The sequence below is a fragment of the Gelidibacter maritimus genome (genome assembly GCF_014062315.1).
GTDB classification, from domain to species: Bacteria; Bacteroidota; Bacteroidia; order Flavobacteriales; family Flavobacteriaceae; genus Gelidibacter; species Gelidibacter maritimus.
Map to the genome: position 1 here is coordinate 1 of NZ_JACGLT010000009.1, position 57,671 is coordinate 57,671.

Annotated in this window: 57 protein-coding genes and 1 tRNA gene (1 of these 58 running past the window's edge); 27 read left to right on the top strand and 31 right to left on the bottom strand. The window is 38.9% G+C overall.

Annotated elements, in window-relative coordinates; translation table 11 throughout:
- The 3 genes from H3Z82_RS19830 to H3Z82_RS11820 all read right to left on the bottom strand — a co-directional run.
- On the bottom strand, positions 1–199 hold a 199-nt coding region (locus H3Z82_RS19830), incomplete at its 3' end, for a DDE-type integrase/transposase/recombinase (RefSeq protein WP_394368113.1).
- 9 nt (positions 200–208) lie between these two features.
- Positions 209–535 carry a hypothetical protein gene (locus tag H3Z82_RS11815; protein ID WP_182205708.1) on the bottom strand — a complete coding sequence of 109 codons (327 nt, stop codon included), beginning with the start codon at positions 533–535 and terminating at the stop codon, positions 209–211.
- Between the two features lie 8 nt (positions 536–543).
- Positions 544–942 carry a transposase gene (locus tag H3Z82_RS11820; protein WP_182205709.1) on the bottom strand — a complete coding sequence of 133 codons (399 nt, stop codon included), beginning with the start codon at positions 940–942 and terminating at the stop codon, positions 544–546.
- Between the two features lie 491 nt (positions 943–1,433).
- Here H3Z82_RS11820 and H3Z82_RS11825 point away from each other — a divergent pair, with 491 nt between their 5' ends.
- Positions 1,434–2,183 (top strand): hypothetical protein, encoded by a 750-nt coding sequence (locus H3Z82_RS11825; protein WP_182205725.1) that lies wholly within the window; start codon positions 1,434–1,436, stop codon positions 2,181–2,183.
- Between the two features lie 227 nt (positions 2,184–2,410).
- Here H3Z82_RS11825 and H3Z82_RS19780 read toward each other — a convergent pair whose 3' ends face one another.
- From H3Z82_RS19780 to H3Z82_RS11835, 3 genes are all read right to left on the bottom strand, one after another.
- A complete protein-coding gene (locus tag H3Z82_RS19780; RefSeq protein ID WP_317172457.1) occupies positions 2,411–2,584 on the bottom strand; it encodes a GIY-YIG nuclease family protein in 174 nt (57 codons plus the stop codon).
- A 54-nt stretch (positions 2,585–2,638) separates the two neighbouring features.
- Positions 2,639–2,731 (bottom strand): GIY-YIG nuclease family protein, encoded by a 93-nt coding sequence (locus H3Z82_RS19785; protein ID WP_317172458.1) that lies wholly within the window; start codon positions 2,729–2,731, stop codon positions 2,639–2,641.
- A gap of 217 nt (positions 2,732–2,948) precedes the next feature.
- A complete protein-coding gene (locus H3Z82_RS11835; protein WP_182205726.1) occupies positions 2,949–4,010 on the bottom strand; it encodes a Fic family protein in 1,062 nt (353 codons plus the stop codon).
- A 171-nt stretch (positions 4,011–4,181) separates the two neighbouring features.
- On the opposite strand from H3Z82_RS11835, the gene H3Z82_RS11840 reads away from it, so the two are divergent.
- Positions 4,182–4,364 (top strand): hypothetical protein, encoded by a 183-nt coding sequence (locus tag H3Z82_RS11840; protein WP_182205727.1) that lies wholly within the window; start codon positions 4,182–4,184, stop codon positions 4,362–4,364.
- A 753-nt stretch (positions 4,365–5,117) separates the two neighbouring features.
- Here H3Z82_RS11840 and H3Z82_RS11845 read toward each other — a convergent pair.
- The 5 genes from H3Z82_RS11845 to H3Z82_RS11865 all read right to left on the bottom strand — a co-directional run bounded on the left by H3Z82_RS11845 (position 5,118) and on the right by H3Z82_RS11865 (position 10,364).
- Positions 5,118–6,140, bottom strand: a complete 1,023-nt coding sequence (locus tag H3Z82_RS11845; protein WP_182205728.1) for an NAD-dependent epimerase — start codon at positions 6,138–6,140, stop codon at positions 5,118–5,120.
- A gap of 12 nt (positions 6,141–6,152) precedes the next feature.
- The gene (locus H3Z82_RS11850; RefSeq protein ID WP_182205729.1) at positions 6,153–7,544 is read right to left on the bottom strand and encodes a UDP-glucose 6-dehydrogenase; all 1,392 of its coding nucleotides are present in this window, start codon (positions 7,542–7,544) and stop codon (positions 6,153–6,155) included.
- Positions 7,545–7,604: 60 nt separating this feature from the next.
- Positions 7,605–8,555 carry a GDP-L-fucose synthase family protein gene (locus H3Z82_RS11855; protein ID WP_182205730.1) on the bottom strand — a complete coding sequence of 317 codons (951 nt, stop codon included), beginning with the start codon at positions 8,553–8,555 and terminating at the stop codon, positions 7,605–7,607.
- 2 nt (positions 8,556–8,557) lie between these two features.
- Positions 8,558–9,673 carry a GDP-mannose 4,6-dehydratase gene (gene gmd / locus H3Z82_RS11860; protein ID WP_182205731.1) on the bottom strand — a complete coding sequence of 372 codons (1,116 nt, stop codon included), beginning with the start codon at positions 9,671–9,673 and terminating at the stop codon, positions 8,558–8,560.
- A gap of 163 nt (positions 9,674–9,836) precedes the next feature.
- Positions 9,837–10,364, bottom strand: coding sequence for a UpxY family transcription antiterminator (locus tag H3Z82_RS11865; RefSeq protein WP_182205732.1), 528 nt, complete (start codon positions 10,362–10,364; stop codon positions 9,837–9,839).
- Positions 10,365–10,925: 561 nt separating this feature from the next.
- Between H3Z82_RS11865 and H3Z82_RS11870 the strand changes: the two genes are divergently transcribed.
- The 7 genes from H3Z82_RS11870 (at position 10,926) to H3Z82_RS11900 (ending at position 20,181) form a co-directional block, all read left to right on the top strand.
- Positions 10,926–13,130: a T9SS type A sorting domain-containing protein gene (locus H3Z82_RS11870; RefSeq protein ID WP_182205733.1), complete on the top strand. Its 2,205-nt coding sequence runs from the start codon at positions 10,926–10,928 to the stop codon at positions 13,128–13,130.
- A 175-nt stretch (positions 13,131–13,305) separates the two neighbouring features.
- Positions 13,306–15,651: a T9SS type A sorting domain-containing protein gene (locus tag H3Z82_RS11875; RefSeq protein WP_182205734.1), complete on the top strand. Its 2,346-nt coding sequence runs from the start codon at positions 13,306–13,308 to the stop codon at positions 15,649–15,651.
- Between the two features lie 61 nt (positions 15,652–15,712).
- A complete protein-coding gene (locus H3Z82_RS11880; protein ID WP_182205735.1) occupies positions 15,713–15,889 on the top strand; it encodes a hypothetical protein in 177 nt (58 codons plus the stop codon).
- Positions 15,890–17,132: 1,243 nt separating this feature from the next.
- Positions 17,133–17,303, top strand: coding sequence for a hypothetical protein (locus tag H3Z82_RS11885; protein WP_182205736.1), 171 nt, complete (start codon positions 17,133–17,135; stop codon positions 17,301–17,303).
- A 2-nt stretch (positions 17,304–17,305) separates the two neighbouring features.
- Positions 17,306–18,445 (top strand): hypothetical protein, encoded by a 1,140-nt coding sequence (locus H3Z82_RS11890; protein WP_182205737.1) that lies wholly within the window; start codon positions 17,306–17,308, stop codon positions 18,443–18,445.
- A gap of 59 nt (positions 18,446–18,504) precedes the next feature.
- Positions 18,505–19,551, top strand: a complete 1,047-nt coding sequence (locus H3Z82_RS11895; RefSeq protein WP_182205738.1) for a nucleotidyltransferase family protein — start codon at positions 18,505–18,507, stop codon at positions 19,549–19,551.
- Between the two features lie 69 nt (positions 19,552–19,620).
- On the top strand, positions 19,621–20,181 hold the full coding sequence (locus H3Z82_RS11900; RefSeq protein ID WP_182205739.1) for a hypothetical protein: 561 nt from the start codon (positions 19,621–19,623) through the stop codon (positions 20,179–20,181).
- Positions 20,182–20,229: 48 nt separating this feature from the next.
- Here H3Z82_RS11900 and H3Z82_RS11905 read toward each other — a convergent pair whose 3' ends face one another.
- Positions 20,230–21,051 carry a zinc-dependent peptidase gene (locus H3Z82_RS11905; protein ID WP_182205740.1) on the bottom strand — a complete coding sequence of 274 codons (822 nt, stop codon included), beginning with the start codon at positions 21,049–21,051 and terminating at the stop codon, positions 20,230–20,232.
- A 292-nt stretch (positions 21,052–21,343) separates the two neighbouring features.
- Between H3Z82_RS11905 and H3Z82_RS11910 the strand changes: the two genes are divergently transcribed.
- The 10 genes from H3Z82_RS11910 (at position 21,344) to H3Z82_RS11955 (ending at position 28,091) form a co-directional block, all read left to right on the top strand.
- A complete protein-coding gene (locus H3Z82_RS11910) occupies positions 21,344–21,937 on the top strand; it encodes a Crp/Fnr family transcriptional regulator (protein WP_182205741.1) in 594 nt (197 codons plus the stop codon).
- A gap of 397 nt (positions 21,938–22,334) precedes the next feature.
- Complete coding sequence (locus tag H3Z82_RS11915) at positions 22,335–22,859, top strand: YceI family protein (RefSeq protein WP_182205742.1); 525 nt, start codon at positions 22,335–22,337, stop codon at positions 22,857–22,859.
- A 190-nt stretch (positions 22,860–23,049) separates the two neighbouring features.
- Positions 23,050–23,928: a pirin family protein gene (locus H3Z82_RS11920; protein ID WP_182205743.1), complete on the top strand. Its 879-nt coding sequence runs from the start codon at positions 23,050–23,052 to the stop codon at positions 23,926–23,928.
- 73 nt (positions 23,929–24,001) lie between these two features.
- Positions 24,002–24,580, top strand: coding sequence for an NADPH-dependent FMN reductase (locus tag H3Z82_RS11925; protein ID WP_182205744.1), 579 nt, complete (start codon positions 24,002–24,004; stop codon positions 24,578–24,580).
- A 153-nt stretch (positions 24,581–24,733) separates the two neighbouring features.
- Entirely contained in the window at positions 24,734–25,663 is a 930-nt protein-coding gene (locus tag H3Z82_RS11930) for a DUF5996 family protein (RefSeq protein WP_182205745.1), read from the top strand.
- 191 nt (positions 25,664–25,854) lie between these two features.
- Positions 25,855–26,139: a GNAT family N-acetyltransferase gene (locus H3Z82_RS11935; protein WP_182205746.1), complete on the top strand. Its 285-nt coding sequence runs from the start codon at positions 25,855–25,857 to the stop codon at positions 26,137–26,139.
- A gap of 300 nt (positions 26,140–26,439) precedes the next feature.
- Positions 26,440–26,646 (top strand): (4Fe-4S)-binding protein, encoded by a 207-nt coding sequence (locus H3Z82_RS11940; RefSeq protein WP_182205747.1) that lies wholly within the window; start codon positions 26,440–26,442, stop codon positions 26,644–26,646.
- A 618-nt stretch (positions 26,647–27,264) separates the two neighbouring features.
- Positions 27,265–27,549, top strand: coding sequence for a rhodanese-like domain-containing protein (locus tag H3Z82_RS11945; RefSeq protein ID WP_182205748.1), 285 nt, complete (start codon positions 27,265–27,267; stop codon positions 27,547–27,549).
- A gap of 1 nt (position 27,550) precedes the next feature.
- The gene (locus H3Z82_RS11950) at positions 27,551–27,865 is read left to right on the top strand and encodes a rhodanese-like domain-containing protein (protein WP_182205749.1); all 315 of its coding nucleotides are present in this window, start codon (positions 27,551–27,553) and stop codon (positions 27,863–27,865) included.
- A gap of 7 nt (positions 27,866–27,872) precedes the next feature.
- A complete protein-coding gene (locus H3Z82_RS11955; RefSeq protein WP_182205750.1) occupies positions 27,873–28,091 on the top strand; it encodes a hypothetical protein in 219 nt (72 codons plus the stop codon).
- A gap of 783 nt (positions 28,092–28,874) precedes the next feature.
- On the opposite strand, the gene H3Z82_RS11960 is transcribed toward H3Z82_RS11955, so the two are convergent.
- From H3Z82_RS11960 to mraZ, 16 genes are all read right to left on the bottom strand, one after another.
- A tRNA-Arg gene (locus H3Z82_RS11960) sits at positions 28,875–28,948 on the bottom strand.
- 349 nt (positions 28,949–29,297) lie between these two features.
- A complete protein-coding gene (locus tag H3Z82_RS19835) occupies positions 29,298–29,405 on the bottom strand; it encodes a GIY-YIG nuclease family protein (RefSeq protein ID WP_394368111.1) in 108 nt (35 codons plus the stop codon).
- 142 nt (positions 29,406–29,547) lie between these two features.
- Entirely contained in the window at positions 29,548–29,997 is a 450-nt protein-coding gene (locus tag H3Z82_RS11970; protein WP_182205751.1) for a GatB/YqeY domain-containing protein, read from the bottom strand.
- Between the two features lie 544 nt (positions 29,998–30,541).
- Positions 30,542–32,437: a cell division protein FtsZ gene (ftsZ, locus tag H3Z82_RS11975; protein WP_182205752.1), complete on the bottom strand. Its 1,896-nt coding sequence runs from the start codon at positions 32,435–32,437 to the stop codon at positions 30,542–30,544.
- Positions 32,438–32,515: 78 nt separating this feature from the next.
- Positions 32,516–33,844 (bottom strand): cell division protein FtsA, encoded by a 1,329-nt coding sequence (ftsA, locus tag H3Z82_RS11980; RefSeq protein WP_182205753.1) that lies wholly within the window; start codon positions 33,842–33,844, stop codon positions 32,516–32,518.
- Positions 33,845–33,847: 3 nt separating this feature from the next.
- Positions 33,848–34,567 (bottom strand): cell division protein FtsQ/DivIB, encoded by a 720-nt coding sequence (locus tag H3Z82_RS11985; protein WP_182205754.1) that lies wholly within the window; start codon positions 34,565–34,567, stop codon positions 33,848–33,850.
- Positions 34,551–35,909 carry a UDP-N-acetylmuramate--L-alanine ligase gene (gene murC / locus H3Z82_RS11990; RefSeq protein WP_182205755.1) on the bottom strand — a complete coding sequence of 453 codons (1,359 nt, stop codon included), beginning with the start codon at positions 35,907–35,909 and terminating at the stop codon, positions 34,551–34,553. Before murC ends, H3Z82_RS11985 begins: the two co-directional genes overlap by 17 nt.
- Before the next feature lie 66 nt (positions 35,910–35,975).
- The gene (gene murG / locus H3Z82_RS11995; RefSeq protein WP_182205756.1) at positions 35,976–37,082 is read right to left on the bottom strand and encodes an undecaprenyldiphospho-muramoylpentapeptide beta-N-acetylglucosaminyltransferase; all 1,107 of its coding nucleotides are present in this window, start codon (positions 37,080–37,082) and stop codon (positions 35,976–35,978) included.
- Positions 37,083–37,169: 87 nt separating this feature from the next.
- Positions 37,170–38,363, bottom strand: a complete 1,194-nt coding sequence (locus H3Z82_RS12000; protein WP_182205757.1) for an FtsW/RodA/SpoVE family cell cycle protein — start codon at positions 38,361–38,363, stop codon at positions 37,170–37,172.
- Between the two features lie 42 nt (positions 38,364–38,405).
- The gene (gene murD, locus H3Z82_RS12005; protein ID WP_182205758.1) at positions 38,406–39,764 is read right to left on the bottom strand and encodes a UDP-N-acetylmuramoyl-L-alanine--D-glutamate ligase; all 1,359 of its coding nucleotides are present in this window, start codon (positions 39,762–39,764) and stop codon (positions 38,406–38,408) included.
- A 188-nt stretch (positions 39,765–39,952) separates the two neighbouring features.
- Complete coding sequence (mraY, locus tag H3Z82_RS12010) at positions 39,953–41,194, bottom strand: phospho-N-acetylmuramoyl-pentapeptide-transferase (RefSeq protein ID WP_182205759.1); 1,242 nt, start codon at positions 41,192–41,194, stop codon at positions 39,953–39,955.
- Between the two features lie 127 nt (positions 41,195–41,321).
- Positions 41,322–42,785 carry a UDP-N-acetylmuramoyl-L-alanyl-D-glutamate--2,6-diaminopimelate ligase gene (locus H3Z82_RS12015; RefSeq protein ID WP_182205760.1) on the bottom strand — a complete coding sequence of 488 codons (1,464 nt, stop codon included), beginning with the start codon at positions 42,783–42,785 and terminating at the stop codon, positions 41,322–41,324.
- Positions 42,785–44,731: a penicillin-binding protein gene (locus tag H3Z82_RS12020; protein ID WP_182205854.1), complete on the bottom strand. Its 1,947-nt coding sequence runs from the start codon at positions 44,729–44,731 to the stop codon at positions 42,785–42,787. The genes H3Z82_RS12015 and H3Z82_RS12020 overlap by 1 nt, the downstream gene beginning before the upstream one ends.
- 54 nt (positions 44,732–44,785) lie before the next feature.
- Positions 44,786–45,106 carry an FtsL-like putative cell division protein gene (locus H3Z82_RS12025; protein WP_182205761.1) on the bottom strand — a complete coding sequence of 107 codons (321 nt, stop codon included), beginning with the start codon at positions 45,104–45,106 and terminating at the stop codon, positions 44,786–44,788.
- Between the two features lie 163 nt (positions 45,107–45,269).
- Positions 45,270–46,166, bottom strand: coding sequence for a 16S rRNA (cytosine(1402)-N(4))-methyltransferase RsmH (gene rsmH, locus H3Z82_RS12030; protein ID WP_182205762.1), 897 nt, complete (start codon positions 46,164–46,166; stop codon positions 45,270–45,272).
- Positions 46,153–46,623, bottom strand: coding sequence for a division/cell wall cluster transcriptional repressor MraZ (gene mraZ, locus H3Z82_RS12035; RefSeq protein ID WP_182205763.1), 471 nt, complete (start codon positions 46,621–46,623; stop codon positions 46,153–46,155). The genes rsmH and mraZ overlap by 14 nt, the downstream gene beginning before the upstream one ends.
- Positions 46,624–46,919: 296 nt before the next feature.
- Between mraZ and H3Z82_RS12040 the strand changes: the two genes are divergently transcribed.
- Positions 46,920–47,684, top strand: a complete 765-nt coding sequence (locus H3Z82_RS12040) for an alpha/beta fold hydrolase (protein WP_182205764.1) — start codon at positions 46,920–46,922, stop codon at positions 47,682–47,684.
- A 100-nt stretch (positions 47,685–47,784) separates the two neighbouring features.
- Positions 47,785–48,399 carry a ribosome biogenesis GTP-binding protein YihA/YsxC gene (gene yihA, locus H3Z82_RS12045; RefSeq protein ID WP_182205855.1) on the top strand — a complete coding sequence of 205 codons (615 nt, stop codon included), beginning with the start codon at positions 47,785–47,787 and terminating at the stop codon, positions 48,397–48,399.
- A gap of 115 nt (positions 48,400–48,514) precedes the next feature.
- On the opposite strand, the gene H3Z82_RS12050 is transcribed toward yihA, so the two are convergent.
- Positions 48,515–50,722, bottom strand: coding sequence for a carboxy terminal-processing peptidase (locus H3Z82_RS12050; RefSeq protein WP_182205856.1), 2,208 nt, complete (start codon positions 50,720–50,722; stop codon positions 48,515–48,517).
- A 189-nt stretch (positions 50,723–50,911) separates the two neighbouring features.
- Between H3Z82_RS12050 and surE the strand changes: the two genes are divergently transcribed.
- The 6 genes from surE (at position 50,912) to H3Z82_RS12080 (ending at position 56,543) form a co-directional block, all read left to right on the top strand.
- Positions 50,912–51,688 carry a 5'/3'-nucleotidase SurE gene (surE, locus tag H3Z82_RS12055; protein WP_182205765.1) on the top strand — a complete coding sequence of 259 codons (777 nt, stop codon included), beginning with the start codon at positions 50,912–50,914 and terminating at the stop codon, positions 51,686–51,688.
- A complete protein-coding gene (locus tag H3Z82_RS12060) occupies positions 51,681–51,965 on the top strand; it encodes a hypothetical protein (protein WP_182205766.1) in 285 nt (94 codons plus the stop codon). Before surE ends, H3Z82_RS12060 begins: the two co-directional genes overlap by 8 nt.
- Positions 51,966–52,020: 55 nt before the next feature.
- A complete protein-coding gene (lpxB, locus tag H3Z82_RS12065) occupies positions 52,021–53,148 on the top strand; it encodes a lipid-A-disaccharide synthase (protein ID WP_182205767.1) in 1,128 nt (375 codons plus the stop codon).
- A gap of 110 nt (positions 53,149–53,258) precedes the next feature.
- Entirely contained in the window at positions 53,259–53,870 is a 612-nt protein-coding gene (locus H3Z82_RS12070) for a C40 family peptidase (protein ID WP_182205768.1), read from the top strand.
- An 83-nt stretch (positions 53,871–53,953) separates the two neighbouring features.
- Positions 53,954–54,475 carry a C40 family peptidase gene (locus tag H3Z82_RS12075; RefSeq protein WP_182205769.1) on the top strand — a complete coding sequence of 174 codons (522 nt, stop codon included), beginning with the start codon at positions 53,954–53,956 and terminating at the stop codon, positions 54,473–54,475.
- A 25-nt stretch (positions 54,476–54,500) separates the two neighbouring features.
- Positions 54,501–56,543: a ComEC/Rec2 family competence protein gene (locus H3Z82_RS12080; protein WP_182205770.1), complete on the top strand. Its 2,043-nt coding sequence runs from the start codon at positions 54,501–54,503 to the stop codon at positions 56,541–56,543.
- A gap of 228 nt (positions 56,544–56,771) precedes the next feature.
- Here the strand turns inward: H3Z82_RS12080 and H3Z82_RS12085 are convergent, their stop codons facing one another.
- Entirely contained in the window at positions 56,772–57,320 is a 549-nt protein-coding gene (locus tag H3Z82_RS12085) for a thioredoxin family protein (RefSeq protein ID WP_182205771.1), read from the bottom strand.
- Between the two features lie 88 nt (positions 57,321–57,408).
- On the bottom strand, positions 57,409–57,671 hold the 3' end of the coding sequence (locus tag H3Z82_RS12090; protein ID WP_182205772.1) for a peptide MFS transporter. Its footprint extends 1,525 nt past the window's final position; only the last 263 of its 1,788 coding nucleotides appear in the window; its start codon lies beyond the right edge, outside the window; its stop codon occupies positions 57,409–57,411.

The following is a 57,671-nucleotide window of genomic DNA, read 5'->3' on the forward strand; positions in this document are numbered from 1 at the left end:
TATGATAAGTGTATTGGCTTCCTCTGTCCGAATTATGAACCTCAGGTGCATTATTTTCCTTTAGCGCCATTTTAAGAGCTTCTAAATTGGCTTGGGCCCGCATGTTATCCGATACTATAAATCCAACAATCTTTTTTGTATAAACATCTATTATGAACACAGCGTAATAGTGTTTGCCATTAAGTGGCAAATAGGTTATATCCGATTGTCATAATACGTTTGGTGCGTTTATTCTTAAGCCTTTTATTAGATTGGGATAAAACTTCTTGCCTGCTATTGTTGTACGTTTATAATTCTTCTTCCTTTTTATCCTGTAACCGAGATCCATCATGGTTTCTATAAACCGATCCCTACCTATAAAATCCGGATTTAATATATCGTACATCTTTTCAACTCCACAACCAGGATGGTCCTCCCGAAGATCATCTGCCTCTAAAATTAATTGAGACACTCGGCCATCGAAAACTGCTTGTCGCCGTGCATACTGACTGACAGCTTGTTTACTTATGCCTATGGTGTGATAAAGCTGGTTCATACTAAAGCTTATTTTTTCTTTATGTGTCCTGAACCAGTTGATTGTGGAGTGCTGAAGTTTTTTTTGATATCTATATTTAAATCGTCCTTTGCGATATCAATCATCTTCTCCAAATAATCTATCTTGATCTGTTTGCGCCCAACTATGGCTTCAAGCTCCTTTATTCGAGCCTGTTGTTCTTTCATCTTCTGGGTGCTACTGTTTTTCATCTCTACAATTCTTGAACCTTTTTCATTAAAGGTAGAAAATTTATGAATCCATTTGTAAATCGATACATTACTTATATTATGCAATTTCTCCAACTGAGTTACACTGAATTCTCCCGATTCAAAGTCTTTTACAATTTGTAGTTTAAACTCATCCGAATAAATGCGTTGCTTTTTCAATAGTTTAATGTTTGCTTTCATAAGTTTACACTTTGTTTAAAGTGGTCAACCTATACTAGGGACATACACCCCTCAACCCTCTACCCTCTACCCTCTACCCTCTACCCACTACCTCTACCCCTCTACCCTCAACCCTCTACCCTCTACCCCCCATAGATACTCCATAGATACTCCATAGATACTCCATGGATAAAGCATGCCATTAACACTTCGGCAAAAAGGGTAATAAACGGCAGAAATGGAAATTCGGGCAGAAACTTCATAAAGACACAGAAATCTACATATCAGATTAAAAATGGAGAAAACATAACGAATTATTCAATTTCAGAAAGAAATCTCCTAATCGGCAACTATGATAAACCATTACTAAGTTTCCGTAATAATTTAGCCTCAGATCCAAACCTGGATATATAAAACAGCGGCCGATGTTTTGCGCGCCCAGCACCGGATCTTAAATAAGCAAATTGTATAATCCGAGGACGAATGTTTTTGTCCTCACAAAACTCAAAATCATGGCAAAATTAAAAAGCTTGATCAAGGTCGAAGGCACCCTGGACGACCTTACCTTTTACAAGGGCAGAGATGGGTATTTAGTACGCACCAAAGGGGGCGTCAGCAAATCACGAATCGCAAAAGATCCAGCATTCGCACGAACCCGTGAAAATGGGTCTGAATTTGGGTTGGCAGCATCCAGTGGCAGACTGCTGAGACGTGCCATCTTGGACCTGATGGTCGATGCAAAGGATAGTTTGGTAACTTCACGGCTGACACGTGTGATGACATTGGTCAAAAATGAAGACACCGTCAGTCCGCGCGGCGAACGTAATGTGGCAATTGGAATAACAACACCACAAGGACAATTAGCTTTAAGGGGCTTTAACTTCAACAATAGAGCCATCATGAGTGCTGTAATATTGTCGGACATCATTTTGGATACGGCAACGGGTGAGATAGTCATAACCGATTTTACGCCTGCCCAAAGAGTGCTTGCTCCCGAAGGCTCCACCCACATAAGTCTAACCTCAGGATTCCTGAATTTAGACTTCACTTCGGGAGCGAAGGACCTGAGACTAAGTCCAATTACAAACCTACCTATTGATAACACCACCGCAACGGTAACCTTGACGCCTTCCGCTGTTCCGGTTGGAGCAGGTGCGCAATGTTACTTTCTAAAAGTGGCATTTTATCAAGAAGTCAACGGTATTCAGTATCCATTGAACAATGGTGCCTATAACGCGCTCCAATTATTGGAAGTGTTATAACCTGATTACCAAAATGGAGCGGACCCCAAAAAGGTCCGCTTTTTTATTTTTAATAGTTTAACGAAACCAGCATTGCAAACCTCAATACAAAGCGTCATTGCGCGCCTGTCTGCCGTCCAGACAGAGAGCGACGAAGAAGCGACGCCATGTACATTCAATCAAGCAGTGCTTCCTTTCATATAACCCTCGCAATGATGCTCGCATCGCAGAGCTTCGCAATAATGCATTTAAATGGTACCTTCAAAATCCCCAAACATCTCATTAACCTCCTCATACAAATCCATCCAATCAGGATTAATACTTTCGATCAATGCAACTTTTTTTGCTCTACTGCCTGCTTTTAATTGTTTTTCGCGCCCTATAGCATCACCAATTATTTGAAAAGTCTCATAATAAACCAATTTATCCAGATTATATTTTGCAGTAAACGATTTTGGATCGTATTTTTCTTTATGCTACTTCATCCGAATGACACTGGCTGATGTAACACCAACATACAAAGTGGTGTTGTTTTTATTGGTGAGGATGTAAATGAAACCTGGCTTCATGAAATAGTGGTTTTATATATCCAAAATAGCAGTCATTGCGCGCTTCTTAATCATGCCGTCATTGCGAATGAGGAATGACTGAAGCAATCTGTATATTGGGAAGGGCGTAACAATAATGAGATTCCCAAATATCTACTCGTACCAACATCTTTAAATAGCATCTTCACAATCCGCAAACACTTCCTAACCTCTCAATGCAAATCAGCCCATTTAGAGTTTAATTCAAAGCTTTAAGTACTGCATGGTTTACATAATAATTGGTACGCCCAATTTTATGTTTTACTAAATGTCCATCAGCAGCCAACTGATTTAAATAATTAGCCGCCGTAATACGGGATATATATAGCTCATTTTGCAAAAACTCTATTTTGGTGTATGGCTGCTTAAACAAATGATTCAACAGATCTTGACTGTAAAATTTATAATTGTCACGCAAGAGCATCTTATAATCGGCCATGGCCTTTTTGATGTTCCTCACTTTCTCCAAAGTGTCTTTTGATGTTTCGGTAATAGCAGTAATCATATAACACAGATAATCTTCCCATTCTCCTGTGTCACGCACCTTTTGCAGCAACTGGTAATACTGGTTTTTATGTTGGATAATATATTTGCTCAGATACAAAATAGGAGTATCCAACAATTGATATTGTATAAGGTATAAAATATTTAAAATTCTTCCCGTACGCCCATTGCCATCATAAAATGGATGAATACTTTCAAATTGAAAATGAAACAGCGCCATTTTAATAAGATGATCTATAGGTAAATTGTCTTCAATATTAATAAAAACCTCGAGGTTTTGCATGAGTTTTACAATATCCTCATGGCTTTGAGGCGGCGTATAAACAATAGCATCAGTATGTTTGTTTTTAAGTGTGGTACCAGGCACCCTTCTGAACCCCGCATTATTATTTTCCAGTATTTGCTGAATTTGTTTAATGTGATTTATGGATAAAAAATGAATCTTCGCTACGGTAGCAAAACCTGTTTTCATGGCCACTATATAGTTCTGCACTTCTTTGGCCTGACTTGAGGTCACACTCTCTATACCCATATTGGCTTTGTAAATCTCATCGTGGGTCGTTACGATATTTTCTACTTCCGAACTATCTTTCGCCTCCTGTATGGCCAATGTATTTATTAAAATATCCTGTCGAGGAATTGATTGGGCTACTCCTTTTAATTCGGCTAAAGCCCTATGTGCTTCCGGTAAAAGCTTAAGCACTTTTAGAGTTTCTAAGTTAACGGAATAAGGCAGATTTTGGAGCTTCCAATTCATTGTCTATTATTTTGAACACCTATACGTGTAAAGATAATTGGATTTTCTATACACATCACACTTATATGTAAAAAAAAGCAACATATCTATACACATTTGTATATTTCTCACATTGCTGCAGCTCTTCATCAATCAACAATAATTGATAGAAAAAATCTAAGGTTAAGTCCAATGACAAACTTACCTATTGATAACACCATCGTAATGGTAACCTTTACGCCTTCAGCTGTTCCAATTGGAGCCGATGCGCAATGTTACTTCCTAAGAGTGCCATTTCATCAAGAAGTCAACGGTATCCAGTATCCATTGAACAAAGGTGCCTATAACGCGCTCCAACTATTAAAAGTGTTATAAACTAATTACCAAAACTAAGCGGACCCCAAGGTAAAGTCCAAATCAAAGAAATTGTCCAGTAAAATACAATTCGTCATAACCAACGGGGTTCGTTCCGAATAGTCGGAAGCACTCACCCTGACAATGGGAAGCCAAATCTCTCCTCTCCCATTTAGGGGCAGGGGGTCAAGCCAAACCTCATACCCAATCCAATATCTGGATAAGCACCAATAAAATTCATTAAATATAAAAGGGTTCCTTCCGAATAGTCGGAAGCGCTCTCCCTAATACATGAAAGTCAAATCCCACCTCACCCCTTTAGGGGCAGGGGGTCAAGCCAAATCTCATACCCAATCCAATATCTGGATAAGCACCAATAAAATTCATTAAATATAAAAGAGTTCGTTCCGAATAGTCGGAAGCGCTCACCCTGACATTGCGTTGTCACCCTGAATAGCTTGTCCTGAGCGAAGTCGAAGGACAGTCGAAGGGCTTGGTATGCAATCTTATTCTGGCGCCAAAATTATGAGATTGCCGCGTCATTCGTGCCTCATGACTCGCAATGACGCTAGGGTTGGAAATGCGAGTCGGTTGATTCCGTCATTGCGAGCCTCTCTGCCGTCCTGGCAGAAAGCGACGAAGAAGCGACGTGGCAATCTCTGGATTGTAAAGCTCAATACACAGATTCCATGCTGCTATTTTGCGCATCAACCACTCACCACTCACCACTCCCCTCTAATCCACACTAATCCCTAATGCCTAATTCCAATCTCTCTACAACCCATAAAACCCACGATACCAAGCCACAAAAGCCGCAATCCCTTCTGCAACTTCCGTATTCGGTTCGTAGTTAAAGTCCTTTTTCAATAAGCTGACATTGGCATAGGTCTGCTTGACATCGCCGGGCTGCATGGGCATCATTTCTTTGATAGCCGATTTGTCCAAGGCTTTTTCAATCGCTTCAATATAGTCTAAAAGTTGCACCGGCTGACTGTTGCCGATATTATAGAGCTTGTATTTTGACGTGTTTTCTGATGGGTCTAACAATGTGGTCAGCACCCCAGCCACAATATCATCGATATAGGTAAAATCACGGGAGAGATCGCCATTATTAAAAACTTTGACAGGCTTGTTATTGATAATGGCATCGGTGAACAAAAACATGGCCATATCCGGTCTTCCCCAAGGACCGTACACCGTGAAGAATCGTAGACCAATGGTTTCAAAACCGTACAAATGGCTGTAGGTATGCGCCATCAACTCATTGGCCTTTTTGGTTGCGGCATATAAACTGATGGGGTGATCCACACGGTCTCTTTCTTCAAAAGGCACGGCATCACTATTGCCATAAACACTGGAACTGCTGGCATAGACTAATTTCGGAACTTTATAGTTACGGCAGCATTCCAATATATTTAGAAAACCGGTCAAATTACTGTCTGCATAAGCTTCAGGGTTCTCCAAAGAATACCGCACGCCAGCTTGGGCGGCTAAATTGCAGACGATGTCAATTGGATAAGCTTCAAAAAGCTTTGGCAAGGCCTGTCGGTCCTCTACATTCATTTTGACAAAGACCATCTGCTCACCATAAGTGGTGCTGGAGGTATAATGGAGCTCTTGAGCCGCTTCCGTCCTATCAATCCCCAATTGCTCCAAACGCGCAAATTTTAAATTGACATCATAGTAAGCGTTGATATTATCGAGTCCGATGACCTTGTGTCCTTTCTCCAAAAGTGCTTTGGAGACGTGAAAGCCAATAAATCCAGCTGCGCCGGTAACCAATATTGTTTTTGACATCGTGTTTTGGTTTTATTTTCCAATGGCGTAAAAATGGAATCCGATGGACTCCAAAGTTGATTGATCTAAAATTCCCCGGCCATCAAATACGAAGGCTGGTTTCTTCATTTCATCATAAATTTTTTGCCAATCGTAAGTCTTAAACTCATCCCATTCGGTTAAAACGGCGACGGCATGTGCATTCTTGCAGGCCTCGTAAGGATCAAGAACGGTGGTCAAATTTGTGGCATTGGCCTCTTCGGTTCGCGTATTGAGGTAATTGAGGTCGCTTTGCATTTGATCTGCCGTTACTTTCGGGTCATACACCACAATATTGGCCTGTTCTTCCATCAGTTGATCTGCCACGTATATGGCTGCCGACTCCCGGGTATCGTTGGTATCCTTTTTAAAGGCCCAACCCAAGAAAGCAATTTTCTTGCCCGAAATGGTATTGTAGAGCGTTTGAATGATTTTAGAGGCAAAGCGCCGTTTTTGATAGTCATTCATTATAATGACCTGCTCCCAATAATCGGCCACCTCATTCAATCCGTAGGATTTTGCGATATAAACAAGGTTTAAAATATCCTTTTGAAAACAAGAGCCGCCAAAGCCTACGGAGGCTTTTAAAAACTTAGGCCCGATCCGGCTGTCTTTTCCTATGGCGTTGGCCACTTCGTTGACATCTGCTCCCGTGACTTCACATAATTCCGACATGGCATTAATAGAAGATACGCGTTGCGCCAAGAACGCATTGGCAGTCAATTTTGACAACTCGGACGACCACAAGTTTGTGGTCAGAATATTTTCAAGAGGCACCCAGGTGGCATAGATATCTACCAAGGCTTGAATGGCCTCCAGCCCCTCCTTGGTCTGCTCACCACCAATGAGCACCCGGTCTGGTGCAATTAAATCCTGAACTGCGGTCCCTTCTGCTAGAAACTCTGGATTGGACAATATTTGAAATTGAACGCCATTTCCGGTATTGTGCAAAATACTTTTAATGGCCTGTGCGGTCCTCACGGGTAAGGTCGATTTCTCCACAACAATCTTATCGGTTTTTGCAACGCGGGCTATCTGACGGGAGCACAATTCAATATATTTTAAATCGGCTGCCATCCCCTTTCCCTGTCCATAAGTTTTGGTGGGGGTATTGACCGAAATAAAAATCATATCGGCAGCTTCAATGGCTGTATCGACGTCTGTACTAAAGAACAAATTTCGATTTCTAGCCTCTTCGACTACCTTGTCCAAGCCAGGCTCATAAATAGGTAGTTTGTTTAAATCCTTATCGTTCCAAGCGGCAATTCGGGCAGCATTGATATCTACCACGGTTACTTTTATATCTGGATTTTTTTGTGCGATAACCGCCATGGTAGGTCCGCCTACGTAACCGGCACCAATACAGCAAATGTTTTTAATTTTCATTAGTTTATTTTTTCAGATGGGAAATTTACGAAAAAAGCAGTACTCCCCAAGTTCATTCTATTATGATAATATGTTTGTTTTTATAGTGTCCTGATTTTGCAAAAACCAGTCATAAGTCATTTTTATGCCTGTCTGCAAATCAATTTCAGCCTTCCAGCCTTGATTATTCAGCTTACTCACATCCATTAGTTTGCGTGGGGTGCCATCGGGTTTTGAGGAATCCCATTGAATGGTTCCTTGATGTCCCACAATGTTTTGTATGGTATGTGCCAACTCTTTAATAGTGACATCTTTCCCTGTGCCAACATTATAAAGGTGTTCGGGTAGCACATGTTCGAGGGCGTAAACCACAGCTTTTGCCATATCGTCAACATGGAGAAGCTCGCGCATTGGCGTTCCGCTTCCCCATAATTCGACAGGCTCATTGTTCTGTTTTGCATCGTGGAATTTTCTGAGCATAGCGGGTAATACATGCGACGATCTCAAGTCAAAATTATCGTGAGGCCCGTAAAGGTTGGTTGGCATCAAACTGACAAAATCTTTATGGAACTGTTTGCGAATGGCTTCGCAAGCTTTCACCCCTGCAATTTTCGCAATGGCGTACCACTCATTGGTGGGCTCTAAACTCCCGGTCAACAAATAGTCTTCCTTTAAAGGTTGGGGCGCCATTTTTGGATAAATACAGGAACTCCCTAAAAAGATGAATTTCTTGACATCATGGTGATGGGCACCATCAATTAAATTATTCTGAATTTGTAAATTTTCCATCAAAAACAGATAAGGGTGTTCACTGTTGGCCAGAATCCCACCCACTTTAGCAGCGGCATTAATCACAACTTCCGGGCGCTCTTGCTCGAAAAACTCAGTGACCTGTGCCTGGTTTCTTAAATCAAGATCCTTGCTGCTTTTTCCAATCAGATTGCTATAGCCCAACTGGCTCAAAGCCCGCCAAACGGCAGAGCCCACCATCCCCTTATGGCCTGCAATATATATTTTCCTGTTTTTATCCATGCTTATTCATAATAATTGAGGGTCTTATGGCCTCCTTCTTTCAAATATTGTTCCTTCTGCATGAGTTTGATATCGCTTTTCATCATGTCTTTGACCAAATCCTGCAGGTTCAGTTGAGGCTCCCAGCCGAGTTTATGCTTAGCCTTAGAAGCGTCTCCTATTAAAAGATCCACCTCAGTAGGTCTGAAATATTTAGGATCGACATTGACCACCTCAGCTCCTATTGGCAACTGGAATTTCTGATCATGGCAAGCTGTCACAAAGGCTTTTTCTTCTACCCCCGAGCCTTTAAACGCGACCTCAATGCCCACCTCTGCAAAGGCCATTTTTATAAAATCTCTTACCGTCGTGGTCTTACCGGTAGCAATGACCCAATCTTCAGGTTCGTCGGCTTGAAGGATCATCCACATCATACGGACATAATCCTTGGCATGCCCCCAATCTCTCTTCGCATCCAAATTACCCAAATAGACCCTGTCTTGTAAACCAAGCGCAATACGAGAGACCGCTCGGGTTATTTTTCGGGTGACAAAGGTTTCACCTCTAATTGGCGATTCGTGATTGAACAAAATACCATTGCAGGCGTACATCCCGTATGCTTCACGGTAATTGACCGTAATCCAATAGGCGTACATTTTTGCTACCGCATAAGGCGACCGCGGATAAAATGGAGTGGTTTCAGATTGTGGCACCTCCTGTACTTTTCCGTAAAGCTCTGAAGTTGATGCTTGGTAGATTCTTGTTTTTTTCTCCAGACCCAACAAACGGACCGCTTCCAAGATGCGTAAAGTTCCTAAGCCATCGGTATTGCCCGTATATTCCGGAATCTCAAAAGACACACTGACATGGCTCATGGCGGCCAGGTTATAGATCTCATCAGGCTGAATATCCTTTATCAATCGGATAAGGTTGGTGCTATCGGTCAGATCGCCATAATGCAGGAAAAAATCCCGATCTTTTTCGTGCGGATCCTGATATAGATGATCTATTCTATCGGTGTTGAACAACGAAGAACGCCTTTTGACACCGTGGACCTCATAGTCCTTATTCAATAGAAACTCAGCAAGATAGGCGCCGTCCTGTCCAGTTATCCCCGTAATAAGTGCAATTTTTTTCATTTTAAGCGTTTAATAGATTTTTAAGTAACTTCAATGCTGCGCTGCTGGCCGTCTAATAACGACGCGCATCTGATTTTAAATCAATTGATTTTCAGGCAAATTAATCGAATTTAGGCTCAAAAAGATGCAAAAATAGGATTAATTTAGAGATTGGCTTGACTCATTACTTAATTTTCAACTTAATCACATAGCCCAACTGATGCAAAACCACCCAACATTGATTCCCGGAAATATATTTTACCGTGCCTTTTTTCGCGGTCAAACCATATTGTTTTAAATCAATCTCTTGACCAATTTCAATTTTCTCTGTAGAAATCACTTGTTGCTTCTGACTCGCAATATCCTTTAAAACCTGCACCTCCTTTGCCGGTACAACTGCCGGCTCACCCAACCAAAATAGATACCGCACTGCTCCGGGAATAAGAAAAACCTGCGCCCGATCCTTTTCAGCACAATTAACAAGCACCATGGAAGGCAGTAGTGGTACGGTGACTTTCTTTTTACGGTCACTCCACTGCCGGACTTCTACTCGAGTGGGACAACAGACTTCAAAGCCAGCTTCAGTCAATCGTTCAGCAACTTTGAGTTCGTGTTTGGGTTTTGTAATAAGGACATACCAAGGCATAAGGTCTACTTTAGATGGTTTTAGATTTCGGATGGTCAAAGATATAAAAGTGTAGCTGAAATTCATGAGACTCTACCAGCTGTATGCCAAAAAATAGGAATTTTATAATCAAAAGTCTTGTGGAAATGAAACGTAAATAAGACATTGTCTTTGTGTTTGAATGAGGCCTTGAGGGTTAAAACCAACTGATGGAAATCAGAAAATGGAACCAATTCCCTTCCATATTGCGCGGTGAATTGTATTTAAGCACCACTGGACTGGTCTAGCATTAATCATGGTAATGATGAACAAGATTTAATGCCGTAACACATGCTAACTCGGCCCAACCACAGCATCTAATGATTAAATCAAACAATTTATAAGGAATGATGGCCATAAGAAAGCAACGCCATCATTAGTGTCAAAAGATAATAAGTGGTATTATTCTGACGTTATAAGGCGTTAATTCGTCAATTCCGTTTAATTTTGCAGTGGCTATCATTGGATATTAGCGATTAAAAGAGGCACGGATTTTGGACCTAAGCACTTTATCGCTATTTTTATGATGTTTTTTTAAATTTTAATATCAACTTAAATAATTCCCATATACTTTTGCGCAAAACTCAGTGGATGCTTATTAAAATTCTGATGAAACCGATACTTACATTAAGTTTAGTATGCGCTATGGCATTACCTGTTTCGGGACAGGTTATTGCTGCTTTTTCAGGAACCAAGGTACCCGAAGCGGTTACGGTTCCGAACATCTCCGCTGAGCCGCTTTCGCGAGGTCCTGGACTGACGGTAAGTGGGGGCCCTACCTTTAACAGTGGCAATTGGACCTCGGATAAAAGCATTGACACAAGAGACTATATTGAATGGTCCGTTACTGCAGATCCTGGTTATACTGTTGATATTACCGAATTACAGATCAATTTTGACCGAGACCCCGATGGGTTTTCTCATTTTTTCACTGGAAACGGGCCGGCAAGAATAAGAATCAGAACCAGTCTGGATGATTTTAAATCGGACATTTATGCACACGACAAGGTCAGCAATTCGGGGCAATCGCCCACTATTGAAACTGCCCTAAAATCGGCACCAGGAGCGTCTATAATCTTTAGGCTCTATGGTTTTGCCGCCAATATTGGCATGTTGGGACCACTGGGCACTTTAGATATAGAAGGCGGGCTCGGGACCGTATTGGGCCTCGAAAATACGGGAATACGACTTAGTGGCAAGATCACCTATGACGGCCTACAATTCAATAACGGCACCTGGACACCATATGCGCCAAGTGCTAAAACTGGCGACAAAAATATCATTATCGGTAATGGCGTCTATACAGAAGCCAATGCCGTACAGGTTAAAAATGTTAAAGTTAATCCCGGAGCAGGTATCCTTATTCAGAAAACGGGTTCCCTTACGGTCAACGGCAATCTATTTACCGCCAATAAAGTAACCTTGGAATCGGGATCAGACGCGTTTGCCAGCCTGATCGTATCAGGTGAGGTAGCTGGTACAGTGACCTACAAACGTCAGATGAAAACCAAAACCTTGTTATCGGGATCGGGCAATGAACTTCTTATATCAGCACCCGTGACGGGCGAAACCTTTGAATCCTTTAGAAAAGCGAATCCGAATATCGTCAGTAATACGGCCAACTCACAATTTCAATTTGGACCATTTAACAAAACCAAAGCGGCCTTTGATAAGTATTCAAAAAAAGACAAGCCGATTTTAAAAGCCGCTACGGGCTACAGGGCAGCAGCTACTGATAATGGCAGCTTTATATTTAACGGCAACGTGAATACGGGTGAGGTCCATAAAACGATGTCACACTCAGGGCCAGCCTTGGCGGCATGGAACCTTTTGGGCAACCCTTATCCCTCCTATCTCAAATTGTCCGACTTCCTCTTGGCCAACTCCGAACAATTGGCGCCAGAGTCGGTGGGAATTTATAGTTTTAATGGCGATGCAACACGCGGCTGGCAGGTTTATAACCAAGCGTATCTTACATTATATCCTCAAGCCAAACTACCGCCTGGTCAAGGATTTATGGTGGCTGCCAAAAAAGATGGTGATACCATTACATTTGAGCCGGGCATGCGTACAATAGGCAAGACGAGCGAATTTTTGGTTGACAAACCTATAATCAAAAATAACGTAGGCTATTTAAAACTTGATATGACCAGTGGCATCCGTAATTATAGTACGGAAGTGTATTTTAATGACCATTCCACAAAAGGCTTAGATCCAGGGTACGATGCTAGCATTTACGGCGGGAAAGCTCCGGATTTTTCAATCGCCTCACAGTTGGTAGAAGACCATACCGATCTTGATATGGCGGTGCAATCGTTGGCTTATACCGATCTTGACGAGGGCGTCATTATTCCACTGGTTGTAAAAGCAACCAAAGATCAAGCGCTTACCATTCAGATGAAGGGCAGCAGACTTCCCGAAGAGGTAGACGTTTATTTAGAGGATAAGCAGCAAGGCACATTTACCTTATTAAACTTGTCCGATTACCAGCTGGATCCAAATGCCAATCTATCTAATAGTGGCCGCTTTTACTTACATATAGTTAATACAACACTTACTTATGGTAGCCATGGCCTGAATGAACTCTTAATAGCCACTTCAAATGCCTCACACATACTACAGATTAAGCAAGTGCTTAAACCAGATACGAACATTACGCTTTATGATCTGCAAGGACGAGCTTTAATCCAACGTCAATTGAATGAGCAGATCAAAAACAACACGTTGGACCTCTCCAAATTATCCAAAGGCATATACATTTTAAAGCTGCGATCAGGGGCTATGGAGAAGATTAAGAAAATTTTTGTATATTAAGATTTTTAAATTACTACTATTAACAACTTGATTTTAAGAAGATCGTCGTAGATGAATCAGTCTGAAGTTAAACCACTGTATAATTTATTTATCGACAAACGGTCAAATTGAATTAACTTTTAATATCTTTGCAAACAAGTTAAAAAAACGGTACAACCCAAATTAACAGTATATTATGGCAAAAAACTACTCTTCTTGGATGCTATTAGCTATCCTTTTTATAACATTTAATTTATCTTTTTCACAAACTGTTACATTTACTGGCAGTCCCAATGATTTTCTTCCATCACAAAAAATAACTGGTGACGCTAATGTGGATTATTACGTTTCTTTCGATGAGGAATCTAAAACCATGTATTTTGGAGCGTTTAGAACATCAGGTACTTTTGGTGCAGATCATTATTTTACGATATATTTCGATGCAGATCCACAAATAGATCTTACTTCTGGCATTGGATCAACAATAGGAATGCGGCAGCATGAAAGAACCCCAACGCTTCCGTTCACTGCCAATGATAGATTTGTTATTACCAACAACCCTTCAGGAGAGAAGACGATGCATCATAGAAGGGGTGGTCGTAATTGGGGAATAATTCCTCCTACCGAACAGGTTGTTCGACACACTAGTTCGGTTGCGCTGGAAATTGCCATAAAAATCTCCAAGCTGGATATCAGCACCATTTCAACCAAAGGTGTTTATTTTAGTATGTTTATGGCTTCCAACGCTGGCTTCTACGGGTATGACAACGTCAACTATCCAATTAAGTTTGTTAGCAATAACAGTACAGGGTATTTTGGAGGTATTGGCGTGACATCGAAAATCAGTGACCCAACAGCACATCAGAACACACCTATTCTTCATTCTGTAATCAATCCCACTACCCTGCCTCTTAATGCAAAATACGCGTACATGGAGTTTGTAGATAATGAATATGATTATGTTACGGATAACATAGAAATCGTTCCAGGTGGAACACTTTTAATTGGCCCAGATGGTACATTGATCATCGATAACCTTATTAATAATGGCTTAGTGTCTTTTGAATCTAATTCCTCCCAATATTCAGGTTTAATTGCAAACTCAGTTGGGGGCAGCGGAACTTCGCAATACCAAAGACACGTGAATGTCGCGGGCAGTGGCTCGACAGGCAGAAACGATTTAATATCGTCACCATTTGCAGGACAAACTTTCGGATCCTTCGCAGAAGATAACGATAATCTATTATCCCATCCTACGATACCAACCCAAAAGGGCTTTGGGCCATATAATAAAGCCACGGCAACATATCAAAACTATGATACCGTGATAAATGAGAATACCCTCTTAGAATCTGGTGTTGGCTATAGAGCAGGTTCAAAAATTGACGGCTCATCATTAACTGGTGGCCAATTTCTATTTACTGGTACAATCGTCACGAATAACTTTAGTGTCCCAATAGCACACTCGTCCGACAACTATGGAAGATGGAATCTTATTGGAAACCCTTATCCATCCTATGTTGATATGTATGAATTGATTCAATTAAATACGCCCCAATTTGATGAGAGCGAAAACTATGATGGCATCTATGCATATAATGGCAATCCTAGTAATTCAAACATTAGTAGTGACATATGGGAAGTTCATAACTTATCAACCACCTTATCTGGACAAAGGGATATGGCACCAGGACAAGGTTTCTATGTATCTTCAAAAACTGGGGGTGGTTCATTTACTTTTACGTTAACTTCAAGGACACCAGGATATGGCGATGATTTTATTGAATTTAGAGCCGCCGCACCAATCGAAAATGCAAGTTTACGTTTAACAATTACAAATAATTCAAATAGCACATATACAGATATTTATTTTAATAATCAGGGTACCTTAGACCATGACCGTGGCTATGACAGTGCGCAAATTGGTAATCCTATTTTTACTATATTTTCTAAATTAGTGGAAGATTCGACAAATCGTGATGTACCTTTAGTTATACAAACCTTACCTTATAGTATATTAGAGACGGAAGTTATTGTTCCTATTGGCATTAAAGCAAGTCAAGGTGAACAGATAACCATTAGTGCCATCGACACGCCGGCACCATCACCGCTACCCGAAACCGTTGAGGTTTATTTTGAAGACAAAGTGGCTCAAACATCTACGCTCCTTAATACCTCGACTCTGCCCCATAATAATCATCATATTTTCACACCAAGCACAAATCTTACGGGTGACATGGGACGCTTCTCATTAAGATTTACAAACAAATCATTAAGCACGAACAATCCTGTCTTTGATGCCTTAGATGTTTACAGCCCGCTCAATACTGGTAGCCTTATCGTTAAGGGCACTGTAAATGAAGTTACCAATCTTGAAATCTTTGATCTCAACGGTCGTCTTGTACAAACCTTTTATGTACAGCCATACCAGACGGAAAACAGATTTGAAGTATCAAAAATGGCATCAGGAATTTATATCATTAAACTCAATAATAATACACAATCTAAAATCAAGAAAATACAGTTAAATAATAAATCCTAGTAAAACAATATTAACGGATTATTATTTATTTTTTTTCCTAAATGATTTTTATATTTACACTATGAAGAAGAATAAACCTAAAGTTGAGATCACACGAAAAGAGGCTTTGCAGCGAATGGGCAAATATGCCGCCCTTACGGCTGTGGGTACTTTTTTGATCTTAAACCCTAAAAAAGCACAAGCACAATCACCTACCCCAGATGATCCATTGGATCCCGGTGGTGGCATGTTTGATTAATAATCTTTTTAAAAACCATTGAAAAATAAATTTTCTCAAAGCACAGAACCCAACTATCAAATAGTTGGGTTCTGTGCTTTGAGAACTCTAATCAATATCCTCCAACTCAACAAAAGTTTTGTTAGATGTTTTTTCGTTCTGAAAGTTAATGAGGATCTGAAAAATGCTTAAAAGTTTAATTAAAAACATTCAGACGACAAGTCAAAAACATCCTGTGTTGAACGAAGTGAACCCCTAAATATTCATACCCAAATCCAAAAATGCCCATTAAGATCATCCGATTGACACGTCTTACTAAACACTATTCCAAACAGTGGGAACCTATAATTTTGGTAAAATTTATGTTACTGTGAATTTTGAAGCTGTAGCTATCCAAAACTTGCCCCACCAACAGCAACCTACACAACAAATGTGACAGAAAACAAGCAACTGCCGTGTTTGTTATCTCCTCAAAACAAACTAAGTTTTGTAAATTTAAGGGCAAGGTTTATATAGGTCAGTTTGCATTGAAACTCATAAACACATTTTACTATAACAACGAATCAGATTCGAATGCTTCATCTCTTGGCTCAATCGTTTGTAAAGACGAAGTATCCATTTCGATTAGTGATGATTTTAGGAATGGGAAAAACAATCCATTAGCAGTATTGACAGCGAACGGCTTGAACGTACTAACATTTGATCATACCCATTGATCAGCTTAAATTAATTAACTTATCGTTTACCTCAGCCATTTCTGTTAAGGAGAGTGTTTTTGAAATGTTGCAACTAATGTTTATTAATTGTGATCAATTTCCCACATCAATGAGCAGCTCAAAAAATGTTAATCTTAATCTTTCCAATCCAAAGTTTCGGAAAAGCCACCTCAAAGATTCCCGCACTAAAGTCGTTTATCTTAAATATGAAGTATATAATACTAAAGTCGTGGTTGTCAAATCTGGTATCAAAAATAGAACTTTTTTAGGGTGGTTAAAACTGATTTAGTTTTATGAACACCACTACCCCGACAACAACTTAATCCTTTCTCAATTTAATAAATTATTTTATTCATAAGAGCTTCCTTGCACATATTTTCACAAAACCAAAGAAAGTTATAAGCACACTCCAACTTTCAATATAATCTACAGCTGTTCAAAACATGAAACTTAAAAACAAAATAAAAATAGATCCTAAAAACACATAAAATTGTTATATTTATGAACTGTGGTTTAATTATTTTTGAACTGATCCTTATTTTTACAAAATGGAAAACAAAAACTCTAATGACCAAATATCACGTAAAGAAGCGCTGCACCGTATGGGCAAATACGCTGCATTAACCGCTGTGGGCACTTTTATTATATTGAATCCAAAAAAGGCTCATGCGAGTTCTCCCCCTTGTACTGGCGGCGATCCATTTGACGATTGTCCTTAGATATGAAAGTAAAACTATCTCCAAAACACCTTACCCAACTATCTCATAGTTGGATTTTATGGTTTGAAGCTTCCAATCAATACATTGTAGTCCCTGACGCCTTGAAAACGCTCATGGACTCGTATTTAGCCGCTGCTAATGAAGATGATTTTGAGGAGCGCACAAATGGCTTGCTAGACCTTTCGCAACACGACACCGCCTCATATTACAATCAGCTAAGGGATGTATTGGTATCAGCCAATACACCTGTAGAAAATGATCTTCTGGAAAAGTCCAAAATTCCAACCGTTGAAAAAACCAACTTGAAAGAAGTCTATGATTTTGGAGATCGGTCAATAGCCGTGAATTTTGGTTCGCATTACATCCAGAATTTAATTCACCCCCAGTGGGCGCATGCGACAATGTTGTCGGCGCAACTGCCCTCTACTACGTTTGACGTTTTCAATAAAGATCCGCATCTTTATTTATTCAAGGACAAACAATACATTGGTCATTATTTGACAACTGACCATCATTTATTACAAGGTCAATTCGCCTTGCAAATTGTCAATACACTTTACGATAAAGAAGAATCCGATTGGATAGCTACTTTTCATGCCTCAACCGTATGCAACAATAAGGAAGCCATTATGATTATTGGCGATTCAGGAAAGGGAAAAAGTACGCTTTCAGCAGTACTGATGGCGAATGGTTTTGATGTATTAGCAGACGATTTCACACCGCTATCAGCCAAAAACCAAGAATTGTACCGTTTTCCGTCAGGTATTTCGGTTAAACAAGGGTCGTTTAAAACTTTGGAGACCTTGTTTTCAAATTTCGAACAATTTCCAATTTACCAAAGCACTTCAAAGCAAGTGAAAATAAAGTATATCCCTCCCATTATAAATTTCGGCCAAGCCGCATCCCATTTTCCTTGTAAAAAGATAGTTCTGGTCAATTATGATGCGCAGGCAACATCAGAGATGAAAACCATCGGGATAGAAAAAGTTATGGAAACCCTAATCCCCGACTCCTGGTTGTCTCCGTTGGCATCCAATGCCCAAGGTTTTTTAGATTGGCTTAAAGGGGTCTCGTGTTATGAGCTTATTTATGCCGACAATGCCACTGCCGTTTCCGAATTCAAGAAGTTATTCAATTCATAAACACTTAAAATTCCATCACGCTTTCATTACATTTGATGGCAACTTAACATTTTCAACTAGTGACAAAGCGTCCCGTATATACCACCACGAAATTTATTGCAGACATCTTGAGTTTCACTGAGAATCAGGAGGCGCTCTCTCGACAAATGGAAGAGACTTCCATAGATTGGGACCAGGTGGTGGTTATTGGTAGTAAACATTTAATGTTGCCTGCACTCTACTGTCGGTTAAAAGCGAAGAAGCTTATAGCTTTAATTCCCGAAGATTTATCGGTTTATCTCAAGGAAATATCCCATATCAATAGAGGCAGAAATGAGGTCTTATTAACAGAAGCTCGTGAGATATCGGAGATTTTTAAAAAGGAAAACATAGACCATGTGTTTATTAAGGGGATAGCCCTGATTGCTGGTCATTCTTTTAAGGACCCCGCAGAACGCATGTTGACCGATATCGATGTTTTAGTGGCCGAAAACCAACTGCAAAATGCTTTTGACCTCTTAACCAAATACGGATATACGGAAACGGTGACCGGTATTATTGAACGGATCAACCATCGACATTTACCGAGACAGGTCTCGCCCCAAAAGTTTGGCGCCATTGAGCTGCACAGCGAAATCTTACGTCATGAGCACAGACACTTAATTGTGAATGAGCAGGTACTAAAAAATAAACGCATAGTAAATGGGATCTGTATCCCATCCATAGAAGATGCCATCAAAATCAGTATCTTGGCGTTTCAAATTAATGACAAAGCCCAGCGTTACGTATATTTCGCATTTAAACCCATTTATGATTGTCTGGCAATAAATCTTACAAACAAACCCGTCGTAATCGAAAATTTATCTGGTCAAAAACATTCCCAATCATTTTTAGCCATAGCTAGCGTGTTTTTTAAAGAGATGACCCCTATAAAATCGTCTAATTACTCTAAGCTTCTAAGACATTATTTTACGCTAAGCTTACGCTACCCGATTTTAAGAAAAGTGGTATATTCCATCACAAATATATTAGTGAACATTTATGTGCGATTAAATTTATTGCTGTATAACAAAAGTTATAGAAGACATCTTTTAAAAAACAAAATAGGACTTAAGTTTATCAAATGAGCTAAAAAACTTAGTTGCAATGCTTGGAGTATTAGAAGGAAAGGATTACTTTTGTCCCAAAGCCTTTTTATGAAAAAGATTCTTATTTGTCTGTTTATATCAGTTATTGGGGTAACTGCTAACGCCCAAAGATTTTACAGTTTTGAACAAAATTGGAAAGCTAGTGTTGGTTTGAATACAGTTGGAAGTTTGAATACGGAAAATCCCTTTAAAAGATTGGGCGACTACGCTTTCCGATTCCCACTTGCCGTTGCTATTGAGCATCAATGGGATAAAGAATTTGCTGCAGAATTTGATATCAGTCTTAATGGCTATAAAACTGGAGACCCTATCAATAACGGGACAGCACCGGAAAATCTTACCTATTTCTCTACAAATGCTAATTTTAAATGGTATTTCACAGATTATCTTTTTGATTCTCCACGAATTGACTTGTTTTTAAGTGGAGGCTTGGGACTGCTTTATGTGGACGACTTAACATCCACAATTAATATAGGCCCTGGCATACAATATTGGTTTAATCAAGACGTTGGAATACGATTCCAGTCAACATCTAAGTTTGCACTGGATAAGAAGTTGTACGCCAATAACCACTTCCAACATTCCTTAATGATGATGTTCCGCCTGTAATTTTTCAACCTTAGTTTATTAATACGCTGCAAACCTAAAGTTGAGCATCTACTTGGTCAGATTATAGATTTCAGGAAATTGCAGTTTCAATTCCTGTGGAGTTTCTATAAATGTTTCCAAGAGCACCGCTATAAACTCATAAGCGTTGGTATAGGCGTAGGCTCTAAAGTAATCGGAAGCAATGAGTTCTTTTCTGAGGGTTTCATCTTTTGATAATAAACCCATAAGCGCTTTAAACGTATCGGAAAAAATGGTGGCACTCACATCGTTTTGTTTAATGCTGTTGAGATGAATGGCATGGGCAAATTCATGAATGCCCAAATTTACATTATCATCGCCGTAGGTATAGCCTTTTACAAAATGCTTCCAGGATAGCACCAACGATTTAAACTTCGGATTGAATTCGCCTTTGTGGTAGGCCTCATTCTGCGGGGAATAAAAAACATCCGGATAAATAAAAATCCGCTCCATTAGGGCAATTTTATAGTCTCTAAATCCAAAAGTCAGCATTACCCCCGTGGCCGCTATCAACACTTTCATCTCGTCAGTAACCACCAAATTCTCCCGACCGATAATTTTTTTCCTGATTATAAATTGTGCGACGCGATGCTCAAAATGCTTTTTTTGGTTTGGTGACAGTTTATTATAAAACGGAAATTGAGTTTGGAGAATTGACCGGTGCCGTGCGTTAAGCCTTTTGAGGTAAAAAGGATAATAAACAAAAAATGGCCTCTTTCGCAAAAGCACATATACCAACTCCAGCGCCCTGAAACCATAAAAAAGCAAGAGGCTTACAATTAGGAAAATAAGCACGCCTAGGATGATCTGCCCCTCTGTTGAAATTTCATTAATTATAAATAATGCTGACACAATGCAAATAACGCCAATCGAAAGCAGATAGCACCGCGTATTTCATATTTCAACGTTTTTTTCGATAAACGGCAGATGCGTTATCATAGGCAAGGAAAGCTTGCTCGAAATTTTATATAGAGAGACCGATTAAAATCAGAACCAACATATAGTATGAACAGACCACCATCGGTATTAAAACTTCCAAAATGTAATTCATAATATTTTACTTCAATCCTCTGAATTAAAACTGTAAATTTGAGTCAGCTGAAAACAGCATACCATTGTCTCAAATAAATTGGTCAGATAGAATATGGATCCTCTCAAACTAATTACATACCTGAGTTCAAACTTGGAAGTTGATGCACAGGATCTTTTACCGATTGTAGAAAACTGCACGATTAAAAAGGTTGAGAAAGACATGTTTTTATTAAGGGAAGATGAATATTGTAAGCATACATTCTTCGTTGAAAACGGACTGTTAAGACAATATGCCATTGATAGTAAAGGTAAAGAACACACAATTTCTTTTGCTCCTGAGAATTGGTTTGTATCCGATAGAGAAAGTGCTTATTTTGACGAATCCTCCGCTTATTATATTCAAGCCTTAGAACACAGCAAAGTCATATTAATTGATGAGGGTTTCATCGCTAAGCTTTCAGAGAAAATTCCGGCATTTATTGATTTTAACAACAAACTACTTCATAATCACATTCGGCATTTGCAGAATCGGATCCATATGTTATTGAGTGCTAGTGCAGAGGAACGTTACCTCGAATTCATTGAAATGTACCCCGACATTCTTTTACGCGTTCCGCAAATTATGGTCGCCTCCTATTTGGGCATTACCCCCGAAAGCCTAAGCCGCGTCCGCAAAGAATTGGCTCGAAAAAACTTCAGAAGTTAGCACCTCCCCACGCTGCCGCAACAAGAAATAGTGTTGCTCTTCCTTTAATTAATGAATATAAAGTCTTGACCAAATTTCCATCTTGAACGTCTGTACTTTTTAGTTCATACAAAATTAAAAGTTTGTGAAGCATTGATTCTATTGGTGACAATTAGGAACCTTTAGGATAAGTAGCCTGCATCTGTAAAAGCCACTGTAATCAGATCACTAACCTATTATATAAAGCACTACATCAATAGTTTGAGCTTCACTCTGTTCACTTCTTATCATACATCAATGTACAGGAAGCTATAGTACTGTATTTTTGTATTAAATAAAGAAACCTTAGGGACCGCAAGCATAAGGCTATAGAACCCAATGGTGGGAATTAAATGTTTAACCAATAAATAATAACATAATGCAAACAACAGAAAAAACAAATTGGAAAGTAGATCCGACACATTCAGAAATTGAGTTTAAAGTGAAACACATGATGATTTCAACGGTAACTGGTAGCTTCAGTGAATTTGACGCCGCTATTGAAGCTGCTGATGACACTTTTAAAGATGCACAGTTCAGTTTCAACGCTAAAATTGACTCCATCAGTACTAAAAACGACGATAGAGACACACATTTAAAATCGGATGATTTTTTTAATGCTGAGAAATATCCTGAACTTAAGTTCAAGTCAAAATCTTTTGATGGCGAGAAAATGGTTGGCGATTTAACCATTAGAGACATTACGAAAGAGATCACGCTTGATGTTGATTTCAATGGCATTGCTGAAGATCCGTACGGACAGACTAAAGCCGGATTTGAAGCCGAAGGAAGCATCAACCGTAAAGACTTTAACTTGAGCTGGAATGCAGTCACTGAAGCGGGTAGTATCGTGGTTAGTGATAAAGTACGATTGATTGCGAATCTGCAATTCACCAAACAATAATAGGTATTAAAACACCAGTCACCTTGAGCGTTGTCGGAAGGCAAAATATAGCGTTTCGACTGCGTTCAAGGTGACATTTTATACCATATGACAGTTTAGACGTTGGATATGAACTCTTAAAACCATAAACAACGGAGAATTATAACCCATTCCTGGGGATAACATATATTAAATTTTAAATGCCCAAGCAATGAAAACAAAAACAGTAGAATTAGTAGCAAGCCCACGCGAGCCACATTTTGTTGGCGACGGCTTTAGGGTACATAACTTTATACCGAGCAACTTTAAAATGGATATGCAACGGATGGATCCTTTTATTATGTTGGATTATAACTCCACCTATAAATTTCCACCTTCCGATAAGCCCAAAGGCGTCGGCGTTCATCCACATAAAGGTTTTGAGACGGTAACAATTGCCTATAAAGGTAAAGTGGCCCATCATGATAGCAGCGGTGGTGGCGGTGTAATTGGCGAAGGAGATATCCAATGGATGACTGCAGCTAAAGGTATTTTGCATAAAGAATACCACGAAGCCGAATGGAGCAAAACCGGTGGCGACTTCCAAATGGTACAGCTATGGATCAACCTTCCCGCAAAGGATAAAAAGAGCAACCCCAAATATCAAGCCATAACCTATGAAACTATTGAACGGCACAACTTGCCGGATAATTCCGGTACTATTGAAGTGATTGCAGGGGAATATAAAGGCACACACGGCTCAGCCTCCACTTTTACACCAGTACATATGTTCAATGCTAAATTAAAAAAAGGTGGAAAGGCCGATTTTCAGTTTCCTGCAACATACAACACGCTCCTTCTGGTTATTGAAGGAAATATTATTGTGAATGGAACAGACAAAACTCCAACAGACCATTTGGCACTCATGACCAACGACGGTGAAAACTTTGAAATTGAAGCCAATGATGATGCTGTAGTTTTAGTATTAAGTGGCGCACCAATCAATGAGCCCATTGCTGCACAAGGTCCTTTTGTAATGAATACCAGACAAGAACTAATGGAAGCCTTCAACGATTTTAACTTAGGGAAGTTTGGTTATTTAGAAGATTAATGATCCCGACTCTATCCTAAAATCAGTCGCATAAACCTCATCATAAATAACGAATATCAATAAATAATAATAGATGACCTATCAACTCAAAATCATCATTGGCAGCACGAGACCATCACGCAAAGGGCCAATTGTTGCCGATTGGTTTTTAAAAATTGCGCAGCAACACCCCAATTTTGAAGTAGAACTCCTCGACTTAAAGGAAATAAACCTTCCATTTATGGACGAACCCGAACATCCTCGGCTGCAGAAATACACCAAAGCCCATACTAAAAAGTGGAGTAACACCATTGACAGTGCTGACGCTTTCGTGATCGTGACCCCCGAATATAATTATGGATACCCGGCCACATTAAAAAATGCACTGGATTATTTATCTGCAGAATGGAATGAAAAGCCTATGGCATTTGTAAGTTACGGTGGGGTTTCCGGAGGCACGAGAGCGGTTCAAGATTTAAAGTTGCCCGTAACCACTTTAGGGATGATGCCCATACCCCAAGCCGTAAACATTCCTTTTTTTACGCAGTTTATAAATGAGAATAATGTTTTTGAAGCGAACCCTCCTTTAGAAAGATCGGCAACGGCGATGCTAAATTCACTACAGAGATGGACAAAAGCCTTAAAAAATATGCGTGAAAATCACGTAGAATGATTAACTTAAGGCGATGAACGCGGCCGGAATGGATTGTTAGGGCATCAAACAAACATTGCACGTTCACTAAAACCAATACTACAGAGGATAAAACCGCTAAGCATTTTCAGGAATTAAAATATTTAAATGAATACTCATTAAATTAAAAGAATCATGGAAAATCAACATAAACTACCCGTTCTACCTTACAAAAAATACGTGCAGGAAAAAATGACCTTGCACTTATTTTTACAAATTATCGGGAAGATTCGCCTAAAAATGACACCAAGAAAAAACCATTGGTGGTACATCACGGAGTATATTGACACGAAAGGATTTTCAACACATCCCATTCCCTATAATTCGGGAGCAGACCAATTTGAGATCTGTATAAATGTCCAAAAACATCAATTGGAAGTCCATACCAGTCAAGGTGATTTCGAGTCCTTCCCGCTGCATGATAAACTTACGGTGGCCGATTTCTATAAAAAGCTGATGAATATATTGGAAACACTCAATATTTCAGTGTCCATTGTTGATATGCCTTTTGATCTTGACATTGACAAACCTTTTTCTAAGATTACAGAATACCATCATTATAACGAAGATTACACCAAGAATCTATGGAGAACAATGTTATGGATAGCCAATGTTTTTAAGGCCTTTAGCGGTCGTTTTTATGGTAAAACCTGTCCCGTTCATCTGTATTGGCATTCTTTTGACTTAGTAGTCACCCGATTCAATGGTAACGAAGCGCCACCGATGCCAGAGGATGCACGCCTATCAGACAAAGATGCCTATACACACGAGTGCATAAGTTTTGGCTTCTGGCCAGGTGATGAGAATGTCCCGGAACCGGCATTCTATTCCTATACTTACCCTTCACCCGATGGTATTGATAAAGAATCGATAAAGCCGGCTTCAGCTGAATGGGTTGACAGCAACGGCAGCCCGATGGCTCTCTTGAAATACAACAGCTTATTGGAATCCGAAAACCCAAGACAGGACTTACTCGATTTCTTAGAATCGACTTACCAAGCGGGAGCCAAAAAAGCGAATTGGGATATTGATAAATTTAGAGTCCCAGATTTGGAGGATCTGTAACTCATCATAACAAAACAAAAGATTTACAAACGGTTACTATAAACCACTCCACATAAATCCTCTTGTTTCTCCATAAAAGGAATCAAGATGATTTCTACAATTTCTCGCTTTAGGGAGAGGAAAAAATGGTAAAAATCAGCTTAATTTGATATTGGCTGATTAGTTATTACAAACTTTAACGACATCAATTTATGACAAGAATAGAACGAGAAGACAACGGTAAAAAGGGACGATTTGTTATTTATGACCAGGATGAAGAAGCTGGCGAAATGACCTTTACGTGGGCCGGTACGGATAAATTTATTATTGACCACACTGGCGTAGAAGATAAGTTTAATGGCAAAGGATTCGCAAAACAACTGGTTATGGCGGGCGTGGATTATGCACGTGAAAATAATATAAAAATTATTCCACTCTGCCCCTATGCAAAAAGCAGATTTGATAGAGATAAAAGCATCGGCGATGTGTTGGCATAAGCTGCCAAATCGGTGTTAGATGAACAACAAGTTAGTATCGTGTTTTACTTTACTGTACAAGACGCGAGAGTATTAAACTCAGGGTTGTTGGTTACTATGTAAAAAGTAATTCAAATGTCGTTTAAAAAAAGCATTTAAACACGATTAGAACGCAGCCAAAAGCCGATTTATGCAATTAATTTAAAGTCTGAAATTGATGCAGCACTATTCATTTTCAACAACTACCTGACACTATATTCATAGAGCCTTCTCATACCGGTTGGGCCATCCAGAGCATAAAAAAACTACAACACTTAAATTATGGAAACAAAAGAATATTCAAACGGAGAAATCACTATTTTATGGAAAGCCGATAAATGCATCCATTCGGGCATTTGTGTAAAAACATTACCAAAAGTTTACAATCCAAAAGAAAGACCCTGGATAAAACCCGAAAATGCTACAACGGCGGAACTAATCGATCAGGTCTCAAAATGCCCTTCGGGAGCACTGAGTATTAAATCCTAGTTCAACAACGCATTTTGCTAAGACATTCAACTATAGATCCCTAATTGAAATCATAGTAGAATTTAAGGAATACCTTTAAGTTTGCTGATTACATAACTCCTAAATACATTTGGATGGGTTATGTGCTCTAAACGATGATCTGGTTTCTGAAAGTTAAAGTTTTGGGTCGGATTCGCTCCATAGATATGTGTAAACAGAATTGACGGCGTCAGCCTCATTTCTATACTTCATTCCATTCGATTCTAAACATTCCATTGAGCTACGGAGGTACGTTTTATGACGTCCTTTGCGTAGCAATTTGTGCCCCCTTGCGATTAAGGTTTCTTATCTGGACTCTAAAATTAAATGATATTGGGATATGGATGTCATATAAGATCTTATTTTCCAAAAAGTCATAAGTCCTTTTGACTCTATTCTTAAATGATTGATTCGTTTTAATGATCCTTTTATGTATCCGTCTTTGCTAAAGTTCTCTTATGTAACCAAAGTAACTGTTGGTTGAGTAGTTTTGATTTAACTTTGCAGACATACATCATAAGGCTATAGGGTCTGGTTTCAAGCAAGAAGATCAGAGCCTAATACCTACGGATTGGAAAAAATTTTTTAAAACATACACTTATGAATAGAGAACAAACAATTAAATATAGCGAAGGCACCATTGTTGATGTGCGCACGCCCATGGAATTTATGGGAGGGAGTGTTTCTGGAGCCGTGAATATTCCTCTCAATGAAATACCAAATAGAATAGAAGATCTCAAAGAAATGAAAACCCCTTTGATTTTATGCTGTGCAACAGGAAATAGAAGTGGCCAAGCAGAAAGTTTTTTAAGTCGACAGGGGGTGAACTGTTTCAATGGCGGCTCTTGGTTAGAAGTAAATCATTTAACCTCACAAAAATCATAATATGATTGCAAAACTTAAGGCGTTTTTAGGAATACAACCAGCGCCAAATTACAGTCAGCTTCTAAAAGAAGGTGGCGTTATCGTAGATGTAAGAAGCGCAGCGGAATTTAAGGGTGGCCATATTAAAGGTTCTAAAAACATGCCTTTATCAACATTATCTGCAAATCTTAGTAAACTTAAAGACAAAAATAAACCAATAATCACCTGTTGTGCTTCTGGGATGCGAAGTGCTTCGGCAAAAAACTTGTTAAAATCAAAAGGTTTCACTCAGGTTTATAATGGTGGCGGCTGGTCTTCACTTAACAATAAAATTTAATTATAATATGCTAAACAGGATTTTTACCAGATGGACCTGGATACGGGCAGCTTATTTTCTAATAGGGTCTTGGGTCATTGTCCAAAGCGCCATGGAAGGCGAGTGGATTGGAATTGCACTTGGTACTTGGCCTGCAGTTATGGGACTTTTCGGATTGGCCTGCGCTGGAGGAAATTGTAGCAATGGACGTTGTGAGGTAAAGACTGGTGTAAATCATAAACAGTAAAAAAACACCACTTACCTTCCACTAAACTTGGTTTGTTTATATTAAGACCCGAATAAGTTAATACTGGTTTTTTGTTTTGAACATCAACTCTACAGTGAATGGGGAAATGTTTTAAAATACGAATAACTGTGGTCCTTTAATGAAATAAGCTTCTTAAGTACGAGCCAAATCATCTACATCAATACATTTAGATTATTAATATATAAAAGAGACCTGAGGTCTCTTTTATATATTAATAAAGTCTCTTATTACCCACCAATTTTATTCAGATTACATCAACCTACAGAGGGCTAAAACCCAAGAAAACCTACGGCTTACTTAGTTTTGGCATCATCTGTAGATGGTAAAAGTGACCGCAGCGATATTGCATGTCCTCTGGAATACCTCTTCGGTTTTGGACTAAAAACAATAAATTGAAATTCGCCCACCTACCTTGAACAATCGGAATGATGATTTCTTATGCCTAGGTTTTTTAAAATTAATAAACGAAAAAATGCTCAAGAGTGCTTGGCTAATGGAATTGAATATCACTTAAAGCGCCTCCCGAGACTTCGGGATAAAGTAGTTAGAACTAATAAATGGCTCAAGCGAGCTTGGCATTAGGGATTAGAGATCCCAAAGCGCCTCCCGAGACTTCGGGATGAAAATAGTTCAAACGAAAAAACGCTCAAGCGAGCTTGGCTTAAGGGATTAGAGATCCCAAAGCGTTCCGCTTTGAAAATAGTTCAAACGAAAAAACGCTCAAGCGAGCTTGGCGTTTTTTCTTATTGAACTATTTATTCGTGACCACGAAGGGATTCAAACCCCCGACCGCTGGAGCCGAAATCCAGTGCTCTATTCAGCTGAGCTACGTGGCCAATAATCCCAGCTAAGGCAGGGATCTCTATTTAGGTTAGAGGAACCTTTATTATTTCAATAATCGTCTAACAATCATGATAATCAAGACGTTAACGTTACTCTATTTATAGGCTACATATATCCTGAATTTCATTTTCAGACCATATATTGAGAATGACTTCCGATACAAAAGTACAAAAGGTCTGATAAATATAGGACAATGATGAGTAATCCTTATTTAACAAAAACTTTCTCAAATATTCCCTACCACTTTTAAAATACTTTTCTCTTTTGATTGCATCAGTTTCGGAGATAAATGTCTCAAAATATATCAATATCCAAGGCATATATCCCTTTGTTGATTTCACCTTACCTTGAATTGTGGTCATTCAAACGATTTTCTAAATCGTGCGTATAACCTTTATAAAGCCTTCCATCAACCTCACTCTTTAATACATATGTAAAATACTCTTTCATTTTACGAAATCCAGTGCTCCCTGCCTGCCGGCAGGAAGGTATTCAGCTGAGCCCCGCCTGCCGGCGGGCAGGTACGTGGCCAATAATCCCAGCTAAGGCAGGGATCTCTATTTAGGTTAGAGGAACCTTTACTATAATCTATCTAGGCCAATTTAGCCCTTACTATCGTTGATATCGTTTTCCCATCAGCTTGTCCTGCCAATTGCTGATTGACAATTCCCATCACCTTACCCATGTCCTTCATGCCTTCCGCACCAGTTTTTTGAATGGTCTCAACAACTACTTTCTCAATCTCTGCTTCGCTTAACTGTGCCGGTAAAAACTGACTGATGATTTCTGCTTGTGCCAATTCTGGTTCTGCCAAATCATTTCTGTTTTGCTCAGTATAGATGGCTGCACTATCCTTACGCTGCTTCACCAACTTAGACAAGATCTTTATTTCTTGTTCTTCAGTTATTTCTTCCTTTGAGCCTGATTCTGTCTGCGCAAGTAGGATTTCGGCTTTAATAGCTCTTAATGCCGATAAAGCTTGTTGATCTTTACTCTTCATTGCCGACTTTAAAGCAGTCGTTAAATCTTCCTGCAAACTCATGGTTTATTTTTTTGATGCTGCGAAGATAATAAAAAGTAAGGAGTGTTGCATAAAGGAATCATAGGATAATTGTAAATTATTCCCACTAGTAGATTTTTAAACCCTGAAGCTCGCCTCGATCAAAAAAACAATTACTTATTCATATTTTATGGACTTGCCCTACCGTGTCAGCTGGACCGCGTCTAAGTTCTTGATTTTAAAGCTCTTTACTATGAACCATTTCGACCCATGGTTATGAGGTATCATATTAGAATTACTTTTTTTACTTCGTCGCAGACCGTCGGGTAAGAAAGCCAAAAAATCCCGATAATCCCGATAATAATCGAGAGGGGGTTATCTCAAAAGCTATCGGGGCAATCCTTCAATCATTAATGCAGCACTTCGCAACTTTTAAATTTGAGTTTCATTATTTTAAAAAATCTCCAATTTAATTCTGAGATTCCTGCTTCCCGGTCAGCCGACAGGCAGGCGCAGGAATCAGAAAACCCGAAAAGCAATCAAGCTTTCCGGGTTTTTTAAGTGTAACACAATATAAAATCTGCTATTAATCTACGTTATCATGTAAGAATGAATTATTACTTCGCAACTGGATTTCATCATTTTCATCATGGCCAACAGTCGTCCTCGAAGCCTTTACATCTGCAGAATACCTATTCTCATCCAGATGCACGCCTTGACGCTTATAAGCTGGTTCCTTTTCAATTTCATCAACCTTAGCAGAACTGAATTTATAATTGAAATCTTTCATTTTACGCCGTCTTTCATCAGCACGTTCTTTCAACATGTCAGAAATTGGACTGGTCATAGGATCAACCTCTTCTGGAGCAGGAGCATCTTTTTGAGCTGGAATAACTTTCTTCTCAAATACAATATCCTCCTCATCTTTAGGCTGCGGTTTTGCTTTCGATTTATTAATTGAAGACTCGTAAGTCATAAAATCATCTAGTGCATAACGTTTTTCACCGGTTTCGTCCGCTTGAGTTACAGAAATGATTTCGACGTGATCATTTACCTTCATGTTTTTTGTTTCGTTATCCAAGTCAAAAAGAATTCGGTTTTCCTTTTTAGGAGTTTCCTCTTTCTTCTTATTAAACAAAGGCAGATCAAATGTCAATGTTATCTGTTCGTCTTCTTCAAAAGTCTCTTTCGGCGCTTCTACTTTCGGCTCAACTGGAGTGATTACAAAATCGTCTTCTTCAACATTATCCAACACTTCATCATAAACAACATTGAGGTTTTTTATGAATTCAGTTGTTGGAATTAATCTATTTTCGACATCTTTTTTCTCTTCCTCTTCGACTAACTTATGAACCACTACTTTTTCCACTTCCTCTTCAAGAACGATGTCAGGCTTAATAATGGCCGGTTCGCGTTCTTTAACTTTCACATCATTGCTGTCGTCCTCCAATGCATGAATAACTTTTTTGGTTTCTGTATTCGAAATTTCATCCTGCTGTTCAATATCAAAACCCGTTGCAATAATGGTTACAGAAATGGATTCTTCCAATTTCTCATCTTCACCAACACCCATAATGATATTGGCTCCATGTCCAGCTTCATTTTGGATATGATCATTGATCTCTCCAATCTCATCAATTGTAATTTCCTGAACACCTGAAACGATGAGCAACAAGACGTTTTTGGCTCCGGTAATTTTATTATCATTTAATAAAGGCGAATCTAATGCCTTCATAATAGCATCTTGTGCACGTGTTTTACCTGATGCTGTTGCAGACCCCATAATGGCAGTTCCGCTATTGCTTAAAACGGTTTTAGCATCGCGTAAATCAATGTTTTGAGTATAATGATGGGTGATGACTTCTGCAATACCTCTTGAAGCAGTTGACAATACCTCATCTGCCTTGGAAAAACCTGCCTTAAAGCCCAAGTTTCCATAAACCTCACGCAATTTATTATTATTGATAACCACCAACGAGTCACAATGTGCTCTCAAGGTTTCAATACCTTTTTGTGCCTGTTCATTTCTTATTTTACCTTCAAACTGAAAAGGCATGGTCACAATGCCTACGGTAAGTATTTCCAATTCCTTGGACAATTTAGCAATAACCGGTGCTGCTCCTGTACCTGTTCCGCCACCCATTCCAGCCGTGATAAACACCATCTTTGTGTTGGTGTCCAACATGCGACGAATATCTTCTAAGCTCTCAATTGCTGCTTGCTCTCCTACTTCCGGATTTGCGCCTGCGCCGAGACCCTCGGTTAAATTAACACCTAACTGAATTTTATTTGGAACACCGCTGTTGTGCAGTGCTTGAGAATCTGTGTTGCAGATAACAAAATCTACACCTTTGATTCCTTGGGTGAACATGTGGTTAATGGCATTACCGCCGCCGCCGCCAACCCCAATCACTTTAATGACGTTGGATTGGTTTTTTGGCAAATCGAATGCGATATTTCCAAATTCATTTTTATTGCTCATAATGTTTTGGGTTTTTTCTGGATTCTTAATTAATATTTTACTTTACTTCGTGTTCTTACGGACAGTTGCGACCTGCCCCTACTCGGCGTTATCTAAAAAATCTTTGACACGCTCTGTCAATTTATCTAAAAATGTTCGTCGTTCTTTTTTTGGTGGCTTGACCACTTCTTCTTCAACTTCAGGCGAAGCTTCATTCATGTCTTCAGCTGCTTCTTCTGCTTCAGCCTTTTCTATACGCTTGCGCTCCTGACGTTTCAATCCGTCCATGACCAGACCAACTGCCGTAGCATATAGAGGGCTTGCTATATCTTCATCACTATCGCCTGCCAAATGCTCATTAGGGAAACCTATTCTGGTGTCCATACCTGTGATATATTCCACTAATTGCTTTAAGTGTTTTAGCTGTGCGCCGCCACCGGTTAAAACAATACCTGCAATAAGCTTTTTCTTTTGCTCTTCGTGTCCGTAATTTTTAATTTCAACATAAACCTGCTCAACAATCTCCACAACGCGTGCGTGAATTATTTTGGACAGATTTTTTAAGGTGATCTCCTTTGGCTCTCTACCTCTTAAACCAGGAATAGATACAATCTCGTTGTCCTTATTTTCACCTGGCCATGCGGAACCAAATTTTATTTTTAATAATTCGGCCTGTTTTTCTATAATGGAACAGCCTTCCTTGATATCCTCAGTAATGACATTGCCTCCGAATGGAATGACCGCAGTATGACGAATGATGCCGTCTTTAAAAACAGCTAAATCGGTTGTACCGCCGCCAATATCAATCAAAGCAACACCAGCTTCCTTTTCTTCCTGACTCAACACCGCATTTGCCGATGCCAAAGGTTCCAAGGTTATGCCTTCCAACTCCAGGCCTGAGCTCTTTACACAACGTCCAATGTTTCTAATGGATGACACCTGCCCAACAACAACGTGGAAATTGGCTTCCAAGCGCCCGCCGTACATCCCGATAGGCTCTTTGATCTCCGCCTGTCCGTCAATCTTATATTCCTGAGGTAATACGTGAATGATTTCTTCACCAGGAAGCATCACCAATTTATGAACCTGATTGATCAATCGGTCAATATCCTCATCATCAATCACTAATTCAGAATTGGACCGTGTGATATAATCACTGTGTTGCAAACTTCGGATGTGCTGGCCCGCAATGCCCACAGTGACCTCTTCAATTTTAACGCCGCTCTCGGCTTCAGCTTCTTGAACAGCTTGTTGAATAGATTGAATGGTCTGCGTGATATTATTAACTACGCCCCGATGCACACCTAAACTTTTGGCTCTTCCAATTCCTAAAATTTCGGCCTTGCCATACTCATTTTTACGACCGATCATAGCGACGATCTTCGTCGTACCTACATCCAATCCTACTGAAATTTTATTATTTTCCATCTTTTACTTTTTGGTGCCTATAACCTGTTTATCAAATTTAAGATTAACGGCACTGTAATTATTTAGAGTACCATCTTTCATTGCTTTTTGATAGAAAGCCTTAAGATTATTTATCTTTTTATCCAGTTGATCCAAAGATCCTAACTGTATCCTAAAATCATTCAATCTAAATTTTAGATCAATATTTCCATTTTCTTTCTGATGAATCTCCGTAACATGGTTCTTTAAAAACTCATCGCTTTGAACCTTTTTTGCAACAACATACACATTATACAGTTCATTTTTATTCACAAAACCAGTGACTAAGGGTACTCTTGACGAATAATTTGTTGATAAAGGCATATAAGAACCCTCATCATCAACATAATAAGACGCATTAGTACTGACTCTAGCTATAGGTTTCTTTTGTTCAATCTCAGCAGTCAATGTGCCATCAACATTGATGAACACTTGCGCGCGCTTGATCATGACGTTGGCGTTCAGGGCAGATTCCAAGTCGTTCAAAGCTATTGTTTCTTTAGGCTTATTGGAAACACTTTGTTGGTTTTGTATTAACAACTTACTAACAGCGTCATGCGTTATAAATAAATTTTCATCGCCCAAAAATTTAATATTTGGTCCACTCACTTTTCTAGCTGAATTCCGAATGGAGGAAAACGCAAAAAGAAAGATCACCAAAGAAAGCAACCCAATGAGTTTTATATAATTATAATTTATCTTCAAGTTCTAAAGCTTGTTTTATAAATTTTACTTGTTCTCCAATATCTCCTGCCCCAATAGTTAAAATTACGGGGGCATCTGAGGCTAATACTTCTGAAATCAACTCCGATTTCTCGACTAATTTTTTATGGTCATTCTCAATTTTTTCCAGTAACCATTCTGACGTGATTCCTTCCATTGGCAACTCTCTTGCTGGATATATATCCAATAATATAATTTGATCAAATTGAGCAAGGCTTTTCGCAAAATCGTCCGCAAAATCACGGGTTCGACTGTACAGATGTGGCTGAAAAACAGCCAACACCTTTTTCTCAGGATACATCTCCCTGACGGCCTGGTGTACCGCATCAACTTCTCCTGGATGATGGGCATAATCATCAATAAACACCAAATTATCAGTTTTAATTTGATACGTAAAACGTCGTTTGACCCCTTTATAAGATGCTAAAGCTTTGGCGAGCTGTTGGTGAGGGATGCCATATTCTACAGACATCGCCAAGGCCATTAGTGCATTCGAGAGATTATGTCTGCCAGGAAGGTCAAATCTAAAATCGCTCAACGTTCCGTTTGGTGTCTTTACATCAAATTCGTAACTGCCATTGATAATTTTTATATTTTGAGCGGAATAATCAGAATCATCTTCAATACCATAAGTTATACCGTCAATTGGCAAGCCATTCTTTACGAATAATTTACCATTTGGTTTTAGTTTTTTTGTAAACTCAATGAATGATTTTTCAAGCTCTTCTGGTTCACCATAAATATCTAAATGATCAGGTTCCATTGAGGTCAAACCAGCCATATCTGGTGATAAGGTCAGAAACGATCGATCAAATTCATCAGCCTCAACAACGGTCACGTCAGTCCCTTTTAAGATGAAATTTGAATTGTAATTCTCACTCACACCACCTAAAAATGCGGTAACAGGAACATTGCACTCATAAAGCAAATGCCCTAAAATACTGGTAGTTGTCGTTTTCCCATGGGTTCCAGCAACCGCCAGACAAAATGTATTTTTAGTGATCTCTCCAAGAACTACCGAACGCTTTAACACTTCGAAACCTTGATCTTTAAAATAGTTAAACTCCAGATGGCCTTTTGGAATTGCCGGGGTATACACAACTAAAGTATTGCTTGAATCTAAATATGCCTCAGGTATTTTATCAATGCCATCCTCAAAATGAATCGCCGCACCCAACTCTTCCAGAGCTCTTGTAATATCAGTTGGTGTACGATCATAACCAGCCACCGATTTACCTTCAGCGATGAAATATCGTGCAAGCGCGCTCATCCCGATGCCTCCGATGCCGACGAAATAGACGTTATTTATTATTTTTAAATCCAAGATTTGTTGTTGTTTGTTGTATAAGACAGATCTTAATACTTAATACTTTGTTCTTTATTCTTTATTCTAATTCTTTCTCAATAATTTCTCAACCTCATCTGCGATTTCTTTTGTCGCGTTTACTAAAGCTAATTTTTTAATGTTAGCACTTAATTGCTGTTGTTTTTCCGGAGATGTAACTAATTGTGCAAATCGGTTTTCAAAATCAACATCCAGATCCGATTCTTTAATCAATAGTGCCGCATCTTTATCTACCACTGCCAATGCGTTTTTTGTTTGATGATCTTCCGCTACATTAGGCGACGGAATGAAAATAACCGGTTTTCCAACCACACACAATTCTGATACAGAACTGGCCCCCGCTCTCGAGATAATAAAATCCGATGCCGCATAAGCCAAATCCATGGTATTTAAAAACGCATGGACCTGAACATTTTCACTGGCATCATATTTTTTATAGTCTTCATAATACAACTTTCCGCATTGCCAAATCACCTGAACATTCTGGGTTTGAAAAAACTCCAATGCGCTTTCTATTAATTCATTAATTCGGCGTGCACCAAGACTTCCTCCTAAAACCAGCAGCGTATGCTTACCTGACTTTTGTTTAAAGAAACGCTTGGCCTCAATAGTCTTTTCATGTATCTCCAATAAATCCTGACGAATAGGATTGCCAGTTTTGACCAATTTATCTTTTGGAAAGAAACGATCCAATCCATCGTAAGCAACACAAATTTTATCAACCTTTTTACCCAATAGCTTATTAGTAATGCCTGGAAACGAATTTTGCTCCTGAATCAAACTCGGAATGCCCTTAAAAGTGGCAATCTGCAATAGTGGTCCACTTGCAAAGCCACCCGTTCCTATGGCAACATCCGGCTTAAATGTTTTAATAATTTTTCGCGCCCGTAGCAAACTGACAAGCAATTTTGCTGGGAAGGCCATATTTTTTAAGGTCAACTTTCGTTCAATTCCCGAAATCCAAAGGCCCTCAATTTTGTAACCTGCCTGGGGCACTTTCTCCATTTCCATCCGGTCCAAAGCACCAACAAAAAGAAACTCCGCATCCGGAAATCGCAATTTCAACTCATTGGCAATAGCAATGGCAGGATAGATATGTCCACCTGTACCGCCTCCAGAGAGAATGATTTTATATGTTTCTTTGTTACTCACTTATTTTAAATTTCTAATTCCAACAGCTTAAATAAAATGCTGGATCATTATAATTAACATCCCTTTTTTTTGAACCTTTCAAGTTTGTCAAATAGCTTCACTTAACACTTCCAACGGATTATCCAATCCTTCTTCTTGTTCTTTTAACTCCTCACGTTTTGCACTGACGCTCAAAATAATGCCAATAGCCATACAGGTCATCCATATTGAGGTCCCTCCACTACTGATCAATGGCAAGGTTTGTCCTGTTACAGGGAACAATTCGACCGCCACCGCCATATTAATGAAGGCTTGAAATACAATAGGCAACCCGACGCCAAGCACTACCAATTTTCCAAAAACGGTATCAGATTTTTGTGCGATAATCACTATACGAAAGAGCAGCCAACAATACACCACCAAAACAACCAATCCTCCTATCAACCCATATTCCTCCACTATAATGGCAAAAATAAAATCGGATGACGATTGTGGTAAAAAGTTCTTTTGCTTACTTTTACCAGGCCCCAATCCTGTTATTTCACCCGTTGCAATGGCAATTTTTGCTTTTTCAATTTGATAATCAGCTTCTGTGTCTTCACCATTTGAAAAGTTTTCAATACGGCTCATCCAAGTATCGATACGATTTGGCATGACCTCTGGAAATGCCTTAGCGGTCAAAATGAACATTCCTAAAGTTAAAATCCCAGCCCCAACAATAACCAGCAGATATCGCCATGGATACCCACCAATAAAGGTCAGCATCATTACCATAGAAAATATAATGGCTGCGGTTGAGAAGTTAGCTGGGAGAATCAAGATCAATACTAAAAAAACTGGAAGCCATAAGGGTAAAATGGATTCTGTAAATGTAATATCACGATCTTGAATTTTCGATAAATACCGAGCCACGTAAACCATCAACACCACAGCAGCAAAAGTGGATGTCTGAAACGACATTCCTACAATAGGAATTTGGATCCATCGGCTTGCGTTTGCACCATCAATCGTGTTGCCCTGAAACATGGTCAACACCAATAAAATCAACACAAAAGGCATCATGACCATTGACAGCCCCCTGAAATAACGATACGGCACACGGTGGATACCATACATAATGGCAAACCCCAAAAACAGGTGCATAAAATGCTTTACAAAAAAAGAGAAGGTGCTTCCGGAACTGGCAGAATATGCCAAATTACTGGAAGAACTGTACACAGGCAGGAATGAGAATATTGCCAACAATGCGACAATAGCCCAAATCAACCGATCTCCTTTTATGTTTTTATATATTGCGTCCATGTTTATGCCGACACTTGTCTTATTAAAAAAATTAAGGTCTGTTTATAAATTTCTTACAGCATCTTTGAACTGGCGCCCTCTATCTTCATAATTTTCAAACAAATCAAAGCTTGCACATGCCGGAGACAGTAATACTGCATCGCCCGTTTCAGCTATTTTATATGCTATTTTAACCGCTTCAGTCATATATTGGGTCTCTACAATGGTATCGACCATTTTTCCGAAGGTCTTCAATAACTTCTCATTATCAACGCCCAGACAGATAATTGCCTTTACCTTTTCATTAATCAAAGGAAACAACTCCCTGTAATCATTACCCTTATCAACTCCTCCAACAATCCAAATTGTTGGCGCATCCATACTATCTAAAGCAAAATATGTAGAATTGACATTTGTTGCTTTCGAATCGTTGATATATCGGACCTTATTTATTTTTAACACTTCTTCCAAACGGTGTTCTACGCCTTGAAAATTTTCTAAGCTTTCGCGAATGGTCTGTTTTCTTATTTTCAATAAATGCGCTACAGTTGATGCAGCCATTTGGTTTTTTATATTATGCTTACCCTCTAATGCTAAATTTGTTGTTGACATAATTATCTGATTATTATCTATCGTTATTTTTATTTCTTCTTTGTCTAAATACGCGCCACCATGCTTACCGGCAGGTAGATTCTCAATAGTTTTTGTCAATGAGAATGGCAATAATGTGGATTGAACTTTATGTGATTTGAGCCATTCAGCAATCACCTCATCATCGGCATCATAAATCAAATAATCCTCCTTGGTTTGATTCATGATAATCCGAAATTTTGAAGCGATATAATTATCAAAATTATAATCATATCGGTCCAAATGATCTGGTGTGATGTTCAGCAACACAGCAATATGCGGTTTAAAATCGGCGATATCGTCCAATTGAAAACTGCTGATTTCCAGTACATAATTGGGATAGTCATGTTCCAAAATCTGCTGGGCAAAACTTTTACCGATATTTCCCGACAAGCCTACCTCCAACTCTTGTTTTAAAATGTGATGGGTCAAACTGGCTGTTGTCGTCTTGCCATTACTTCCCGTAATTCCCACAATAGTTGCATTGGTAAATTTTGATGCAAACTCAATTTCGGAAACCACTTGAATGCCTCGGTCTCTTATTTTCGTTACCAAAGCCACTTTATCTGGAATTCCTGGACTTTTCATCACGATGTCGGCATCAAGAATCTTAGACTCTGTATGCTGTTCATCTTCAAATTCAATCTCATTATGTATAAGAACTTCTTTGTACTTCTCTTTAATCTTTCCTTTATCTGAAAGGAACACGTCGTAACCTTTTGCCTTTCCCAAAAGCGCTGTTCCGACCCCGCTTTCTCCACCTCCTAAAATGACCAACCTCGTTTTTACCACGAATTCACGAATAACTATTGTTAAACTTCGATTTTAAAACACCCAAGGCTTGACAAGCTGAGAGCTTTAAAACATTACTGTTTACTATCTTTATTTATTACTCATTGTTCTTGACCTTCAAAATCATATTTTGAACCCTTAGACTAACCACGTTAACCTAAAGGCTTCCTGCCTTCGCAGGACTTGGGCTATCTGATTTTCAACGTCACTATCGAAACAATTGCAAGTAAAATTCCGACAATCCAAAAACGGGTGGCAATTTTACTTTCGTGATACCCCATTTTTTGATAGTGGTGATGCAATGGTGCCATCTTAAAAATGCGCCGCCCTTCGCCGTATTTCTTTTTGGTGTATTTAAACCAGCCCACTTGCATAACTACCGATAAGTTTTCCACTAAAAAAATACCGCACAATACTGGAATCAACCACTCCTTACGCACCGCAATAGCTATGACAGCAATAATTCCACCGATGGTCAAACTTCCTGTATCTCCCATAAACACTTGGGCCGGATACGTATTGTACCATAAAAAACCTATGAGCGCCCCTACAAATGCCGCGATATAAATGGTGATTTCCTCAACTCTTGGAATAAACATGATATTGAGATAATCTGAAAAAATGATATTTCCGGAAACCCAGGCAAAAATTCCAAGTGTGAGCACAATTATGGCCGATGTGCCAGCAGCTAAGCCGTCTATACCATCGGTTAAATTAGCGCCATTTGACACTGCTGTTATTATAAATATGGTTGCCAAGATGAATATAATCCAAGTGTACTTTTCCAAACTAGGACTGATCCATGTCACCAATCGGGCGTAATTAAATTCGTTCTCCTTGACAAATGGAATGGTTGTTTTTGTCGATTTTTCCTCTGCCTGAAATAACTTTGCTGCTTCCACATTAGGATTGGCCGCTAAGATTTCTTTTTGCTGTACTGTTGGTAGCTTCTCTCTGATAGTGACATCTTCATGAAAATAGAGCGTGGCCCCGACAATGATTCCCAAACCGACTTGTCCCAAGACTTTAAACCGTCCTTGTAAACCCTCTTTATCGTTTTTAAACTTTTTAATATAGTCATCCAAAAACCCTATTGCTCCCATCCAAAGCGTGGTAACGACCAACAGAATGATATAGATATTATCAATTTTTGCGAACAAAAGTACAGGAATCAAGGTTGCAATAATGATGATGACGCCACCCATTGTAGGTGTTCCCGCCTTTTCTACCTGACCGTCCAAGCCTAAATCCCTAATGGTTTCTCCTACTTGTTGTCTTCTTAAAAACTTAATAATACGCTTCCCATAGATCGTTGATATTAGCAACGACACGATAATTGTCATGGCCGCCCTAAACGTGATAAATCCGAAGAGGGAAGATCCGGGAAAATCAAAATGTTGTTTCAAATATTCAAAGAGGTAATAGAGCATCTTTTATTTGTTTCTTGTTTTTGGTTAAAAGTTTCTGATTTGCTGAAACTTTAGTTATTGGTTATTTTTTGTATTTAATATTTGTTTTAATTTTTCCAGCTTTACGCTTCATGCTTCATACTCCATTCTATTTTCCGAGCTGCTTCAACAATTCCTGAACTATTTTATAATCATCAAAATCAGTTTTGACCCCTTTGATCTCCTGATAGGTTTCATGTCCCTTTCCTGCAATGAGAATAATATCGTTGGGCTGTGCCATTTGACAAGCAGTTTTAATGGCTTGCTTTCTATCGGTAATGGCCAGCGTTTTCTTGAAATCCTGAGGTTCCACGCCCTTTTCTATATCTTCTATAATGGTTTCCGGGACTTCACTTCTTGGATTATCGCTTGTAAAAATCACTTTTGTACTTAAAGCTGAAGCAATATGCCCCATCTTAGGGCGCTTGGATTTATCCCTATCGCCTCCGCATCCCACCACTGTAATCAATTCTTCATTTTTAGCACGAATGCTGTTGATGGTATCCAACACATTTTGCAAAGCATCGGGCGTATGCGCATAATCAATTATGGCCGTTATTTTATCCTCAGAAATCAAGTATTGAAATCGTCCTGACACGCTTTCCAATTCGCTGATTAAACGCAAATTCTCTACTTTCTCAAGTCCTAGCACATCTGCGGCAGCGTAAATTGCTAAAATATTATAAGCATTAAAATTTCCGATTAAGCGGGTCCACACCTCATTGTCATTGATCTTCAGCAATAAGCCCGTAAATTGATTTTCTAATATATGTGCTTTATAATCGGCATAGGTTTTTAAAGCGTAAGCATATTTTTTGGCTTTTGTATTCTGCAACATGACCAAACCGTTCTTGTCGTCAATATTGACCAATGCAAATGCATCTTTGGATAAATTATCGAAAAACGATTTTTTCACATCCCTATATTCGGCAAAGCTGCTGTGGTAATCCAAATGGTCGTGCGACAGATTAGTGAAAATACCACCCTTAAAATGAAGCCCTTGTGTCCTATTCTGATGAATCCCATGAGAACTGACTTCCATAAAACAGAATTCAACTCCAGCAGTACTCATCATACTTAAATACCTATTAATAGTCAACGAATCCGGTGTGGTATGGGTTGCAGGAAACTCTTTGGTGTCTACCATTACTTTAACCGTGGACAATAACCCCACTTTAAAGCCTGCCTTTTTAAACAGTTGATATAATAGAGTGGCGATGGTAGTTTTACCATTCGTGCCCGTCACCCCTATTAATTTTAAATTGCCTGAGGGATTATCGTAAAAATTGGCAGCCATAAAAGCCAGGGCCGTACTTGCACTTTCAACTTCTATATAGCTAATGCCATTTTGCAAAGTCTCTGGCAAAGTCTCACAAACAACGGCAATTGCACCTTTTTCAATGGCCAAGTCAATGAAATTATGACCATCGGTAATACTTCCTTTAATGGCAACAAAAACATCATTTTTGGCTACGCTCCGAGAATCAAATGCAATGGCATTGACCTGCACACTCGTACTGCCAACAACGGCGTTGATGGTAACCTTATACAATATGTCTTTTAATTGTGCCATTATATATCTAAATAGACTTCTTGATTACGTTTAATTTTGACGCCTTTTTCAATGGATTGCTTCTTGACCACACCCACGCCTTCAATTCTAACTTTAAGACCCATATTTTCCAAGAGCGCCAAAGCATCCATTGTTGGCATTCCTGTGACATCTGGCATGATGGTTTTATAGGTTTGGGCAATGTCAAAGTAGTTTTCAAAATCTTTTTGGACTATTGTATTCTGGAAATTCAAAGTCTCCACCTCATCTGTAATGGGGGTATCCGTAAATATTTTTTGGGCAATCTTTTTAAATACAGGCCCTGACACATCTGCTCCATAATAACCCACACTTTTATCCGGCTCATGAATGACGACGATACAGGAGTATTTTGGATTATCCGCCGGAAAAAAACCGGCAAACGATGAGATATAGCTCAATTTATCCTTATTGGCATAATCCTTTTGACAGGTTCCAGTTTTTCCGGCCATAGAGAAATTAGGGGAATACAACTTGCTTCCCGTACCATGTTCAACAACGTTTTCCAATAGTTTTTTAACTTTGTCAACGGTTTCCTGAGAACAGATTTTAGGATTGATGACCTCTTTCTTGAATGGCACAATTGTTTTATCAAATTCGCGAACTTCACGTAAAAATTGTGGTTTCACCATTTCTCCATTATTGGCAATGGCATTGTAAAAAGTTAAGGTCTGTAAAGGTGTAAACGATACGCCATATCCATAAGCCATCCACTGCAAGGCAATCCCACTCCAGCGACCATTTTTAATTCTCGGGTCTGGAATGATTGGGTCTGGCTCTCCAATAATTGGCAGGTCCAAGTTATCGTTTAGGTTCATAGCGTATAAACGGTCAACAAATTTGCTAGGCTGGTCTTTATAAGCTTTATCAATTGCCGCCACGATTGCCGTATTTGAAGACACCTCAATGGCCTTTGCAAGCGTGATCTCTCCGTAGCCCCCGTGCTTAGAATCGCGTACTTTTTTACCATAGAAACTCAACACCCCTTTTTTGGTATCAACAACATCACTGGTATCAATAACCTTGTCCTCTAAAGCTGCGGTTATGGCCATTACCTTAAAGGTGGAGCCCGGCTCACTACTTTCGCCCACGGCATAATTTAAACGCTCATAATAATGCCCATTGGAATTTCTGCCCAAATTGGAAATGGCTTTAATTTCACCCGTTTTGGTCTCCATGACAATCACAGAACCATGATCAGCCTTATATTTTTCAAGTTGCTCTAACAAGGCATGGTGCGCAATGTCCTGAATATTGACATCTATGGTCGTATAGACGTCATAACCATCTCTTGGCTCTATTTCATTATAATCGGTAATTGGCTTCCATTGTCCTTTCCCAATTTTTTGTTTCATACGATGACCATCCTTACCTCTCAAATACATTTCACCAAAAGCACCATCAATACCTGCTCTTACATAATGACCATCTTTATCAATACGCTCATACCCAATAGAGCGTTGCGCAATACCTCCCATAGGATGTTCACGCTTGGTTGTTTGCTCCACAATGAGCCCTCCTTTAAAGGCGCCAAGATTTAACAATGGGAAATTTCGAAGCCTTGCATAATCCGTATAACTGATATTTCTTGCCAGAAGAAAATACCTGTTTTTATTAGCCCTTGCCTTTCGCAGCTCCTTTTCATAATACGCCGATGATTTGCCCGAGTATTTTGATAATGAATCGCTCAAGGGTTTTAAAAATTTCTCAAACGTTTTATTGGTGGGTGTCAAGGCATCAAAACGAATGTCATATTTTGGAATGGACGTGGCCAACAAGCTTCCATCAGATGCGTATACATTACCTCGATTGGCAGGAATGGTAACATTCTTAACCGTGCGCTTCTCGGCCAGGTCGCGGTATTTATCGCCATCCACCATCTGAATGGTAAACAACTTAAACACCACAGCCAATGCAAAGACAAACATAATGCTTGCTACAAAGTACAATCGGTTCAATATGTGTTTTTCAGTGACTGCCACTTAATCCTTTTCTGATTTAACTTTTATTTTCTTTGGCGGGTTTGGAGAAGGCGAAATACCTTTTTCTGCCATTTTCTGTACAATTCCAGATTCCATTTTAAGACGCATCAATTTTGATCTGCCATCTACAAATGCTGAGCGCCACTCTTTGACCTCATTATTCAATCGCGCTATATCATGAACTTTTTTATCTGCACTGTGCGAACTTGCAATCATCACAAACGCCAATACAGAAATAAAAATGATGATTCTCCAATTTTTGAAGGAATCATCGCTGACCAAAAACTTACCTCTTAATATGTGATAGATGTTGTTTTTCATCTCAGTTTCTGCGACTCCCGATAGCTATCGAGAAGGACGCTACCTTTTAATTAGATTATATATTCTTCAAACCTGAAAGGCTTCATTATACCTACTGGCAACCTTTCGTCTTAAATTCCTTTTCGGGAATTCAATCCACCTTCCCCTAAAAAAGAAGGATTTTTTATATTTTTTCTGCAACCCGAAGTTTTGCACTACGCGCTCTACTATTTTCTCTTATTTCTGCTTTTGATGGCACAATCAACTTACCAACCTTTTTTAAAGGCACTTCAAAATGTCCATAAACATCGCGTTCAGGCTCACCTTCAAACAATCCATTCCGTATAAAACGCTTCACCAATCGATCTTCTAAAGAGTGGTAGGAAATACAGCTCAAACGACCTCCTGTCTTCAAAACTTCAGGAACCTGAAGCAACAACTCTTTTAAGGCTTCAATTTCCTGATTCACTTCAATACGAATGGCCTGATAGATTTGCGCCAATACCTTATGTTCATTTTTATGTTTTACAAATTTTTTCAAAACCTCTTTCAAGTGCTCACTGGATTTGATCTCGTTATTTGATCGTTCTCCCACAATCACTCGCGCCATTGCTGGTGCTTGACGCAATTCGCCATACTGCAAAAACACTTCTGCAATCTGCTTTTCTTCATATTTGTTGATGACATGATATGCCGATAATTTATTATCTTGATTCATTCGCATATCTAAATCCGCCTCAAAACGTGTTGAAAATCCGCGTTCAGCAACATCAAACTGATGTGACGACACCCCAAAATCCGCTAAAATTCCATCCGCCTCCTTAACACCATAAAACCTCAAAAAGCGCTTTAAATACCTGAAATTCTCATTGATCAGTGTAAAACGCGCATCATCAATAGTATTTGGAAGCGCATCTTTATCTTGGTCAAAACCGAATAACTTTCCGTTTGAACCGAGACGTTTTAAAATCTCACGACTATGTCCGCCACCACCAAACGTAACGTCTACATATACGCCATCAGGATTGATATTCAACCCATCTACCGCCTCCGTAAGCAATACCGGATTATGATACTCCATTTTCGTCATCATCTTGTCCCATAACCTCCTCGGCCAAATCTGCAAAATCGTCAGCCGCATCGTCTATAGCTTGTTCATATCTATCTTTATCCCATATCTCCACAATATTTATTGCTGAAGACACGACGATTTCTTTCGAAATACCAGAAAAAGCCATCAAGTCCTTGGGTATCAGCAACCGCCCAGTACTATCTACTTCTACCATTTTAACACCGGCTGTAAATCTCCGGATGAAATCGTTATTTTTCTTTTTAAAGCGATTAAGTTTGTTCATTTTTTGCATCAACGACTCCCATTCGACCATCGGATACAGCTCTAAACAAGGTTGAAAAACCGCTCTTTTTAAAACAAATCCGTTTTGAAGTGCAGGCAACAACTGTTTTTTGATCGCAACAGGCAACATAAGCCTACCTTTTGCGTCAACTTTACATTCGTATGTTCCTATTAATGAGTTCAAAAGCTTTTGTTTATTTATCTAACGACTACGATTCAAATATATTGAAAATATTACCACCTTTTACCACAATTTACCACTTTTGTTGATAAGTTTATGATTTTGAGCACTATTTTCGATAAACGGGCGAAAGGAGCAATAAATAAGCCCTTGTTTTTCAGAATATTAAAAAGTGGGATAAAAGCATTTTAAGATTGTAGACAAATATTGTAGAAGTATTGCAGTGAAACTCGCTAAAATGAAATAAAATTTGATTGAAATAACTATATTTGTTTTTTATGCATAACGACTAACCATTAATGAGACATCTCTTAAAAAAAGAAAAAAAGTACAGCTATATTGAAGTAGGTGAAGGCCAACCCATTATAATTCTTCACGGATTAATGGGAGGTCTTAGTAATTTTGATGGTGTCTTGGAGTATTTTGGAAACAAGGGCTACAAAATCATTATCCCCGAATTGCCAATTTATTCGATGTCTTTGTTAAAAACCAACGTACGAAATTTTGCAAAATATCTTCATGACTTTATAATCTATAAAGAGTTGGATGACGTTATTCTGTTGGGAAATTCTCTTGGTGGTCATATCGGCCTCTACCACACAAAACTCTATCCAGAGAAGGTAAAGGCGCTAATCATCACCGGAAGTTCAGGCTTGTACGAAAGTGCTATGGGCGGTGGCTACACCAAACGCGGCGATTATGAGGTCATCAAGAAAAAAGCGCAAGATGTTTTTTATGATCCGGCCGTAGCAACCAAAGAAATTGTGGATGAAGTTTATGAAACGGTCAATGACCGAAATAAATTAATTAAGACCTTAGCCATTGCCAAAAGTGCCATCCGACATAATATGGCCAAGGACTTGCCTAAAATGGATTTACCTGTATGCATCATTTGGGGAAAGAACGATATTGTAACCCCACCTGAAGTTGCCGTCGAATTTCATGAACTTTTACCAGATTCTGATCTCTATTGGATTGATAAATGCGGACATGCCGCTATGATGGAACATCCCGATGAGTTCAATGCGATACTTGAAGAATGGCTAAAGAAGCGGAAACTTTGAGGTTGAAGTGAGTGATGAGTGGCCAATGGAGATTGAGACTACCAACTGGGGACTGATGACTGATGACTGCCAACTGAAAATAAAATCCTAAAAAAACATGATTATCAAATCTGCTGAATTTGTAATGAGCAACTCTGAAGTGGCCAAGTGCCCTAAGAACAACTTGCCAGAATATGCATTTATCGGTCGCAGCAACGTCGGGAAGTCGTCATTGATAAACATGCTGACCAATCATAAAAATTTAGCAAAAACCTCGGGCAGACCTGGTAAAACCCAACTTATCAATCACTTTTTAATCAATAAAAACTGGTTTTTGGTAGATTTACCTGGATACGGCTACGCTCGTGTTTCAAAATCGTCCAAAAAACAATTTCAGAGATTCATTCCGGATTACTTTCAGGAGCGGCAACAACTGGTCTTAGCGTTTGTCTTAGTGGACATCAGGCATGAGGCGCAAAAAATTGATCTCGAATTTATGGAATATATGGGCGAAAACGGTATTCCGTTTTCCATCATCTTTACCAAAGCTGATAAACTCAAACCAAAAGCTATTGAACGGAATGTAGCTGCTTATCTACAAGAGCTTCTCAAAACATGGGAGGAAACTCCACAATACTTTGTAACCTCATCTTCATCCGCTATCGGAAGGGATGAAGTACTCAACGAAATTGAGCGTACGAATCGGCAAATGAATGCATTGAAAGAACAAAGTTAAACCTTATTCGGGCTTCATTAATGAACCTTTCCCGGAAAGTCATGTTGTAAAAACATCAAAAAAAAAGCTCCAAAGTTTCGTAAACTTTGGAGCTTTTTTATGGGTTTACAAAGGTTTATTCATTCACATTATTAACAACCTTCTTCATATCAGCTGACCCTCTTAAATCGCTCAAAAGGTTCAATGCTTCTTCAACATACACATCGTGGCTCAGCGCTTTGTGCCAACGATCGCGCTTTTCTTTTAATATGCTATCTGCAGCCATCAATTTGTTTTCGTAAGGCAAAGAGCTAAAGGTCAGATTTGTTTTATAATCCGTCAATTTCTCAAACTGTTTTGCCTCTTCTTCATTTAATTTCAAGGCCGCTTTATAGGTGTCATATTTAAGCGAGTATTCTTCCTTATCTCGGATTTTCTTAACCCATCTGGCGTTATCATCAATCAATTTTAATTGCTGATTATTTTTGATCCGCGCATAACTATTGTCAATAGCTTTTTGATAATCTATATTGTGATCCCACAGCTTATAATCTGTAGCATCAATTTTGTCATAGGCCATCGGGTTGTCTTGATTTTTTTCACCTAAAGCAATATAACTGTAACGGTCTGGAACTACCACATCACTTTTAACGCCTTCCAATTGCGTTGACCCGCCATTGATTCGGTAATATTTCTGTATGGTATATTTTAAAGCTCCCATATCACCACTGGTATTGTTTCTCACCATACGATTTAGGTCCAAAACAGTCTGAACGGTTCCCTTTCCAAAGGTTTGTTTACTACCAATCACCAAAGCACGCTTATAGTCCTGCATGGCAGCTGCTAAAATTTCAGATGCTGAAGCCGAATTCTCATTTACCATAATGACCAATGGACCATCCCAGGTTACGGATTTGTCTTTATCTCTCAACACCTCTTTCTGTCCGCCAGTAGTTTTAACCTGAACAATTGGGCCTTCTTTAATAAATAAACCAGCCATATCAATTACGGTTTGCAAAGACCCTCCGCCATTATTTCTAAGGTCCAGAACCAAACCTTCAATACCTTCTTCCTTTAAACGTTCTATCTCAAGTTTAACATCCGTAGCGGCGTTTCGTTTTTTATAGTCTTCCATATTGACATAGAAGCCCGGAAGATTAATCATGCCAAACTTTTTATCGTCCTTAATAACAGTCGTAGATTTTGCATACACTTCCTCCAACTCTACTACATCTCTGGTTATGGTCAGGTCTTCAATAGTTCCATCCACCTTTTTCACGGTTAGGATGACATCGGTTCCTTTAGGCCCTTTAATTAGTTTAACGGCATCTTCCAGTCGCATGCCTACAATATTAACTGCCGGTTCACCATCATCTTGTTGTACTTTAAGAATTTGATCTCCTGCCTCCAATTCATTTTTTTTCCACGCTGGGCCACCACTAATAATTTCGATGATGGTTACCACATCCATTTTCTTTTGAAGCCTCGCACCAATACCTTCAAATTTCCCTGACATGGCTACATCAAAACGTTCCTTGTCTTCAGGGGCATAATAAAAAGTATGCGGATCAAACTCAGCAACAATCGCATTTAAATAAACGCCAAACCAATCGTCACGTTTACGCTCATCAATATAATCATAAAGCTCATTTAAGGAATTTAGCGTTGTTTCTCTTGCTTCCGCCTCCAATTCCGTAAGAGATTTCTTTTCTTTAGGTGCATCAGAATCCTCAGATTCAACTGATATGAAATCGCCACCCTCCCCTTCAACAGATGTCATTTTCTCTACTTTTTTCTTATCAGAAAAGGTGTTTTCCTGTTGGGAAATCAAATCATCGTAATTTGCAATAGCTGAAAACTTAAGTTGAGTTCTCCAACGTTCCCTCATTTCTTTTTTAGAATTGACATAAGCCAAATTTTTATATTCTGTGTTGATTTGTTCATCTATTGTATAATCAAACGGCTTGGCCAAAACCTCTCTGTACATTTCCTGAGATTCTTCCAATCTTTGCAATAGACGATTATGGGTCAGGTTAAAAAATGTCAACTCTTGATTTTTCAACTGATCGTCAATTTTATTTTTATAGGCTTGGAACTCTTTAATATCTGAAGCATAGAAATAGCGTTTAAAAGGATCTAACTGATCCAAATACGCCTTAAAAACATTCTCAGAGAATTCGTCATTGATTTCCTTCGGACTGAAATGCCCCTCTTCAAGTACATACGTTATTAATTGCATCAACAATTTGTCCTTATCTGGATCCTCAAAAGTTTTAGTTGTGAAACTACATGAGGCAAACGCCAACATAAGCGCCAACAATAAAATCTTATAATTCCTTTTCATGATATCTTTCATATTTTTTTAGCGGCATTGATTAAGTCTAAACACTCTAGACCCATTAATATTTTTTACTAAAGTAAAAGAAAAAACCATGCCAATAAAACCAATGCCTACTAATTTTTTGTTAAACCACTCTGAATGGGAATATAACGTCTAATTTATGTATTTTAGCACTCTAAATCCTAATGCAGAATGAACAAGAAACCATTGATTTTAGTAACCAATGATGATGGCATTACCGCCCCAGGACTAAGAACCCTGATTGAAGTTATGAACACCATTGGCGAGGTTGTTGTAGTGGCTCCTGATAGCCCACAAAGTGGTATGGGTCACGCCATTACGGTCAACTCAACATTATATGTAGAAAAAGTCAAAATAGACAATAATCCCCAAACAGAGTATAGTTGCTCGGGCACCCCAGTAGATTGTGTAAAACTGGCAGTTAAGCAGATTCTCGGCAGACGACCTGATATATGTGTTTCGGGCATCAACCACGGCGCCAACTCATCCATCAACGTTATTTATTCGGGAACTATGAGTGCGGCCTTGGAAGCGGGCATTGAGGGTATACCTGCCATTGGTTTCTCACTGTGTAATTATAATTGGAGCGCCGATTTTGAAGCGAGCAAGAGTTTTGTCAAAACCATTACTGAAAACGTATTGGAGCACGGTCTTCCTGAAGGTGTGGTGCTCAACGTAAATATTCCTGATTTACCAAAAAAGGAAATTAAGGGCATTAAAGTATGCCGGCAAGCTAAAGCCAATTGGGAAGAAGAGTTTACAAAACGTCAAAACCCAAGTGGACGTGACTATTACTGGTTAGCTGGAAAATTTGTCAATTTGGATGAGGGTGAAGACACTGACGAATGGGCTTTAGAACATGGTTATATTTCTTTGGTACCTGTTCAATTTGACCTAACCGCTCACCATTATATGCAAAACTTAAACTCCTGGAATCTAAATGATTAAAAAAGAAGTATTTATCGGTTTTATAGTAGGATTGATTGCCAACGCCATCGGTTTTATCATTGCCATCCTTATTTTTGGAAGTGGCGAGAATTTCGCAACGGCCTATAGACAATCTTTAGCCCAAGGATTTTTCAGTAAATTGGTAAGTATGGGCGCGCTACTCAATCTGGTAGTGTTTTTCGTATTTATCAAACAAAGACGTGATTATCGAGCCCGAGGTGTTATTATGGCCACCATAGTTGTGACGATTGCCACCTTTTTATTAAATTACAATTAATAACATTTCGCATATTTCAACGTGTTTTGATCCTAAAAATTACGATTCTTAAAAAATGAAATACTACATCATTGCTGGCGAGGCCTCTGGAGATTTACATGGTGCCAACCTCATGAAAGCACTGCAAAAACAAGATGTCAACGCGCAATTCAGATTTTGGGGAGGTGATTTGATGGAGGCTGTTAGCCCTAAGCTTGTAAAACATTATCGTGATTTGGCTTTCATGGGCTTTTTGGAAGTGGTTATGAATTTAAGGACCATTACCAAAAACCTTAGCTTTTGTAAAACTGATATTGAACGTTACAATCCGGATGCCCTGATATTTATTGACTATCCGGGCTTTAACTTACGCATTGCCAAATGGGCAAAACAGAAAGGCTACAAAACCCACTATTATATTTCCCCTCAAATTTGGGCCTGGAAAGAAAATAGAATTCACGCCATCAAACGTGATGTTGATAAAATGTACGTCATCTTGCCTTTCGAGAAAGCGTTTTATGAAGACAAACATCAATATCCTGTTGAATTTGTTGGACACCCGTTAATTGACGCGATTGCCGATAGGCATCAAGTGAGTGAATATGAGTTTAGAGCCAAACGCGGCCTCTCAGACAAACCAATCATTGCCTTATTACCGGGAAGCAGAAAGCAGGAAATACGCAAGATGCTTGCGGTAATGTTAAGCATTGTCAAAGATTTTGAAGACTATCAATTTGTTATTGCTGGTGCCCCTAGTCAAGATTATGAATTTTATAGAGGCTTTATTAAAAAAGAAAATGTCTCTTTTGTCAACAATAAAACTTATGATCTTTTAAGCTTAGCTACCGCAGCATTGGTTACTTCTGGAACGGCAACTTTAGAAACTGCTTTGTTTAAAGTGCCAGAAGTGGTGTGTTATAAGGGAAGCTGGATGTCTTATCAAATTGCGAAACGGGTTATTAATTTAAAGTATATTTCCCTGGTCAATCTCATCATGGACAAACCTGTTGTCACCGAATTGATTCAGGGTGATTTTAATTCCAAACGTCTCAAAAAGGAATTGCAGGATATCTTACGACCCGAAAAAAGAGAGACGCTTTTTATGGAGTACTTTCAATTAGAAAAGAAATTAGGAGGAAAAGGGGCGAGCGAAAACACGGCAAAATTAATTTATCAAGAGGTGAAAAAAGATAAAGTACAGTAATTTTTAGAGAAACTTTATACTTTAGAAATTCGATCATCGTTTATTGAACATGTTGATAGAACTCAATTAACAACTACGATTATTTTTATTAATAGAATGATTTTGACCTTATGAAGAAGATTGTCTTATGCCTTCTTTTATTCATCGCATTTAGCAGCTGCACTTCAACTAAGGAAATAGCGATGACCACATCTAAAACAAGGCAACCTGAATCAAATTCGCTATTGTGTGCCACCAAGCCTATTCTGCCTGTTGATGTCAAGTCTATTACATTAAACCCTGTGGATGTAGCACCAATTAGCCTGAATATTTCAAGTGAACTTCCAAAGTCTATCCATACAAAAGCCAGCAGGATTGTAGACTATGCTTTTGCGTTTGATGGTGTAAAATACAAACGTGGCGGAACAACGTTAGAGGGCATGGATTGTTCCGGATTGGTTGTTACTACTTTTAACAGCGAAAACATTACTTTGCCGAGAATCTCAAGAGATATGGCAAATACGGGTAGTTTAATTGATTTAAAAGAGGTCAGTAAAGGCGATTTATTATTTTTTGCCACCCGTAAAAACAGTAAGTCCATTAGCCATGTCGGAATTGTTACGACGGCAGCGGATGGATTTGTAGAGTTTATCCATGCCAGTGTCAATAAGGGCGTAATTGTTTCTAATATGGCAGAAAAATATTGGCATTTGACCTTTGTGCAGGCAAGGCGCGTCATATAGCAGCTATAACAACTAAATTACACACATTTTGCTCAAAGTTGTAATAAATTAATATTTTTATAAAAAATTTACCATTCTTCAAAATGAAAAAGATTGCCCTACTCCTTCTTTTACTGATCACTTTTAGCAGCTGTAAATCATCTAAAAAAGTCGCGACCACAAAATCAAAGTCCGTAAAAATTGAGTCACGTTCTCGAAAATCAGCTTCAACATCTTTCAATCCACAAGCCGATAAAGTCGTCGATTACGCCCTCAAATTTGATGGCGTAAAATACAAATATGGTGGCACTACAAGAAAAGGCATGGATTGCTCTGGGTTAATAGTAACCTCTTTCAACAGTGAGAATATTTCGTTGCCAAGAACTACCGGAGACCTGTCAACAACTGGCGATTGGATTGACCTAAAACAAGTGACTAAAGGGGATCTATTGTTTTTTGCAACCCGAAAAAACAGTAGAAAGGTCAACCATGTGGGCATTGTAACAGAAGCCTATAATGGGAACGTTGAGTTTATACACGCTAGTACCAGTAATGGAGTGATGGTTTCAAATCTTGCAGAAAAATATTGGTACTTCGCCTTCGTACAGGCAAGACGTGTTTTATAGTCCTTATTTTTAGTAACTTAGATTCATGAAGTTACTGAATTTTGCGATTATCAAGCTTACCCTCTGCCTTATAATAGGCATTCTTTTGGCGCATTATTTTGACACCCCATTTGTTTATAGCTTAGCGCTTACTGCAACCTTAATTTTAGCTCTAGCCGCATTTCTGGTTGGTGAAAAAAAACGTTTGGTAAAATCTTTTGGATTCGGGTTGCTGACTATTTTCACGTTTATTGGACTGGGGAATTTGAGTTATCAGCTCCATGATCAAAGCTCCTTCAAAAACCACTACACGCAACATATTGATCCTGCAAACGACACGATAAAAACGCTATATTTTCAAGTTAGAGAGGTGCTCAAACCAAGCGTGTATCACGATAAATATACTGTGGACATTCTCAATATTAATGATCAGCAGCTTGTTGGAAAGACACTTTTAAATGTTGAAAAAGACAGTGTGGCCATACCGATTAAAGTGGATGCTATTTTTGTAACTACTTCACCACTATCCGACTTAAATCCGCCAATTAATCCTAATCAATTCGATTATAAAAGATATCTTCAAAAACAATATATCTATCACCAAATTTTCACGAGTAGAGCTGAGCTATTTCTCGTTTCTTCACACACGAATACGATTTTTGGGCACGCAGCACAGTTGCGAAATCATATCAATTCAAAGTTAAAATCCTATAATTTCAAACCTGACGAGCTAGCTTTAATAAATGCCCTATTGCTGGGCCAACGACAAGACATCAGCCCTGAAATCTACAATAGTTACTCCAGGGCGGGCGCAGTTCATATTTTGGCAGTTTCGGGACTTCATGTGGGTATTGTATTGCTGCTTCTCAATTCATTGTTCAGACCTTTGGAATATCTCAAAAACGGAAAAACCATAAAGATTGCTTTGATTTTGCTGATTTTATGGGGCTTTGCAGTGGTTGCGGGTTTATCAGCATCAGTAACCCGAGCGGTAACTATGTTTAGTGTTGTTGCCATTGGAATGAATTTAAAGCGATCTACCAACATATTTAATACGCTGGCCATTTCTATGTTTATCCTTTTGCTTTTTAAGCCAATGTTCTTATTTGACGTGGGATTTCAGATGAGCTATTTGGCAGTAATTGCCATTGTAAGTTTTCAACCCTTGCTGGAACGCTTATGGCAACCAAAATTAAAGCCTGTGAAAAAACTATGGGATATATTTACGGTAACCTTAGCAGCCCAATTTGGCGTCGTGCCTATTAGTTTGTTTTATTTCCATCAATTTCCTGGCTTGTTCTTTATATCCAATCTGGTTATTATTCCTTTCTTAGGATTTATTCTGGGGATGGGTATTCTGATTATTCTAATGGCCTCGGTAAATATACTACCATTCTGGTTTGCCGATATTTATGGCGGCATTATAAGCGTAATGAACAACTTCATACAGTGGGTGTCTCTTCAAGAGCGGTTTGTTTTTTCAGACCTGAGCTTTAGCTTACTTCAAGTACTTACTGCCTACTTGGTTATAGTAACCTTAGTTTCTGTATTCAAAAAGCCAGTTTTCAAACGCTTAACGATGGCCATGTTTGCAGTATTAACTTTTCAATCGGTATTAATTTTTGAAGAAAAAATGAATCAGACTGAAGAGTTTGTGGTCTTTCACAAAAGCAGACAAAGTCTTATTGGGTTAAAATCAAATACCACTTTGACTGTATCGCATAATTTTGACAGCATCACTTCAGTCACTGATAATGTGATCAGAAATTATAAAATTGGCAATGCCATAAAAAATATAAAGCATCACAGCATAGAAGACATCTATATCTTCGGAACGAAAAGAATTTTAATAGTTGACAGTTTAGGTGTTTACAGGGTTCCAAATCTCCATCCCGAGATCGTGATTTTGAGAAGTTCACCAAAAATAAACCTAAACCGTCTATTGGATTCCGTAAAACCCATAGTGATTATTGCTGACGGCAGCAATTACAAAAGCTATTTTGAGCGATGGGAACGAAGTTGTATGAAACAAAATATCACATTTCATTCTACGGGGAGAGATGGTGCGTTTGTGCTGAGAGAACCATAATTCCAATGTCATTCTGCCTCCTGAAGATTTTCGAAGATGTGTTTGTGTTTCCCGCAGATTTCGCAGATTTACGCAGAGACTTCTCAGCCCCAAATAAGAAAAAACCCTTTTCACATAACCAGCAAAAAGGGTAACTCTATATTTTAAGAATTTGACTTAAAAGTAAAAGGAAACCTACTGTATTTCACAAATGAGAACTTCTATTTAAGAGCCCTTAGTAATTTCTTTCTACCCTTTAAACTGAGGTTCAAACGCGGTATGGTAGGCGTTGAAATCTTCTTGGGTTTCCATTTCCTTGTGCTTATCATTCAGGAACATTTTAAGGTATAATTCCAGTTGTTGCGGATTTTGATAGCCTCTAAGGGGTGTTATAATATCGCCGTTTTCATCAAAAAACATGATGGTTGGATAGGCGTTTACCTGGAAAGCATAGGTTAAATCGTGTACACTATTTCGGCGGCTGGTCATTTCTGGTTTATAGCCCTTATTAGAATAGGTCTTGCCTTTGTATTTGACAACTTCATTACCCTCACCATTAAATTTTACGGCATAGTAATTAGCGTTGACATATTTGGCAACATCAGGATTTTGGAAGGTATTCCTATCCAACATTTTACACGGCCCACACCAATTGGTATAGACATCCATCATTATTTTTTTAGGTGCTTTTTTTTGAAGCTCCAAGGCCTCTTCAAAAGTAATCCAATTTATTTCTTGTGCGACACCGTTAAAGGCCATTAATAATGTCAAGACCCCTATAAATGCTAACTTTTTCATTCTAATTATTTTTTTACAAATCTAAGTGGAAACTACAAAAAATGCTCCAAAGTTGGAGCATTTGACGTTTATTTAACAAATTTTTCGATTAGCGCACGCCGTGCATTAGTTTTTTGAGTACAGGATTCAGTACCATTGACACGAATCCAACGGCAATAGGAATGACGGCAAATATCAAAAAGAAAGTCCCCAAAGAATACTCTGCAGAAATCTTATCAATCATCCCACCCATGGTATTTGCAAGTTTTTGGCCCACGGCGATGGCCAGGTACCAAACCCCAAACATAAATCCTATCATACGTGCTGGCACCAATTTACTTAAATATGACAATCCTAATGGCGATAAACAAA

Bases quoted from the DNA above. Each gene is read 5' to 3' on its own strand.
- H3Z82_RS11815 (WP_182205708.1), bottom strand. From the start codon at position 535: ATGAACCAGCTTTATCACACCATAGGCATAAGTAAACAAGCTGTCAGT.
- H3Z82_RS11820 (WP_182205709.1), bottom strand. From the start codon at position 942: ATGAAAGCAAACATTAAACTATTGAAAAAGCAACGCATTTATTCGGAT.
- H3Z82_RS11825 (WP_182205725.1), top strand. From the start codon at position 1,434: ATGGCAAAATTAAAAAGCTTGATCAAGGTCGAAGGCACCCTGGACGAC.
- H3Z82_RS19785 (WP_317172458.1), bottom strand. From the start codon at position 2,731: ATGAAGCCAGGTTTCATTTACATCCTCACCAATAAAAACAACACCACT.
- H3Z82_RS11835 (WP_182205726.1), bottom strand. From the start codon at position 4,010: ATGAATTGGAAGCTCCAAAATCTGCCTTATTCCGTTAACTTAGAAACT.
- H3Z82_RS11840 (WP_182205727.1), top strand. From the start codon at position 4,182: ATGACAAACTTACCTATTGATAACACCATCGTAATGGTAACCTTTACG.
- H3Z82_RS11845 (WP_182205728.1), bottom strand. From the start codon at position 6,140: ATGTCAAAAACAATATTGGTTACCGGCGCAGCTGGATTTATTGGCTTT.
- H3Z82_RS11850 (WP_182205729.1), bottom strand. From the start codon at position 7,544: ATGAAAATTAAAAACATTTGCTGTATTGGTGCCGGTTACGTAGGCGGA.
- H3Z82_RS11855 (WP_182205730.1), bottom strand. From the start codon at position 8,555: ATGGATAAAAACAGGAAAATATATATTGCAGGCCATAAGGGGATGGTG.
- gmd (WP_182205731.1), bottom strand. From the start codon at position 9,673: ATGAAAAAAATTGCACTTATTACGGGGATAACTGGACAGGACGGCGCC.
- H3Z82_RS11865 (WP_182205732.1), bottom strand. From the start codon at position 10,364: ATGAATTTCAGCTACACTTTTATATCTTTGACCATCCGAAATCTAAAA.
- H3Z82_RS11870 (WP_182205733.1), top strand. From the start codon at position 10,926: ATGAAACCGATACTTACATTAAGTTTAGTATGCGCTATGGCATTACCT.
- H3Z82_RS11875 (WP_182205734.1), top strand. From the start codon at position 13,306: ATGGCAAAAAACTACTCTTCTTGGATGCTATTAGCTATCCTTTTTATA.
- H3Z82_RS11880 (WP_182205735.1), top strand. From the start codon at position 15,713: ATGAAGAAGAATAAACCTAAAGTTGAGATCACACGAAAAGAGGCTTTG.
- H3Z82_RS11885 (WP_182205736.1), top strand. From the start codon at position 17,133: ATGGAAAACAAAAACTCTAATGACCAAATATCACGTAAAGAAGCGCTG.
- H3Z82_RS11890 (WP_182205737.1), top strand. From the start codon at position 17,306: ATGAAAGTAAAACTATCTCCAAAACACCTTACCCAACTATCTCATAGT.
- H3Z82_RS11900 (WP_182205739.1), top strand. From the start codon at position 19,621: ATGAAAAAGATTCTTATTTGTCTGTTTATATCAGTTATTGGGGTAACT.
- H3Z82_RS11910 (WP_182205741.1), top strand. From the start codon at position 21,344: ATGGATCCTCTCAAACTAATTACATACCTGAGTTCAAACTTGGAAGTT.
- H3Z82_RS11915 (WP_182205742.1), top strand. From the start codon at position 22,335: ATGCAAACAACAGAAAAAACAAATTGGAAAGTAGATCCGACACATTCA.
- H3Z82_RS11920 (WP_182205743.1), top strand. From the start codon at position 23,050: ATGAAAACAAAAACAGTAGAATTAGTAGCAAGCCCACGCGAGCCACAT.
- H3Z82_RS11925 (WP_182205744.1), top strand. From the start codon at position 24,002: ATGACCTATCAACTCAAAATCATCATTGGCAGCACGAGACCATCACGC.
- H3Z82_RS11930 (WP_182205745.1), top strand. From the start codon at position 24,734: ATGGAAAATCAACATAAACTACCCGTTCTACCTTACAAAAAATACGTG.
- H3Z82_RS11935 (WP_182205746.1), top strand. From the start codon at position 25,855: ATGACAAGAATAGAACGAGAAGACAACGGTAAAAAGGGACGATTTGTT.
- H3Z82_RS11940 (WP_182205747.1), top strand. From the start codon at position 26,440: ATGGAAACAAAAGAATATTCAAACGGAGAAATCACTATTTTATGGAAA.
- H3Z82_RS11945 (WP_182205748.1), top strand. From the start codon at position 27,265: ATGAATAGAGAACAAACAATTAAATATAGCGAAGGCACCATTGTTGAT.
- H3Z82_RS11950 (WP_182205749.1), top strand. From the start codon at position 27,551: ATGATTGCAAAACTTAAGGCGTTTTTAGGAATACAACCAGCGCCAAAT.
- H3Z82_RS11955 (WP_182205750.1), top strand. From the start codon at position 27,873: ATGCTAAACAGGATTTTTACCAGATGGACCTGGATACGGGCAGCTTAT.
- H3Z82_RS19835 (WP_394368111.1), bottom strand. From the start codon at position 29,405: ATGAAAGAGTATTTTACATATGTATTAAAGAGTGAGGTTGATGGAAGG.
- H3Z82_RS11970 (WP_182205751.1), bottom strand. From the start codon at position 29,997: ATGAGTTTGCAGGAAGATTTAACGACTGCTTTAAAGTCGGCAATGAAG.
- ftsZ (WP_182205752.1), bottom strand. From the start codon at position 32,437: ATGAGCAATAAAAATGAATTTGGAAATATCGCATTCGATTTGCCAAAA.
- ftsA (WP_182205753.1), bottom strand. From the start codon at position 33,844: ATGGAAAATAATAAAATTTCAGTAGGATTGGATGTAGGTACGACGAAG.
- H3Z82_RS12000 (WP_182205757.1), bottom strand. From the start codon at position 38,363: ATGGACGCAATATATAAAAACATAAAAGGAGATCGGTTGATTTGGGCT.
- mraY (WP_182205759.1), bottom strand. From the start codon at position 41,194: ATGCTCTATTACCTCTTTGAATATTTGAAACAACATTTTGATTTTCCC.
- H3Z82_RS12015 (WP_182205760.1), bottom strand. From the start codon at position 42,785: ATGGCACAATTAAAAGACATATTGTATAAGGTTACCATCAACGCCGTT.
- H3Z82_RS12020 (WP_182205854.1), bottom strand. From the start codon at position 44,731: ATGTTTGTCTTTGCATTGGCTGTGGTGTTTAAGTTGTTTACCATTCAG.
- H3Z82_RS12025 (WP_182205761.1), bottom strand. From the start codon at position 45,106: ATGAAAAACAACATCTATCACATATTAAGAGGTAAGTTTTTGGTCAGC.
- rsmH (WP_182205762.1), bottom strand. From the start codon at position 46,166: ATGGAGTATCATAATCCGGTATTGCTTACGGAGGCGGTAGATGGGTTG.
- H3Z82_RS12040 (WP_182205764.1), top strand. From the start codon at position 46,920: ATGAGACATCTCTTAAAAAAAGAAAAAAAGTACAGCTATATTGAAGTA.
- H3Z82_RS12050 (WP_182205856.1), bottom strand. From the start codon at position 50,722: ATGAAAAGGAATTATAAGATTTTATTGTTGGCGCTTATGTTGGCGTTT.
- surE (WP_182205765.1), top strand. From the start codon at position 50,912: ATGAACAAGAAACCATTGATTTTAGTAACCAATGATGATGGCATTACC.
- H3Z82_RS12060 (WP_182205766.1), top strand. From the start codon at position 51,681: ATGATTAAAAAAGAAGTATTTATCGGTTTTATAGTAGGATTGATTGCC.
- lpxB (WP_182205767.1), top strand. From the start codon at position 52,021: ATGAAATACTACATCATTGCTGGCGAGGCCTCTGGAGATTTACATGGT.
- H3Z82_RS12070 (WP_182205768.1), top strand. From the start codon at position 53,259: ATGAAGAAGATTGTCTTATGCCTTCTTTTATTCATCGCATTTAGCAGC.
- H3Z82_RS12075 (WP_182205769.1), top strand. From the start codon at position 53,954: ATGAAAAAGATTGCCCTACTCCTTCTTTTACTGATCACTTTTAGCAGC.
- H3Z82_RS12080 (WP_182205770.1), top strand. From the start codon at position 54,501: ATGAAGTTACTGAATTTTGCGATTATCAAGCTTACCCTCTGCCTTATA.
- H3Z82_RS12085 (WP_182205771.1), bottom strand. From the start codon at position 57,320: ATGAAAAAGTTAGCATTTATAGGGGTCTTGACATTATTAATGGCCTTT.